General features: G+C 50.1%; 45 protein-coding genes and 2 tRNA genes (2 of these 47 running past the window's edge). 25 read left to right on the forward strand and 22 right to left on the reverse strand.

Annotated elements, in window-relative coordinates; translation table 11 throughout:
- The 3 genes in view from FPG75_RS05050 to FPG75_RS05060 are tightly spaced (at most 26 nt apart) and all read left to right on the forward strand, a layout consistent with a single transcriptional unit that may run on beyond the window.
- A protein-coding gene (locus FPG75_RS05050) for a DUF2652 domain-containing protein (RefSeq protein ID WP_143305540.1) crosses the window boundary here: on the forward strand, window positions 1-54 show its final stretch. It extends 1,023 nt beyond the left edge of the window; 54 of the gene's 1,077 nt are visible here — the last part of the coding sequence; the start codon falls outside the window, past its left edge; the stop codon is at window positions 52-54.
- Between the two features lie 26 nt (window positions 55-80).
- Window positions 81-932: an alpha/beta fold hydrolase gene (locus FPG75_RS05055; RefSeq protein ID WP_143305542.1), complete on the forward strand. Its 852-nt coding sequence runs from the start codon at window positions 81-83 to the stop codon at window positions 930-932.
- Entirely contained in the window at window positions 933-1,364 is a 432-nt protein-coding gene (locus tag FPG75_RS05060; protein ID WP_143305544.1) for an SRPBCC family protein, read from the forward strand.
- Here the strand turns inward: FPG75_RS05060 and FPG75_RS05065 are convergent.
- Window positions 1,361-2,260 carry a DUF6892 domain-containing protein gene (locus FPG75_RS05065; RefSeq protein ID WP_143305546.1) on the reverse strand — a complete coding sequence of 300 codons (900 nt, stop codon included), beginning with the start codon at window positions 2,258-2,260 and terminating at the stop codon, window positions 1,361-1,363. The genes FPG75_RS05060 and FPG75_RS05065 overlap by 4 nt on opposite strands.
- An 18-nt stretch (window positions 2,261-2,278) precedes the next feature.
- Entirely contained in the window at window positions 2,279-2,626 is a 348-nt protein-coding gene (locus FPG75_RS05070; protein WP_143305548.1) for a DHCW motif cupin fold protein, read from the reverse strand.
- A 96-nt stretch (window positions 2,627-2,722) separates the two neighbouring features.
- Between FPG75_RS05070 and FPG75_RS05075 the strand changes: the two genes are divergently transcribed.
- Window positions 2,723-2,956 (forward strand): hypothetical protein, encoded by a 234-nt coding sequence (locus FPG75_RS05075; protein ID WP_143305550.1) that lies wholly within the window; start codon window positions 2,723-2,725, stop codon window positions 2,954-2,956.
- Here the strand turns inward: FPG75_RS05075 and FPG75_RS05080 are convergent.
- Window positions 2,918-4,333 carry an aminotransferase-like domain-containing protein gene (locus tag FPG75_RS05080; RefSeq protein ID WP_143305552.1) on the reverse strand — a complete coding sequence of 472 codons (1,416 nt, stop codon included), beginning with the start codon at window positions 4,331-4,333 and terminating at the stop codon, window positions 2,918-2,920. The two genes, FPG75_RS05075 and FPG75_RS05080, sit on opposite strands and share 39 nt — an antisense overlap.
- A gap of 91 nt (window positions 4,334-4,424) precedes the next feature.
- Here FPG75_RS05080 and FPG75_RS05085 point away from each other — a divergent pair, with 91 nt between their 5' ends.
- From FPG75_RS05085 to FPG75_RS05095, 3 genes are all read left to right on the forward strand, one after another.
- Window positions 4,425-5,318 (forward strand): DMT family transporter, encoded by an 894-nt coding sequence (locus FPG75_RS05085; protein WP_143305554.1) that lies wholly within the window; start codon window positions 4,425-4,427, stop codon window positions 5,316-5,318.
- Window positions 5,319-5,489: 171 nt separating this feature from the next.
- Window positions 5,490-7,772 carry a catalase/peroxidase HPI gene (gene katG / locus FPG75_RS05090; RefSeq protein WP_143305556.1) on the forward strand — a complete coding sequence of 761 codons (2,283 nt, stop codon included), beginning with the start codon at window positions 5,490-5,492 and terminating at the stop codon, window positions 7,770-7,772.
- A 117-nt stretch (window positions 7,773-7,889) separates the two neighbouring features.
- A complete protein-coding gene (locus tag FPG75_RS05095; RefSeq protein WP_143305558.1) occupies window positions 7,890-9,554 on the forward strand; it encodes an ArnT family glycosyltransferase in 1,665 nt (554 codons plus the stop codon).
- Window positions 9,555-9,684: 130 nt separating this feature from the next.
- On the opposite strand, the gene FPG75_RS05100 is transcribed toward FPG75_RS05095, so the two are convergent.
- Window positions 9,685-10,536, reverse strand: a complete 852-nt coding sequence (locus FPG75_RS05100; RefSeq protein WP_236652726.1) for a 2OG-Fe(II) oxygenase — start codon at window positions 10,534-10,536, stop codon at window positions 9,685-9,687.
- A 169-nt stretch (window positions 10,537-10,705) separates the two neighbouring features.
- Between FPG75_RS05100 and FPG75_RS25955 the strand changes: the two genes are divergently transcribed.
- Entirely contained in the window at window positions 10,706-11,143 is a 438-nt protein-coding gene (locus FPG75_RS25955) for a hypothetical protein (protein ID WP_161596673.1), read from the forward strand.
- Here FPG75_RS25955 and FPG75_RS05110 read toward each other — a convergent pair.
- Window positions 11,136-12,062 carry an AraC family transcriptional regulator gene (locus tag FPG75_RS05110; protein WP_143305564.1) on the reverse strand — a complete coding sequence of 309 codons (927 nt, stop codon included), beginning with the start codon at window positions 12,060-12,062 and terminating at the stop codon, window positions 11,136-11,138. The two genes, FPG75_RS25955 and FPG75_RS05110, sit on opposite strands and share 8 nt — an antisense overlap.
- A gap of 102 nt (window positions 12,063-12,164) precedes the next feature.
- Here FPG75_RS05110 and FPG75_RS05115 point away from each other — a divergent pair, with 102 nt between their 5' ends.
- The 3 genes from FPG75_RS05115 (at window position 12,165) to FPG75_RS05125 (ending at window position 14,910) form a co-directional block, all read left to right on the forward strand.
- Window positions 12,165-13,106 (forward strand): oxidoreductase, encoded by a 942-nt coding sequence (locus tag FPG75_RS05115; protein WP_143305566.1) that lies wholly within the window; start codon window positions 12,165-12,167, stop codon window positions 13,104-13,106.
- A 36-nt stretch (window positions 13,107-13,142) separates the two neighbouring features.
- Window positions 13,143-13,940, forward strand: a complete 798-nt coding sequence (locus FPG75_RS05120) for an alpha/beta fold hydrolase (RefSeq protein WP_143305568.1) — start codon at window positions 13,143-13,145, stop codon at window positions 13,938-13,940.
- Window positions 13,941-14,052: 112 nt separating this feature from the next.
- Window positions 14,053-14,910, forward strand: a complete 858-nt coding sequence (locus tag FPG75_RS05125; RefSeq protein WP_143305569.1) for an alpha/beta hydrolase — start codon at window positions 14,053-14,055, stop codon at window positions 14,908-14,910.
- A gap of 41 nt (window positions 14,911-14,951) precedes the next feature.
- On the opposite strand, the gene FPG75_RS05130 is transcribed toward FPG75_RS05125, so the two are convergent.
- Window positions 14,952-15,917 (reverse strand): DUF2167 domain-containing protein, encoded by a 966-nt coding sequence (locus FPG75_RS05130; protein ID WP_143305571.1) that lies wholly within the window; start codon window positions 15,915-15,917, stop codon window positions 14,952-14,954.
- Window positions 15,918-16,004: 87 nt separating this feature from the next.
- Between FPG75_RS05130 and FPG75_RS05135 the strand changes: the two genes are divergently transcribed.
- The 5 genes from FPG75_RS05135 to FPG75_RS05155 all read left to right on the forward strand — a co-directional run bounded on the left by FPG75_RS05135 (window position 16,005) and on the right by FPG75_RS05155 (window position 22,559).
- On the forward strand, window positions 16,005-16,892 hold the full coding sequence (locus tag FPG75_RS05135; protein ID WP_143305573.1) for a pentapeptide repeat-containing protein: 888 nt from the start codon (window positions 16,005-16,007) through the stop codon (window positions 16,890-16,892).
- Window positions 16,893-16,974: 82 nt separating this feature from the next.
- Window positions 16,975-20,103, forward strand: coding sequence for an AsmA family protein (locus FPG75_RS05140; protein ID WP_143305575.1), 3,129 nt, complete (start codon window positions 16,975-16,977; stop codon window positions 20,101-20,103).
- A gap of 27 nt (window positions 20,104-20,130) precedes the next feature.
- Window positions 20,131-20,466: a HopJ type III effector protein gene (locus FPG75_RS05145; RefSeq protein WP_143305577.1), complete on the forward strand. Its 336-nt coding sequence runs from the start codon at window positions 20,131-20,133 to the stop codon at window positions 20,464-20,466.
- Window positions 20,467-20,476: 10 nt separating this feature from the next.
- Window positions 20,477-21,664, forward strand: a complete 1,188-nt coding sequence (locus FPG75_RS05150) for an exo-beta-N-acetylmuramidase NamZ family protein (RefSeq protein ID WP_143305579.1) — start codon at window positions 20,477-20,479, stop codon at window positions 21,662-21,664.
- 16 nt (window positions 21,665-21,680) lie between these two features.
- On the forward strand, window positions 21,681-22,559 hold the full coding sequence (locus tag FPG75_RS05155) for an alpha/beta hydrolase family protein (protein ID WP_143305581.1): 879 nt from the start codon (window positions 21,681-21,683) through the stop codon (window positions 22,557-22,559).
- On the opposite strand, the gene FPG75_RS05160 is transcribed toward FPG75_RS05155, so the two are convergent.
- Complete coding sequence (locus FPG75_RS05160) at window positions 22,556-23,752, reverse strand: winged helix-turn-helix domain-containing protein (protein WP_143305583.1); 1,197 nt, start codon at window positions 23,750-23,752, stop codon at window positions 22,556-22,558. The genes FPG75_RS05155 and FPG75_RS05160 overlap by 4 nt on opposite strands.
- A 171-nt stretch (window positions 23,753-23,923) precedes the next feature.
- Entirely contained in the window at window positions 23,924-27,076 is a 3,153-nt protein-coding gene (locus tag FPG75_RS05165; RefSeq protein WP_143305585.1) for a TonB-dependent receptor, read from the reverse strand.
- Window positions 27,077-27,263: 187 nt separating this feature from the next.
- Here FPG75_RS05165 and FPG75_RS05170 point away from each other — a divergent pair, with 187 nt between their 5' ends.
- The 3 genes from FPG75_RS05170 (at window position 27,264) to FPG75_RS05180 (ending at window position 32,052) form a co-directional block, all read left to right on the forward strand.
- The gene (locus FPG75_RS05170; RefSeq protein WP_143305587.1) at window positions 27,264-27,551 is read left to right on the forward strand and encodes an ArsR/SmtB family transcription factor; all 288 of its coding nucleotides are present in this window, start codon (window positions 27,264-27,266) and stop codon (window positions 27,549-27,551) included.
- A 129-nt stretch (window positions 27,552-27,680) separates the two neighbouring features.
- The gene (locus tag FPG75_RS05175) at window positions 27,681-28,793 is read left to right on the forward strand and encodes an efflux RND transporter periplasmic adaptor subunit (protein WP_143305589.1); all 1,113 of its coding nucleotides are present in this window, start codon (window positions 27,681-27,683) and stop codon (window positions 28,791-28,793) included.
- 76 nt (window positions 28,794-28,869) lie between these two features.
- The gene (locus FPG75_RS05180) at window positions 28,870-32,052 is read left to right on the forward strand and encodes an efflux RND transporter permease subunit (RefSeq protein ID WP_143305590.1); all 3,183 of its coding nucleotides are present in this window, start codon (window positions 28,870-28,872) and stop codon (window positions 32,050-32,052) included.
- A gap of 385 nt (window positions 32,053-32,437) precedes the next feature.
- Here the strand turns inward: FPG75_RS05180 and FPG75_RS05185 are convergent.
- Window positions 32,438-32,510 (reverse strand) — tRNA-Lys (locus FPG75_RS05185).
- Between the two features lie 55 nt (window positions 32,511-32,565).
- Window positions 32,566-33,396, reverse strand: a complete 831-nt coding sequence (locus tag FPG75_RS05190) for an MBL fold metallo-hydrolase (protein ID WP_143305592.1) — start codon at window positions 33,394-33,396, stop codon at window positions 32,566-32,568.
- 150 nt (window positions 33,397-33,546) lie between these two features.
- On the opposite strand from FPG75_RS05190, the gene FPG75_RS05195 reads away from it, so the two are divergent.
- Complete coding sequence (locus FPG75_RS05195; RefSeq protein ID WP_143305594.1) at window positions 33,547-35,865, forward strand: family 20 glycosylhydrolase; 2,319 nt, start codon at window positions 33,547-33,549, stop codon at window positions 35,863-35,865.
- Window positions 35,866-36,008: 143 nt separating this feature from the next.
- Here FPG75_RS05195 and FPG75_RS05200 read toward each other — a convergent pair whose 3' ends face one another.
- Window positions 36,009-36,530 (reverse strand): toxin-antitoxin system YwqK family antitoxin, encoded by a 522-nt coding sequence (locus FPG75_RS05200; RefSeq protein WP_143305596.1) that lies wholly within the window; start codon window positions 36,528-36,530, stop codon window positions 36,009-36,011.
- A gap of 99 nt (window positions 36,531-36,629) precedes the next feature.
- Between FPG75_RS05200 and FPG75_RS05205 the strand changes: the two genes are divergently transcribed.
- The 3 genes from FPG75_RS05205 to FPG75_RS05215 all read left to right on the forward strand — a co-directional run bounded on the left by FPG75_RS05205 (window position 36,630) and on the right by FPG75_RS05215 (window position 39,965).
- Window positions 36,630-39,083 carry a glutaminase family protein gene (locus tag FPG75_RS05205; protein ID WP_143305598.1) on the forward strand — a complete coding sequence of 818 codons (2,454 nt, stop codon included), beginning with the start codon at window positions 36,630-36,632 and terminating at the stop codon, window positions 39,081-39,083.
- A 131-nt stretch (window positions 39,084-39,214) separates the two neighbouring features.
- Window positions 39,215-39,287, forward strand: a tRNA-Lys gene (locus FPG75_RS05210).
- A 108-nt stretch (window positions 39,288-39,395) separates the two neighbouring features.
- The gene (locus FPG75_RS05215; RefSeq protein ID WP_143305599.1) at window positions 39,396-39,965 is read left to right on the forward strand and encodes a DinB family protein; all 570 of its coding nucleotides are present in this window, start codon (window positions 39,396-39,398) and stop codon (window positions 39,963-39,965) included.
- 36 nt (window positions 39,966-40,001) lie between these two features.
- On the opposite strand, the gene FPG75_RS05220 is transcribed toward FPG75_RS05215, so the two are convergent.
- Complete coding sequence (locus FPG75_RS05220) at window positions 40,002-40,430, reverse strand: EthD family reductase (RefSeq protein ID WP_143305601.1); 429 nt, start codon at window positions 40,428-40,430, stop codon at window positions 40,002-40,004.
- A gap of 138 nt (window positions 40,431-40,568) precedes the next feature.
- Between FPG75_RS05220 and FPG75_RS05225 the strand changes: the two genes are divergently transcribed.
- Window positions 40,569-41,735, forward strand: a complete 1,167-nt coding sequence (locus tag FPG75_RS05225) for a TlpA disulfide reductase family protein (RefSeq protein WP_143305603.1) — start codon at window positions 40,569-40,571, stop codon at window positions 41,733-41,735.
- Here the strand turns inward: FPG75_RS05225 and FPG75_RS26195 are convergent.
- Entirely contained in the window at window positions 41,709-41,864 is a 156-nt protein-coding gene (locus FPG75_RS26195; RefSeq protein ID WP_236652727.1) for a hypothetical protein, read from the reverse strand. The two genes, FPG75_RS05225 and FPG75_RS26195, sit on opposite strands and share 27 nt — an antisense overlap.
- Before the next feature lie 245 nt (window positions 41,865-42,109).
- Here FPG75_RS26195 and FPG75_RS05235 point away from each other — a divergent pair, with 245 nt between their 5' ends.
- Window positions 42,110-44,509: an ABC transporter permease gene (locus tag FPG75_RS05235; RefSeq protein WP_143305605.1), complete on the forward strand. Its 2,400-nt coding sequence runs from the start codon at window positions 42,110-42,112 to the stop codon at window positions 44,507-44,509.
- A 64-nt stretch (window positions 44,510-44,573) separates the two neighbouring features.
- On the opposite strand, the gene FPG75_RS05240 is transcribed toward FPG75_RS05235, so the two are convergent.
- The 9 genes from FPG75_RS05240 to FPG75_RS05280 all read right to left on the reverse strand — a co-directional run.
- A complete protein-coding gene (locus FPG75_RS05240; RefSeq protein ID WP_236652728.1) occupies window positions 44,574-45,317 on the reverse strand; it encodes a 3-keto-disaccharide hydrolase in 744 nt (247 codons plus the stop codon).
- Between the two features lie 11 nt (window positions 45,318-45,328).
- Window positions 45,329-46,471 (reverse strand): Gfo/Idh/MocA family protein, encoded by a 1,143-nt coding sequence (locus FPG75_RS05245; protein ID WP_143305607.1) that lies wholly within the window; start codon window positions 46,469-46,471, stop codon window positions 45,329-45,331.
- 22 nt (window positions 46,472-46,493) lie between these two features.
- Complete coding sequence (locus FPG75_RS05250; RefSeq protein WP_143305608.1) at window positions 46,494-47,534, reverse strand: sugar phosphate isomerase/epimerase family protein; 1,041 nt, start codon at window positions 47,532-47,534, stop codon at window positions 46,494-46,496.
- Window positions 47,535-47,544: 10 nt separating this feature from the next.
- A complete protein-coding gene (locus FPG75_RS05255; protein WP_143305611.1) occupies window positions 47,545-48,738 on the reverse strand; it encodes a cupin domain-containing protein in 1,194 nt (397 codons plus the stop codon).
- 9 nt (window positions 48,739-48,747) lie between these two features.
- Window positions 48,748-49,797, reverse strand: a complete 1,050-nt coding sequence (locus FPG75_RS05260; RefSeq protein WP_143305613.1) for an aldose 1-epimerase family protein — start codon at window positions 49,795-49,797, stop codon at window positions 48,748-48,750.
- Window positions 49,794-52,472, reverse strand: coding sequence for a c-type cytochrome (locus FPG75_RS05265; RefSeq protein ID WP_143305614.1), 2,679 nt, complete (start codon window positions 52,470-52,472; stop codon window positions 49,794-49,796). Before FPG75_RS05265 ends, FPG75_RS05260 begins: the two co-directional genes overlap by 4 nt.
- A 91-nt stretch (window positions 52,473-52,563) precedes the next feature.
- Window positions 52,564-54,045: a RagB/SusD family nutrient uptake outer membrane protein gene (locus tag FPG75_RS05270; RefSeq protein ID WP_143305616.1), complete on the reverse strand. Its 1,482-nt coding sequence runs from the start codon at window positions 54,043-54,045 to the stop codon at window positions 52,564-52,566.
- Window positions 54,046-54,057: 12 nt separating this feature from the next.
- On the reverse strand, window positions 54,058-57,153 hold the full coding sequence (locus FPG75_RS05275; protein WP_143305618.1) for a SusC/RagA family TonB-linked outer membrane protein: 3,096 nt from the start codon (window positions 57,151-57,153) through the stop codon (window positions 54,058-54,060).
- 117 nt (window positions 57,154-57,270) lie between these two features.
- On the reverse strand, window positions 57,271-57,671 hold the 3' end of the coding sequence (locus FPG75_RS05280; protein WP_143305619.1) for a GntR family transcriptional regulator. The gene runs 631 nt beyond the window's last position; the window shows 401 of its 1,032 coding nt (coding positions 632-1,032); the start codon falls outside the window, past its right edge; it ends in the stop codon at window positions 57,271-57,273.

The raw sequence follows: 57,671 nt of genomic DNA on the forward strand, positions 1-57,671 counted from the left end.
CTGGATATGCTGGCGCCTGTTGTGAAAAAAATGGTGCTGCCCGTAGAATTTTGATCTTATCGCCTGAAAAAATAATCACTATGAAGTATTACCCTTTATTCATCCTGCTGCTGCTATCGCAGTATGCCTGTAAGCCGGCCCACAAAAAGATCAATGACCAAGGCGTTGACATCGCGTACAACGACAGCGGGCTGGGAGATACCACCTTACTTTTTGTACACGGCTGGTGTATCAATAAAACTTATTGGGCGCCGCAAACAGATTTTTTCCGGCCGTATTACCGCGTAGTGGCCATAGACCTGCCCGGCTACGGCGAATCCGGCAAGAACCGCAACAGCTGGACGGTAGAAGATTTCGGCCGCGATGTATCTTCCGTTATCCAGCAACTCGATCTGAAAAATGTGATCCTCATCGGGCACTCCATGAGCGGGCAAATCATCGTGGAAGCGGCCAGTCATAACAAGGACCGGGTGATCGGACTGGTAGGTGTAGACAATTTCAAAAATGTGTGGGAGCCTTCTTCCTCCGGGCAGGATACCGCTGCCACGCGTTTTTATCAGGCCATTAAAAACCACTACAAAACAACTGTAGTGCCGCTCCTGGAGAAAGAGCTGTTCCTGCCTGCGACAGATACTGCTATTAAAAAGCGGGTGATCGACGATATCCTGCATGCGGATACAACTATTGCGGTAGCAAGTCTGGAACAAGGAGATCAATATCCCGGTATCAGGCGCCTGGCTGCGCTGAAGCGGAAAATATTCCTCATCAACAGCGATGCGACACCTACGGATACTGCCGGCCTGCGGCAGAAAGGAGTGAACTTTGAAGTGTTGTATGTGCATCAAAGCGGCCACTATCCTATGTTGGAGAAGCCGGTGGAGTTTGACAGTTTATTGAGGAAAGCAATTGGGAAAATATCAAAAGGAGAATAAATGCCGCTGATTTCGGAGACCGTTAACATTGCCGCATCGCCCGCAGAAATATGGCAGGCGATCACAGAACCCGCTACCATGGCCCGTTGGATGGGAGAGCCGGAGATGGATATAAAAGTGCATACCAGCTGGGAGCCTGCCAGCCCCTACGTGGTCACTGGTTTTCATCATGCCCGCTTTGAAAATAAAGGACAGGTGCTGACCTATGACGCGCCACGCCAACTTTCGTATAGCCATTTCAGTTCTATATCCCGTTTGCCGGATGTGGAAGAAAATTATTCCATTATAGCCTTCACGCTCACTCCCGGTGAAGGCTATACGCAGTTGGCGCTCACCATCCGCAATTTCCCTACGGATGTTATTTTCAGGCATCTTCAGTTTTATTGGAGAACCACCATCATCAAGATCAAACAACTGATAGAAGGCGCTTAAACTGATTCCACAGTGATGTTCTTCGCGGCCAGGGCAGCCTTGATCTCCGGAAGATCTTCGGAATAGAAGAGGTTCATATAGCGCAGGTTGGAGAAATGTTTTACATCCTCGAAATTGCGGATGTTGAAGCTATCATCTTCTCCATCCCAGAAGCGGAGCATATGGCCATAGATGTCGTCTCCGCCATCCTGTGTGATATGAGTGATCTTGTCGGCGAACTTTTTATCGATCTCCAATGATTTGAAATAGGCGCTCACCTCTGGTATGAAATCATAGCCTTCTTTCTCTATATCGATTTCGCGTGCCTGGTAGTTATCGACAAAATCGTAGAGGTTGAATTTGGGAGTGATTAGTTCCTGGTTGTACATCAGTTCCTGTATCACGGCGAGTTTGAAGTTAAAATCTGCAAACTCGATCTTCTCTCCGTCGATGGGTTTGTAGTGGTATTTGTCGGAATACACTTTTGCCGGCGGCGCTTCATACTGGCTCAAGCCTATGGAGGTGAGCACATCGTCGTCGATGTTGAACCATACCTGTATGTCGCCTGCGATGAGCGATCGGTCGTCGCTGTGTTTGGAGGCTTTGGGAAGGTCCTGTTTGTGCTGTTGCAGGTATTCCCGGAAGTCGGTGCCATCAATAGTAAACGGCGCAGTGAAGAGCTTTGCGGGCGACAGGTCCATGTCTTCGGGAACGAGGTCCAGGGAAAGGCTTTCTACCTCCTGGCCTTTTTTGGAATAGGCGATGATGCCGTGATCGTCCCAGGTGTACACATGGTTATATTTTTTGGGGAGGTACCGGGCCTGGCCCAGTACGGATTGCAGTTGCTGGATATCAAGCGGGAACTGCATTTCAACGTTGTTGATCGCAAGTTGATGGTGAAGGATGGATAGTTGCATAAACGCTTTATATCTATTCTATTTTAAAAAGTCGCCATCGATGATCAGCAGGGTAGTGCCTTCTGCGGACACCGAGCGGTGCGAGCTGAGGTTATCAGATACAATGTAACTCATTCCTTTGGTGAGCGTAAATTTTTCGCCGTTTTCCAGTTCGCTCACGAAGCTGCCTTCGATGCAGTGTACGATATGGCCTTTCTGGCACCAGTGGTCGGCGAGATAGCCGGCGCTGTACGTAACGATCCTGACACGTAATCCGGGGAACTGTAAAGTTTGCCAACGGGCTTCGCCCGTTTCGCCGGGATGCAGCGTGGCCGCAATGGCCGGCCAGTTAATCGTCTGAAAATTGATGTTGCTTACCTGAGACATAGGACAAACAAATGGTTTCGTAGTGGAAAGTTAAGTGATAATTGTCAGAGTTTGTCCCTGTTCTTTTCTATCGCTCGTCCTATAATAAAAATCATCATGACAAAAAACAAGATCATCGGCGGGGCGCTGCTGCTGGCGCCTGCGCCGGGATGGATGAAGGAGTGGGCGTATGCCGGACTGGCCATCAACATCATCTCTGCTATTATTTCTTTCAGCGCCATTCATGCCGCTGCCGGCAGTTATATATGGCCGGTGGCGGCTTTGCTGCTGCTGGTTGTTTCTTACGTTTATTCAGGCAAGCGTGCGGGCCAGCTGGCCAAGCTGTTTTAATTTCAGCTGCAGCTCATTGTTCCAGGGCAGGCCGATGCAGAGCCGCATACAATTTTGATATTGGTTTTGCAGCGTGAACATCCGGCCGGGCGCGATGCTGATATGTTTTTTCAGCGCGAGGTCGTACAATTCAGTGGTGTCGATCTGCTTGCTGAACTCCACCCAGAGGGCCAGCCCGCCCTGCGGGCGACTTGTTTTGGTGCCTTCCGGAAAATAGCTGGCGATGGCGCGTACATAGTGCTGGTAGTTGTCGTGCAGCGTACGGCGAAGCTGCCGCAAATGATTTTCATAGCGTCCCGTTTTGAGAAAATTACCGACTGCTTCATGGATGATGGGGGCAGAAGAGATGGCATGTACCAGCTTGAGCTTCATGAGCTGCTCCTTGTATTTTCCCGGCGCCACCCAGCCGGTGCGATAGCCAGGGGCCAGTGTTTTGGACACCGAACCGCACCAGAGCACATTGCCTTCCTTATCAAAAGACTTACAACATACCGGGCGTTTGGCGCCGAAGTAAAGATCGCCATAAACATCATCTTCTATCAGGGGGATGTTGTGCTGCGCCATCAGTGCTGTAACGGCGGCTTTGTTTTCATCCGGCATGCAGCTGCCCAGCGGGGTGTTGTAGTTAGGCACTAACAGACAGGCTTTGATCTTGGGCAACATTTTTTTCAGCGCATCGATATCGATGCCGCTGACGGGATGCGTAGCTACTTCCAGTACCTTTAAATGCAGACTGGTAGCCAGTTGCAGGATGCCGGGATAGCAAGGGCTTTCTATAGCGATGGTATCGCCGGGCGTGGTGAGCGCCATCAGGCAATAGGATAAGGCATCCATGCCGCCGCTGGTGGTGATGAGATCATTTTCTTTCAGTTTGCCGCCCCAGCCTGATGAGCGCACTGCTACCATCCGCCGCAGGGTGGCGTTGCCTTGTACGGCGTCATAGGCGGTGCCGCCATCTCTCAGGGTGCGGGTGGCGTGTACGATTTCTTTTTTGAGTTTGGCCAGTGGCAGCAAAGCGCCGGCTGGCGCGCCGATCGATAGCAGGGTGAGATCATCGCGGCCCATGTTCGCAAATACGCTGCTGATGAGTTCATCGGGCTCTTTGCCGCTGGCTACCGGCGAAGGCCGGCTGGTGGCGGGCAGCGGCAGGTGCAGCAACGCTAACTGGTTCACGAAATATCCTGATTGCGGTTTGGAATAGATGAGCGATTGCGCTTCCAGTTCAAGAAACACTCTTTTGGCGGTATTGATGCTCACCTGGTGCTCCTGGCACAAACTCCTGACAGAAGGGAGGCGGTCGCCCGCTTTCAGCACGCCGCTCCTGATCTGCCCGGCGATACTGCTCGTGATGGTATGATACAGAAAATCTTTTCCCATACTGCAAATATAACTGTGTCCATTGAATTTTATGAAACTGGGACTGTGTCTGTTGAGGCCTGTCTGCTAATTTTGCATAAAAAATCAAGCGATGGGTAATCAAGCAGTAATACATCAACCGGCGGGCGGCATCACCAGCGGCTGGATCAATGGTTTCATTGGCGTATTGGTATTCAGTGGTTCCCTGCCTGCCACCAGGCTGGCGGTGATCGGGCTGCCGCCTTTTTTCCTGACGGCTGCGCGGGCTTCTATAGCGGGTTTGCTGGCATTGGGCGCCTTGTTGATATTTAAAGAAAAGCGACCGGCGAGGGAGCAGCTCTTTCCTTTGTTGGTGGTGGCGCTGGGCGTGGTAATAGGTTTTCCTTTGCTAACGGCGCTGGCTTTGCAGTATGTAACCTCGGCGCATTCTATTGTTTTCGTAGGTACTTTACCGTTAGCCACCGCTATATTTGGCGTGTGGCGGGCGGGGGAGCGCCCGCGTGCGGCCTTCTGGATATTTTCTGTGCTGGGAAGTTTGTTGGTGGTGGGCTATGCGCTTGCACAGGGGCTTGCTGCCTCTCCGGCCGGAGATATGCTGATGTTGCTGGCGATCCTTTTATGCGCGTTGGGATATGCAGAAGGGGCGCGCCTTTCCAGGACACTGGGCGGCTGGCAGGTGATTTCCTGGGCGCTGGTGCTGGCCTTGCCGCTGATGCTATTACTGGCGGTGTTATTGCGGCCACCTTCATTCGCCGCGGTAAGTACATCGGCCTGGATGGGATTGGCCTACGTATCTTTCTTCAGTATGTTCATCGGTTTTGTATTCTGGTATCGCGGGCTGGCGCAGGGCGGCATTGCGGCGGTAGGACAGTTGCAATTGCTGCAACCCTTCTTCGGACTGGCGCTGGCGGCCACTTTGCTGCATGAGCAGGTGAGCGTGGGCATGCTGGTAGTCACCATCGGCGTTATCCTTTGTGTAGCGGCTTCAAAGAAATTTGCAAAGTAGGAATGGCAAAATTTATCCGATTGAATTTTAGTATATTGTGTGTAAGCAGAAACAAACGATGAAATAGTTTTTTCCTATTTAAAAATAAGATTAATTGATTTTGCTTATATCCCCAATGCTTTAATTTTACGGATCAAGCATGCATTCATTCCATACTCAAAACTTACACAAATGGAAAAAGAAGTAAACGACATCAGTAAATGCCCGTTTCACAATGGGAGTATGAAGCACAATATTGGAGGCGGCGGTACCCGCAACACCGACTGGTGGCCTAACCAGTTAAAGTTGAGTATCCTGCGGCAGCATTCGTCCTTATCCAACCCGATGGAGGAAAATTTTAATTATGCCGAGGCTTTCAAGAGCCTTGACCTGGAAGCGGTGAAGAAAGATCTGCATGCGCTCATGACCGACTCACAGGATTGGTGGCCGGCGGATTTCGGGCACTATGGTCCTTTGTTCATCCGCATGGCATGGCACAGCGCCGGTACGTACCGCGTGAATGATGGCCGTGGCGGGGCAGGGGCCGGACAGCAACGTTTCGCGCCGCTGAACAGCTGGCCCGATAACGTGAGCCTCGATAAAGCCCGCAGGCTGCTGTGGCCCATCAAACAAAAATATGGACGTAAACTTTCCTGGGCCGATCTGCTGATACTTACTGGCAACATCGCACTGGAATCAATGGGATTTAAAACATTCGGTTTTGCCGGCGGTCGTGAAGATGCATGGGAAGCAGATGAATCTGTGTACTGGGGCTCGGAAACCACCTGGCTGGGCGGCGATATCCGCTATGGTCATGGCGCGCCGGGCGTAAAAGAACATCATGGCGTAGTGGTAACAGATGATGATAGTACGGCAGACGGAAAGCATTCCCGCAACCTGGAAAGGCCGCTCGCAGCGGTACAGATGGGCCTCATCTATGTAAACCCTGAAGGCCCCGATGGCAACCCTGATCCGGTCGCTGCTGCAAAAGATATCCGTGATACATTCGGCCGCATGGCGATGAATGACGAAGAAACTGTAGCGCTGATCGCCGGTGGTCACAGCTTTGGTAAAACACATGGCGCCGCACCTGCTACGCATGTTGGTAAAGAGCCGGAAGCAGCCGGCATCGAAGCGCAGGGCCTAGGCTGGAAAAACAGCTATGGCACTGGCAGCGGCGCTGATACGATCACCAGCGGCCTCGAAGTGATATGGACCAAAACGCCTACCAAGTGGAGCAATAACTTTTTTGAAAACCTGTTCGCCTTCGAATGGGAACTCACCAAAAGCCCTGCTGGCGCGCATCAGTGGGTAGCGAAAAATGCGGATGCTATTATCCCTGATGCATATGATGGCGCGAAGAAGCACCGTCCTACCATGCTCACGACAGACCTCTCTTTAAGATTTGATCCGATATATGAGAAGATATCCAGACGTTTTCTGGAACATCCGGATGAATTTGCAGATGCCTTTGCACGCGCCTGGTTTAAATTAACCCACCGTGATATGGGCCCGCGCGCACGCTATCTCGGCGCGGATGTACCGAAAGAAGAGCTGATCTGGCAGGACCCTATTCCTGCAGTGGATCATCCTCTGATCGATAGCAATGATATCGCTGCGCTGAAAGCAAAAGTGCTGGCATCGGGCCTTAGCGTATCGGAGCTGGTATCCACCGCATGGGCGTCTGCCTCCACTTTCCGCGGTTCAGACAAGCGCGGTGGCGCCAACGGCGCACGTATCCGCCTGGCTCCGCAAAAATACTGGCAGGTGAACAACCCGCCGCAATTGCAGAAAGTATTGGATAAACTGGAAAGCATCCAGCAAGAATTTAATGGCGCACAATCAGGCGGCAAAAAAGTATCGCTGGCTGATCTGATCGTATTGGCCGGTGCCGCCGCTGTAGAGAAAGCGGCGAAAGACGGCGGACACGCCATCACCGTGCCTTTCACGCCTGGCCGCATGGATGCCTCACAGGAACAGACCGATGTGGAATCGGTTGGCTACCTGGAACCGCTGGCCGACGGCATGCGCAACTACCGCAAGTCTAAATTGCCGGTAGCTACAGAAGAACTGCTGATCGATAAAGCACAGCTGCTCACCCTCACCGCGCCTGAATTAACAGTGCTGGTAGGCGGCATGCGCGTACTGGACACTAATTTCGACGGCTCCAAACACGGCGTTTTCACTGCACGACCAGGCTCCCTCACCAATGATTTCTTTGTGAACTTGCTGGATATGCGCACCGCCTGGAAAGCTGCTTCCGAAGACAGAGAACTGTACGAAGGCAGCGACCGCAGCACTGGTAAAGCAAAATGGACCGCTACCCGCGCCGACCTCGTATTTGGCTCCCATGCTGAACTGAGGGCTATTGCAGAGGTTTATGCTGCGGCTGATGGCCAGGAGAAATTCGTGAAAGACTTTGTGGCTGCGTGGAACAAGGTGATGAACCTCGACCGTTTCGATCTCGCTAAATAATCCTCTTCACTAAATGATCATACAAAAAAGCCTCCGCCAGCGGAGGCTTTTTTGCGCCCTGATTTGTGATTGACCGCATATGCTCATATATTTGTCAATTATAACTAATTAGAATATATGCGTTCGAATAGAACAATAATTGTCGTATTGATATCCGTGATCGCTGCGGCGCTTTTTATTCCGTTCCTCGGAAGGGTACATTTATTTGACTGGGATGAGATCAATTTTGCGGAATGTGCAAGAGAGATGATCAAAATGGATGACTATACCCGTGTGTACGTGAACTTCAAACCCTTCTGGGAGAAGCCTCCCATGTTCTTCTGGATGCAGTCTACCGCCATGAAAATATTTGGCGTCAACGAGTTTGCAGCGCGCTTTCCCAATGCCCTGTGCGGCATCGCTACGCTGATCGTAGTATATCTCTGTGGCAGAAGGATCCACGACAGCAAGTTTGGTATCCTCTGGGCGCTGGCCTTTGGCGGTTCTCTCTTCCCGAACATGTATTTTAAATCAGGTATTATCGATCCCTGGTTCAATCTCTTCATCTTCCTCTCCCTGTATTATTTTATCCTGTATACCTGGAAAAGGAATGGCATTGATAAAGATGGGCTGCGCTCCAAGCCGGTCACCTATGCGGTATGGTCGGGCATTTTCATGGGCCTTGCCATTCTAACAAAAGGACAGGTGGCGCTGATGATATTCCTGTTGGTAGTAGGCGTTTATTTTATTTACAACCGCTTCAAATTTTATTTCGGATGGGGCCATGCGCTGTTGTTCCTCGTGGTAGCTACGCTGGTAACGGCCACCTGGTACGGTTATGAGACCGCCAAGAACGGCACCTGGTTCATTACCGAATTCCTGAAATACCAGTATCGCCTCTTCACCACGCACGATGCAGGCCAGGAGGGATTCTGGGGTTATCACTACGTAGTGTTGCTGATCGGTTGTTTCCCCGCATCCATATTTGCCATCCCTTCTTTCTTCCGTGCGCATTATAACAGTCGCCACGATAAAGATTTCAAAATGTGGATGCTGATCCTCTTCTGGGTGGTAACGATCCTGTTCACCATCGTGCAATCACGCATCATACACTATTCTTCCATGGCCTGGTTTCCGGTTACTTACCTGGCCGCCTATACGTTTTACAAGTGGGACCGCAAGGAGCTTAACTATAAAAAATATGCGGGCGTGCTGGTAACCATCCTGGGTGCGCTGATCGCCTTGCTGCTGCTGGCTGTGCCCATCATCGGCATGAATGTGAAGCGCCTGATACCTTATGTAAAAGATCAGTTTGCGCAAGGTAACCTGGCCGCAAATGTAGTGTGGACGGGCTGGGAAGGCGCCGTAGGCATCATCATGGTGATCACGCTGATCGCCGGCCTGATCCTGTTGCGCAAAAGGAATTACTGGAATGCAGCCTGGACCTACTTCGGCGGAACCGCCATCGTGATCTTCCTGGCCGCCGCCGTGATCGTGCCTAAAGTAGAACGCTACTCACAGGGCGCCGCGATCGATTTCTTTGAAGAAAGACAGGGAGAGAATTGTTATGTAACCGTATTGGGCTACTGGAGCTATGCGCCTTTCTTCTACACAATGAAAGAAAAGCCTACGAATCCCAACTCATACGACGAAAAGTGGCTCCTGGCAGGCGATATAGACAAACCCGTATATTTTGTAACAAAGGTAGACCGGGTGAATGATTATGCGCAATACAAAGACATCAAAGAATTATACAGAAAGAACGGTTTCGTATTTTTAAAACGAGACATCCCGAAGAAATAATTGGGGGATTTTGGGATTTACGAATTTACGGATTTACGAATTTACGGATTTGAGAATTTACTGATTTGAGAATTTACTGATTTGTCTAAATCCGTAAATTCTCAAATCCGTAAATTCGTAAATCCCTAAATTATTTCTTGCGGGAAAGGAAACGCAGGAATTTACTAACGTATTTATCGTTGGAGCCGAGCATTCCTTTGATCTTGGTGTAAGTGGCCACCATCAGGTTGTCCAGCTTCACCATGAATTTTTTATCTTCTTCACCGGGCCTTGCCTGGTAGTAGGTAGCCCTGCGGAACGGATTGGCTTCTTCTGTATAATAGTAGAGAGCGATGGATCTTCTGTTCTCATTCTCAGGACAGGTAGTAGGCACGGGGTGGCCATGGTAGGAGTCCGCATCTGTGTTGAAAATTACGCAGCGGTTGAATACCGGTAATACTTTTCTTTCACAGTTTTTCATTTCTCTGTCCCACAGTTCGAGTTTACCGCCCCATTCTTCCTGCCAGTCTTTATTGAGGTATACGAGCACGTTCACGCGGCGTTGCCAGTTGCGGTGATGCGGGTGCACGGTGAAATCGGCGTGTACGTTGAGGTAGCCGCCACGTTTAGACTGATGGATACCGCCGCCTTCCAGCATATCGTCTTTCATCAGGTTTTTGATGCCGGTGAGCTTGCTCAGGAATTCCAGAAATTCAGGAGAGTTGAGTTCGTTGATGGTGCTTTTGATGGTAGCAGGCAGCAGGTCCAGTTTGTTGAGGCCCGCTTTTCTTTCGTTATAGTGAACGTAGTTGATCCAACCATCCTCTGCATTCAGTTTATCAAATTCGCGCACGCATTCATTCAGGATCGCAGGATTCACAAAATCCTCCAGCACGATATGAGGGTAAGGACTGGCTTGCTGGTACTCACTGCTGATGACAGGCAGCTGTGCATTCCAGTATTCATAGTTAAATAGCTGTTTTGTTTGCTGAGAAGTTTCCACTTTGAGTGTTTTAACATGACCTAAAAGATTCATGAAGATAAATCAAGATTCAATATTATACCAAATAATATTTAAAATTAATATATATCGCTTCTTCGATTAAAAATCACGATCCCCCGCCACTGTACTAGGGGGGCGGTTTGAATTCTACGTTGTAACAGGAAGAGATATGTCAGCAAAGAGAATAAATAATCTGCCCATGCTGTTGGGCAAGTGGACTGTCAAAGGCTGGTTCCGCACTGCTCCTGACAGGTTTGTTTCCGGGTGGGAATCTTACAGATGGCTGAGGGGAAAACACTTCCTCGAAGGCCGCTGGCGGCTGGTGACCACAGATATTGGCCTCAGTGAAGTAAGTGAAGGTATCATTCTCATCGGCCCCAATAAACAGCAGGAAGGCTATATCGGCCGTAATTTCGACAGTAATGGCAATAGCAGCGAGTTCAGGTTCACGATAGATGAGCAGCATTTCAATATCGAAAATGAATACATGCGCTATCTCGGCACTTTCAACAAAAGAGCAGATGTGATCACCGGCGCCTGGCAGATATTGGACAGCGCAGGAACAGGTACCTATTGGTACGACAAGCAAATGATAAAAGTTAAATAACTGGTTGATTCGCTCTTGCTTCCTTCTGAAATATTTTCGGCGGTTTGCCGATCGTCCGTTTAAAGGCAGCGCTGAAGGAGCTTTCAGCATCATATCCGGCGGCAGTTGCAATATCGTACATGCTGTGATCGCCTGTTTTCAACATTTCACAGGCAATCACCATTCTCCAATGTGTCAGGTAATCCAGCGGCGAATAACCGGTCAGTTGTTTGAATTTTAAAGCAAACCCCGAACGCGACATGCCCGCGATCTTCCCTAGTTTCTCCACCGTCCATTTCTTTTCCGGGTGAGCGTGCAGCGCCTGTACGGCTTTGGCAAGCTGCGGGTTTGAAAGCGCAAACAGCCAGCCGGCGGGCCTGGCATCAGGCGAGGATAAATAGATCCTGAGTGTTTGTACCAGCATAATGGGCGCCAGGTGCTCGAGGATGGTTGTTCTCCCTAACTGATCTGCCCGAAACTCAGTGGTAAACCGGTCGAGCCCCCATCTGAGCACAGCGGCATGATCGAGCTTTTCGGGTACATACACAACAGGTGGCAAACTGCCGAATAAAAATTTTGTCTGATCTTCTTCAAAATGAAAACGGGCGCCGATCAGGAAGAACTCTCCTCCACCATTACAAGTGGCTATGCCATCTTTCACCTTATCGTAGATAGTATTTGATTTGATCTTTTTTATTGAGAGGTCGTTCCCTAATACAAATGGACGGCCACTGGTAAGCAGGAAGCAGTCGCCCGGATGAAGGCGGTATTGTTTGCGTTCGCCTTCTACCTGCAAAATGCAGGTTCCTTTCAGCACTGCATTGAACTTAATGCCTTCGTGGCGGGGAAATTGAATCGCCCACTTTCCTCCGGCATTGAGTCCGGCCGAAACAAATGTGGAGGGCTTCAATAATGAAAGAACATTGGAAAGTGGATCCATGCGTATGTTGATATTGGACGATTGAATAAGAAATTTGGACAATCCATTATAGATCATCCAGGTATGTGTGCGTAACTTGGACGCGTAATAAAAGTAAGAAAAATGCATCAACAAGCACCCATACACTCGCCATTCAATGAGCGCAGTACGGCCAGTGAAGTTTTAAAGGGCCTCGATCTACGCGGCAAATTGGCCGTGATCACCGGCGGTCATTCAGGTCTGGGACTGGAGAGCAGCCGTGCGTTGATGGCCGCCGGCGCCCATGTGATCGTTGGGGCCAGAAACGCCGCTCAGGCAAGCAGCGTGCTGCCAGATGTGGAGGTGGCAGAACTGGACCTGGCCGATATGCATAGCGTTCGCCGCTTTGCCGCTGGTATCGTGGCATCCGGCCGGCATGTGGATTTCCTGATCAATAATGCGGGTATCATGGCTTGCCCGGAGCAGCAAATAGGTACGGGAAAATGGGAATCTCATTTTGCCGTCAACCATCTGGGGCATTTCCTGCTTGTGCAAGCACTGTGGCCGGCATTGCAGGGCGGGTCGCGGGTGATTTCCGTTTCTTCCGCAGGTCATCATTTATCGGATATCCGTTGGCGTGATATACATTTTAACACCGGCTATGATAAATGGATGGCCTATGCACAGTCAAAAACGGCCAATGCACTCTTCGCTGTTCACCTGGATACTATCGGGCAGGCCGATGGCATCCGTTCATTTGCCACACATCCCGGGAAGATCTTTACGCCCTTGCAACGTTTTCTGACAAGAGAAGAGATGATAGCGCAGGGCTGGCTCGATACAAACGGAAACCCTGCGGACCGCAGTTTTAAAACAACGCCACAAGGCGCCGCCACACAAGTGTGGGCCGCCACCTCGCCACTCTTGAATAACAAGGGAGGCGTGTATTGTGAGGACTGTAACATCGCTCCGCTTAGCGCGCATGATGAAGTTACTTTTGCCGGAGTGAAGGCATATGCTATAGATCCGGTGCAGGCGCAGCGGCTATGGGAAATTTCTGTTGAGATGATAAGCGAGGCTTCTTAGTGATTAACTTTATCCGGAATCTACACAAAAAATAAAATGACCCATTGGCATTCGGCAGTTTGCGAATCAAACAACATCCACATTCATTATACCAGAACAGGTGGCGACAAGCCGCCTCTGATTTTGCTGCATGGGCTCATGACGAATGGCCTGTGCTGGACGGACCTGGCGCGCAGCCTGGAACAGGCCTATGATGTGATCATGCCGGATGCCAGAGGGCATGGCTGTTCCAGTGCGCCTGATTCAGGATATCGATATGAAGATCATGCGGATGATGTGATTGGCTTGATAGCGACGCTGACGCTTCGTAAACCCGTGCTGATCGGGCATTCCATGGGAGGGATGACAGCCGCGGTGGTGGCCGGCCGCCGGCCCGACCTGCTCCGTGGCCTGGTACTGGCTGATCCAACATTTCTGCATCCCGAAATGCAACGCGAAGTATTTGATAGTGACGTGGCAGAGCAGCATCGTAAAGCGTTGGATATGCCCTTGGAAGCATTGGTGGCAGCAGCGCGCACCAGGCATCCGCAGCGATCGCAGGAAAATCTTACCCTGTTTGCCCGCGCCCGGCTTCAAACCAGCATGGCAGCTTTTGAGGTACTGAGGCCGCCCAATCCCGACTACGAGGAGCTGGTGCGCAAGATCAACATTCCAAGCCTGCTTATATCGGGCGACAAAGGTGTGGTATCTGCTGATGTGGCCGCGGCGCTGCAAAATCTTAATGCCAGCTTGCAGGTGGAGCTAATACCCGAAGCAGGGCATAGCTTGCACGTGGACCAGCCGCAACGCTTCGCAGCTATCATCAAAACATTCCTCGCTTCATTGATGGCATGATCCCAATGCCACCTGGTTCCATTTCTTTCCTAAAAGTAAGTATCACACAAAAACGTATAAAAGACCAGGTGCAGCCAATAGCCTCCAAATTTGCGTGAAATAATTTTTAGCAATGGAGCAATTAAATTTTCCCGCATTCAGGCAAGCACTGGAACAGTTCACGGCAAAAGACGCCGCAACAAAAGACCCGGTTATCCAGGTGGTGACGGATGAAAGCATCAATGAGGAACTACGGATACGCATATACCGGAATCGACCTGTTGAAACGAAATTGCCGGTGTTTATATTCTTACATGGCGGTGGCTGGGTCAGGGGCAGCCTCAGCACACATGATTACGTGTGCCGGCGCCTGGCCGCTGATGGCGCATTTGCGGTCATCGCTGTTGATTACCGGCTGGCGCCGGAACATCCTTTCCCTGCGCCATTGGAAGACGCCTTCCAGGCGCTGCGCTGGGTGATGGAACATGCGGCCGATATCAACATAGACACGAATCGTATAGCCGTTGGCGGTGACAGCGCCGGCGGAAACCTGGCGCTGGCCCTGGCACTGAAAGCCAAAGCGCATGCTATACCGCTGAAAGCATTGGTGGTGGCTTATCCTCCGGTAAACTACGATTTCTCTACACCGTCTTATCAGAAGTTTGCAACAGGCTATGCATTAACCACCAGCCTGATGAAAACATTTTGGGATGCCTATGTACCCGACGATAAGCGCCGCCTGGATCCCTTGGCGTCTGTCATCAAAAATGATTTCACCGCATTGCCGCCTGTCCTGATCATCGGCTCTGATACAGACCCGCTGCATGATGACGGAAAACTGTTGCTGGAAAGATTAATGGCGCATGGCGTGCGGGCACGTTATTCTTTTTATCCCGGCGCCGGTCATGCCTTCCTGTTGATGATGGCCACGGAAGGCCCTGCCGTACTGGCGAAAGAAGAGATCGTTGCGTTTTTAAAAGCGCAGTTATAGCAAAAAAAAAGAGGGACAGTTATCTGTCCCTCTTTCCTGTATTAAAGATTAGGTAATTCGTCCGCAGGCGTAACCGGCGTAGTATCTTCCGGTTGATCTGCGTCTTTTTTGCGCCCGAATAATCTCTTCACAAATCCCACCACTGCGGCGAATCCGAGGAGGATGAATTTCCAGCCGGCAGCCAGGAACTTCGCGATGATGGCAAAGAAGCCTACTTTCGCGAGCACTTTACCGGCTACCAATCCGCCGATGGTCCATGCGGCTACATTATCGACCTTCGGATCGAAATCAAAGTAGGTATTGCCTTCTGTGAAAGTGGCCATGTGCAGCACTTTGCCGATATCGGCCTTTACGAGAGGCAGTTCATGCATGGTGCATACCGCATTCAGCGACAAGATGCCATGACGGCCAAGGATACGGATCTGGTAATTCAGTGTGTTAACGCCATCACGATCGCCAAAGTGAATTTCCTTGGCCCAGTGCAATACCTTGTTTTGTTTGTCGTAGTACGGCGTTTGCGCCCATCCTACCAGGTGAATGCTGGGATAGCCTTCTTTTAAACGTTGCGCGTTTTCTTCTTTCTCCTCTTTCTGTATATTTTTCAACATCTCGTTGTAGTCGATCTTTTCGGCATCATCATCTTTTACATAGCCGATATCTTCATACTCCACTACAAAGGCATAGCTGCTATCGCTGAATGGGTCTGTCTTTTCAGGGAAGATCATCCCCAGCGTATTGGCGGCATTGGCCTCGGGATTGCCCCATAGCTGCGTTAAAACGTATTTACTCTGTTCCTTGTTCAGGAACTTGAACCCTGCGGGTATCTTGATCTCCGCCTTTCCGCCCGGGAGTTTGATCACGCCGGTTTCATACTTTTGCGCCTTGCGGATAGAATCGATGATTTTGTTTACCTGCTCTTGAGAGATGTCAATAGAATCACGTACAGGGGCTGCTTTGATACAAGGGGCCAACAGCAGCAAACTAGCCAGATATAGGTACTTTAACATAACTGAGTGAATATTTCAGGCGATAAAAATGCAATAAATATTTTAAATATGAAAGCTGGTATCTTTGTCTTGTTAGAGATATAATATATGGATGCAAAGATTATCGGTGAAAAGATTGCCAGGGCGCGGAAGGCGACAGGCTTATCACAGGCGCGTTTGGCGCAGCAGTTATTTATCAGCCCGCAGGCAGTAGGGAAATGGGAGCGTGGGGAATCCATGCCGGATATCACAACGTTCAACCGCCTTGCGGAGATACTGGGTGTAGACCTTAATTATTTTTCCGAAAGCGAACCCGCTGTTATAAAGGAAAGCGCCGACCCTGGCCCATCGCAGGCGAGACAGGTACCAATAGACCTCACGGCGGCCGACCTGCAAAAGAGCGATTTCGCGGGCGTTGTACTGCACAAAGGAAAGTTCAAAGCTGCTTCCCTGCGTGGCGCTAACTTCGCCGGCGCTGATTTAAGCGGTACTTCATTTGAGATAGTAGATGCACGGGAAGCGAATTTCGATGGCGCTAATCTGACTGACTGCCATTTCTCTATCACTGACCTGAGAGAGGCGAGCTTCCGGAAATCCATCCTGGTGCGCACTACGCTGCATATGTCTGGACAAGGGGCGAAGTTCAGAGACGTAAGTTTGGTAGATGTTCATCTCAACAAGACAGACCTCAGGAACACCCTTTTCGAAAACTGTACTTTCCGTAATGTTGATTTCCATCATTGCGATCTGCGGGGTAGTCGTTTTGCCGGGCAAACCTTTACTGGCGTGCGGTTCGACAGATCTTCGCTGAAAGATGCATCGTTCAGCGGCGCCACGCTCCGGCAGGTGTCTTTCAAATTGCCTTTTTCCTTAACGAACAAAGCATACCTCGCTTTCAAAACCGTTTGCTTCGATGGCGCCACGATGGATAAGCTCACCTACGCCGCGCTGACGGGTTTACGCGTTGCCGATCTGTCGAAGGTGACAGTTATATAATACAGCGCCGGGCATCCTGCGGGAAAAAAGAATTACCTTCGTTCCCTGACCATAATAGAAATTAATATACACCCGGACCGCTATGCATAATGCCCTCAGCAAAAAAGTTGCATTAAAAGTATTAAAAATTATATCCATCTCTTTAGCCGCGATACTTGCGCTGTTATTCCTGCTTCCTGTTCTTTTTCCCAATGCGATAGCCAGCAAGATCAAGACCTGGGCGAACAACAGCATCAATGGCGAGCTCAATTTCTCCCAGGCCCGATTATCTTTCTTCAATCACTTTCCTGCACTAACGTTAACCCTATACGATTTCAGCCTGAAAGGCGGCGCGCCTTTCCAGCAGGATACGCTTGTAGCGGGCAAGGAAGTAGCATTGGGCGTAAACCTGAAAAGCATATTTTCTGACGCCGTTACCATCGACGAGATATACCTGACCAAGGGCAAGATCCACATCATGGTAGATTCCACGGGGCATCCAAATTACAACGTATATAAAGCGGCGCCGGCCAATCCCGCCAGCAAACCGGATAGCGGCAGCGCCTCCATGAAAATTGAAAGGATACAGATCGAGCATTGCCATCTCATCTACGACGATCAATCGCTCCCCATGTACGTGCAGGCGAAGGAAGTGAACTATGTAGGTAAGGGCGATCTTTCCAAAGCCATCTTCGATCTCTATTCTAAAATCGATATTGGCTCACTGGATTTCACTTATAATAACACCTCTTATATGCTCTCCAAAAAATTACAAGGAGAGTTGATCACGAAGATCAATACCAACTCACTGGATTTTGTTTTTGAAAGAAATGATCTGAAGATAAATGAGCTGCCGGTAAGATTGAAAGGCGCTTTCACCTTCATGAAGAATGGCTACAAGATGGACTTCCGCCTTAGTTCCAGGGAATCCAGCCTTCATGCTATTTTCGGCGCACTGCCTCCTGAATATCTCACCTGGATGCAGCATACCAACGTAGAAGGCACGGCAGATGTAAATGCCAGTTTGATAGGAGAGTACATTGCTGCAACCAATACCCAGCCTGATCTTACCTTTAATATGCAGGTCCGCGATGGCGTGATCAGCAATGCCAAAGCGCCGGCGCCCATTAAAAATCTCTTCCTGAATTTTCAGTCCAGGCTTGTACAATTGAATACCGATAGTTTATATGTTAATGTAGATTCTATCTTCTTTAATATTGATAAAGATTATTTCAGCTCCGTGATAAGGATAAAAGGGCTCAGGACGCCGGATATCCATCTCAAACTGAATACAGACCTGGACCTGGAGAAATGGAACAAAGCCATGGGCTGGCAATCTTTTGACCTCAAAGGCCGCTTGCAGGCGCATATGCTGGCGGATGGGCCTTATGCTACCCGCATCATCAACCGTGGCCCCAAACATCGTCCGGACACGGTTATCAGCAGTATTCCTGCTTTTGACCTGGCGGCCAGTTTCCGGGATGGTTATTTCAAATTAAAGTCCCAGCCGGAAGCGCTTAAAAATATCAGCTTCCAGGTAAAGGCGGATTGTCCGGATAACGATCTCGCACATACGCACTTTAATATTGATAACATCAATGCCAACCTGCTGAGCAATTATATCAAAGGCTATTGCCGCTTCAGCAATGCACAGGCGCCGGTAGTAGACGCGCAACTGGCTTCTGTACTGCAATTGAAGGATATCAAACAATTCTATCCGATGGATAGCCTGGATGTAAGCGGCGCATTGCATATTGATGTGAATACCAAAGGCAGCTATGTGCCCGCCAAAAAATTATTCCCGGTTACCACGGCCAAACTTACGATGAGCGATGGTTCCCTGCAAACGAAATATTATCCCAGGCCCATTCAGAAAATTAATGTGGATGCCACCGTTACCAATACCACCGGCACGCTCAGCTCCATGAAGGTAGATGTAAAGCCCGTATCTTTTGAGTTTGAAGGGAATCCGTTCCTGCTGAAAGCCGATCTTAGCAATTTTGATAACCTCCGGTATAATATTACTTCCAACGGAACCCTTGACCTGGGCGCTATCTATAAAGTATTTGCGATACAAGGCTATGACCTGAAAGGTTTCATCAAAACTAACCTGGCGCTCAGCGGCACCCAGGCGGATGCCGTAGCCGGCCGCTATGCCAAATTAAATAACCGCGGTACGATGACCGTGAAGAATATCGTGCTTCACTCGGATATGTTCCCCTTGCCTTTTTATATCAGCAATGGCATATTCCGTTTCGATCAGGACAAGATGTGGTTCGATACTTTTGTGGCCAGCTATGGAAAAACGAAGCTCACCATGAATGGCTTTCTGAGCAACGTGATCGGCTATCTCACACAAAAAAATCAGACATTGCATGGCGCCTTCGATTTTAAAAGTAAGGATGTGCTGGTGGATGAACTGATGACCACTAACAGTGCTGCCACCGCTACTACCGCTAAAACCGCTGCGCCTTCCGGCGTGATCATGCTGCCTTCCAACCTCGCGCTGAGGCTCAATGCAGCTGCCGACAGGGTCCGTTTCAAAGGCATGAACATCGACAGTTTCCATGGGCAGGTGGTGCTGGACAGTGGCAGGGTGGCGCTCAACAAAACCGGTTTCAATATCATCGGCGCGCCGGTGGAGATGGATGCCCGCTATGCCTGTATCCAGCCACAGCGGGCTACTTTCGACTATCACATCACGGCAAAGGAATTTGATATCCGCCGCGCGTACAATGAAATCAAGATCTTCCGCGATATGGCCAGTTCCGCTGCCAGCGCCAGCGGCATCGTTGGCCTGGATTATCGTCTCAACGGAAAACTGGATGGCAATATGAACCCGGTATATCCTTCTCTGAAAGGCAGCGGTGTACTGTCTGTGAAGAAGATCAAGCTGAAAGGTTTCAAGTTGATGAACGCGGTGAGCCAGTCTACCGGCAAATCAGAAATGAAAGATCCGGATGTTTCCAAGGTGGATATTAAATCCAGCATCAGCAATAATATCATCACCATCGAAAGAACCAAACTTCGTATAGCCGGCTTCCGTCCGCGCTTTGAAGGGCAGGTGAGCCTGGATGGTAAACTGAACCTGAAGGGCCGTGTAGGCCTGCCGCCATTCGGCATTCTGGGCATACCATTCAATGTTACCGGAACGCAGAGCAATCCTAAAGTGCAGCTGCGCAGAGGTTCAGACAAGGATCAGCTGGAAGAAACACCCGATACAGAAGAATAACCTGTTTAACTTAAAATACGATTCCGCATGAACGAGCAATTGACCACACTGATTGGAAAGTTAAAAGACCATAAGCTCTTGTTTAAAGATGTGATTGAGCTGATAGAAAGCCAGTACCGCCATCAGCCTGTTGCCTTTAAAAACGGGGATGCTTATAATGAGGCTACACAAAACCAGGGTAGCGCCAAAGTTTTTGCTTTCGCGCGATTGAACCATCTTTCCAAAGAAGATACGCTTTATTTATTTGCAGAACACTATCAGGCAGTATTGAAAAACCCTGATGGAACAGATCATCAGAACATCCGGCAGTTTATGGCGCATGGATGGGATGGCGTGGCGTTTGAAGGCCAGGCATTGGTTTAAAATCATCTCCATGCATAAGGTATTAAACAGTGTCGATGTGCTACTGGCCCAACAGCCGCACTGGAAGCGCAAACGCATAGCGCTGGTGACCAATCATGCGGCCACCACCCATCAGTTTGTGCCATCGCGGGCGGCATTGTTACAGCAGGGATTTAATATCGTGAAATTGTTTTCACCGGAACATGGTCTTGATACGACCGGCGCCGACGGGCATGCGATGGAACATTCAACAGATACGCTTACCCGGCTGCCGGTGACCAGTTTATATGGCGGGCAGCTGGCGCCTTCCCGCTCCGACCTTGCAGATATTGACCTGGTATTATTCGATATTCCTGATGTTGGCTGCCGGTTTTACACTTACTTGTGGACACTCACACATGTGCTGGAAGCCTGCGCTGCTTGCAATGTCCCTTTTATCATTGCCGACAGGCCCAATCCTTTGTCGGGGAATCTGATGCTGGCAGAAGGCCCCTTGCTTGATGAAGTGCATTGCAGCAGCTTTATCGGCCGTTGGCCGATACCTGTAAAACATAGTTGCACTTTGGGAGAACTGGCGCAGTACTTCAACAGCGTCAGGCGCATTCATTGCCAGCTGGAAGTGATGCCATGTGCCCATTGGCAGCGGCAACAGTTTTATGCCGACTGGAACCCCTCATTTGTGCCTTTATCGCCGGCCATCCCTGTTTTTGAATCGGCCTTGTTATATCCGGGGCTTTGTTTCCTGGAAGCCACCAATTGCAGCGAGGGGAGAGGAACAGCCGTGCCCTTCCGCGTCGCCGGCGCTCCCTGGCTGCTGGCGGAAGAAACGGCGCAACTGTTCAATACGATGGTTCCTGCTATTAGCGGCAGCGTATATGCGAGACCGTTAGTGTTCACACCCGCAGAAGGTAAATACGCCGGACAAACCTGCAACGGCGTGATGCTGCATGTGACAGATCCTGCCGCTTTTCTCGCCGTAGCCGCCGGCTGGCTATTGATCAGGATCATCAAAGCGCTGCATCCGCAGGATTTTCAATGGGCTGCTTACCCTACGCATGTAAATCCATCCGGTAAAAAACACCTGGATCTTTTGTCGGGCATCCCGCATGCGGAAACGCTCTTTGATACGGCATTGCCGGACTTTATTAACGCGGTAAAGCCGTATCTTCATCCCGGCGATTGGGCCATGCGTATGCAGCCTTTCCTGATATATACCTAACGTTCAACAACAAGAGATGCAAACAATCGAAGACGGCGTATATGTGGGATGCAGGCAACTGCAAGTTACCGATGACGACAAGCATATTTCGTTCCCGGTGCTGATACAGTATCCCACTCATACTCCCGCTGTGCCGGTGAGCTTTGGCCCTTACGAGATGGAGGTAAGCATGGATGCGCCCATACTGAGCGGGCGCGCATTTCCACTGGTGCTGATCTCGCATGGCAACAACGGCTCCCACCTGCTTTACAGGACCATCAGCACTTACCTCGCGAAAAATGGTTTCATTGTTGCCATGCCTGAACATTATGGCAATAACCGCAACAATACCAGCCTGGAAAACACCGTGGAGAATTTGCAACTAAGGCCCCGGCATATCAAGCTCACCATCGATCATTTATTGAAAGAATCTTTTTTATCGGGCAGCATTGCGGCTGATAAGATAGCGGTGATCGGTCATTCTATTGGTGGCTACACAGCGCTGGCGCTGGCCGGTGGCGAGCCCATCACAAGAGCGGGCGATCCTGTGGAAGTGGAGCATGATAACAGGGTGAAAGCCATTGTGCTGCTGGCGCCGGCCGCCGGATGGTTCAATCATCCCGCTAATCAGATCTCCTGTCCTGTGCTGCTGCTAACCGCAGAACATGATCCTGTTACGCCTGCCTGGAATGCGGAAATTATTTTAAGAATAGCCACTGATCCTTCATTAGTCAGCTTTACCAAAGTGAAAAATGCGGGGCATTTTTCTTTTCAGAGTCCTTTCCCGGCTGCGATGAAAACGCCCGGTTTTCTTCCTGCTACCGATCCGCCCGGTTTTGACAGAGTAGCCTTTCACCAGCAGCTCCCCGGCGATATTCTCGATTTTTTAAAACAAAATTTTGAAAGCAGCCTTTAGCCCGGAAAGCCTTTCCGTATGGTTTTCAGGTAACCTGGCCGGTTGGTTTTTTTGAAGTCGATGTTCCGGCATTGATTGAATTGCATGAAGGTTTTCAGCGACTGAATAATTTTTTCAATAACGGTTTCTTTGAGATCAAGGTTTTCAAAGTGCAGGTTATGGACGATCAGCACTTTTTCTTTGCGGTCGGCTTTGGCATCCATCCGTGCAATAAAGGTATCGCCATACAGCACTGGTAGCGAGAAGTAGCCGTACAGGCGCTTGGGGGCAGGTACAAAACATTCCACCTGATAGTCGAAATTGAAGAAGTCTTTTAACCGGTGACGGAAAACATTGAGGATATCAAAGGGAGAGAGGATGAAGACATCGTTGGACAATTTGATATTCACCTCCTGATCCGGCAGCATATACATTGGTGCGCCTTTAAGTCCTTCTACCGCTACCAGCTTTACTTCGCCGGCAGCTACCATTTTTTCCAGTTCTTTTTTTACCAGGTTTCCTTTTACGCGCCGCGCCCGCCATGCGATCTCTTTCACATAGGCGATGCCCAATGCGCCGAGTGTGCGGCGGATAATATACCTGGCAAATTCTTCTTTTGAAGGCATGCGCAGGTCTGTTTCCGGTGGTAATAAGTTCAGGGGCAGATCATATATTTTCTGGAAAGTTTTGGTGCGGCTGATCATTAGCTGCCCTTCCATGTAAAGCCGCTCCAGCGCTACCTTGGCGGGGCGCCAGTCCCACCAGCCGGTGCTGGCCTCCCGCCGGTCGTTTTCGAAATCGCTCACCATCAGCGGCCCTTCGCGTTCTATACGGTCCAGCACAACGGCCATCAGCCGGATTTCTTCCGGCGTCATCGCTTTCCGGTTATTGACATATGCTTCCTTCACAGGGAGGGAATAGCGGAAGTCAATATCCGGAAGATAACCTGAATCAGAAGTGAAGTATTCAAAGATGCGGCCTTCGTCGCAAAGCTCCTGCAGCCAGGCTGTTTGATAGCCGGGAATGCGCGTGGCCAGCACGTGATGATGCGCGCGCTCCACCACATAGTTCGTATCCAGTTGCAAAAAACCTAAATGGTTGATCAATTGATAAACGGCTTCGATACCCGTGCCGAACGGCGCTTTCCGGGCAAGACCAGCCGCATGGAGAATAATCTTGCGGGCTTGTGCCTGTGTAAACACAATAGATTCCATGATACTAGATTGAAGAGATTGAAAACGAGTTGGTGGTCCTTGTTCCCAGCCTCCGGCAAGATAATTTAAAACCTCTTTCCTCACAAACATTAATGCCCTGAAATAGCTGTCGCCAGACCGAAGTGAAACTTCAGCCTGGCGACAACAACGATTTATTTGTTTATTTATTTATCAGAAGAAGTACCTTACTCCTAACTGCACCTGGTAAGGATCTCCACCTGGCGCTGCAATACCGCTGGTATTAACAGAATAGTTGTACGAGCGGGTTTCTTTGCTGAATGAAGAAGCACGGTATAAGGCGGTATTACCGAAGTTATGGCTGGCGCCCCATTTCTTGTTCAACAAATTTGCGAAGTTGAAAACATCTACAGAAAGTTCGAAACCACTTCTTTTGGTAACCTTGAATGACTTAGCCAGTTTTAAATCGAAGGTGCCGTAGAAACCATTGATACCACCGTTTCTTTCCGCAATTTTACCCTCTGATTTTTCAACATATTTTTTGAAGCTGGCGCCTGCGTCTGAATTTAACAGCTTGATCAAACCGTCTCTCAAAGCGGCAGGCGTTGAGGGATCACTCGGGTTGAATACATAAGCCAGGTCGTTGGTGCCGCTTACGAAATCCTGGTTGCTGTTTACGCCAGACAAGAGGCTGTAACGGGTGCCGCCGATGCCGGAGAAGCGCACGCCGAACACAAATCCCGCGAAGGAAGGCGATGTACCATAGAATACTACCTTATGACGGAACTGTAAATCGGAGTAAGTCATTTTACTCAGGTTGCGTGGATCATCTGCTACCGGTAAGCTTAAAGTAGCTGTATTGGCAACGTTACCATTGTAGGAGGAATTATCTTTGGAATCGTTCCAGGTATAGCTGGCGGTGATGCTACCATCTTTAAAATAACGGTAGTTGATGTCATATACGAAAGTGTAGGTATTGTTCTTACCGGTGCTAACCAGTTCCAGCACCCTGCCGAAAGCCTTGCTGATCCTGCCATCCAGGTAGTTGCCGCTGCCGCCGCTGGTGTTCATCTTGTCTAAAGGAATATATACGCCGCGGTTGGCCTCACTCGGCATCGTGAAGAAAGGTGTTTCCACCATGTTCTTGTCTATGTAGAAATAGTTGTTGCGGCCATAGGTGAGGTAAGCGGAGATACCCATTCTCAGGCGGCTGGTGATATATTTGGTGTAGTTGATATTCGCCTTGTAAACAACAGGTATTTTAGCGTCAGGGCCTGTGTAGTTGATAACTGGCAGCTGGTACTGCGTAAAAGCAGGTACGGTAGAAAGGTCTTTTCTGAATGCCGCGAAATCAGGAGAAGGGATACTTACAGAGCTGGCGTTGAGGTTAGCCGTTCCGAAATGTTTGCCATCAAATGTCAGGTTGTTGATGAGCATATAGTTGTTGATATCGGAGCTGAATATACCTGCGCCCACTTTGATATAATCCGTATGCTGCTGGTTCACATCCCAGGTCAGCTGGAACCTGGGTTGTATTACAAAAGACTTGATACCATTGTTGGTGCTTAAGTTCAGTGCATTATACAGGTCCTGGTTGAATGGAGCCTTGGGATAAGTAGCCATGTCGAAACGCAGGCCGGCAGTGAGGCTCAGGCCTTTGCCCAGGTCTGTTTGCAACTGGCCATAGATACCGCCATTGAAGATATTGGAAGTTACGCTGGGATCGGCTACCAATGGTACTTCGCGATAGAAGGCGTATGGTGTGTTATTACGGAAAGCATCCAGGCCTCTGTACACATATCGGCCGTTTACCTCGCTGCCATACAGTGATTTGGCGTGTGTGTACATCAGGTCGATACCGAAGGTATAGTTAATTTTTTCTGTGTTGTAGTACAGGTTGTCAGTCAGCTGGAATACGTTGTTGGTAAATCCTTCCTGGCCAAAACGATGTCCTCCGATCTGAATGTTGGTAGACTTGGTAGATCCGTCAGACAATACAGAGGTGACGTTTTCAACGATCGCTCTTGGAAGCGGGCCAGGTAATTCATCATTTTGTCTGCTCGCTTGCCAGGTGTACAGGTGCTGTAACTTTAACTCGTTGGTAACTTTAGCGCTCATGGTAGACCGCAGCGTTACCAACAGGCTGTTATCTTTGTTGAAATCGTTACCGGTAGACTCATACAGGTCGATGGCAGTATTATCGATCAGTCCGAGTTTGTTGACATCATTAGTATAGTTGTCGCGGATGGTCAGCAGGTTCTTATTATCGATCTGCCAGTCCAGGCGCAGGAAGCCGGCATCAGACTGACGTGTTTTTCCGAAAGAGCCATATTGCGCATGGTTGGAAACGCCATACTTTGTTCTGGCGATATCCACGAATGTATCCAATACGTTCCTGGTCACATTATACACCAGCTGGTCGGAATTAGATTGTACATCTGCAATTACGAGCGAGCGGTTATCTGTTTGATGATCCCATGCAAAGAAGTAGTGGAGCTTATCTTTGATGATAGGGCCGCCGATGGAACCTCCGAACTGGTAAGTAGAGTAGTCGTTGTTCCTTTTGTTGCCGCGTATATCATAGGGGCTGGACAACCAGTTAGCGCGGCCATAGCCGAACACCGAGCCGGAAACCGTGTTGGTGCCTGATTTGGTAACAGCGCTTACGGTGCCGCCGCCGGATCTGCCGAGTGTAACATCATACTGGTTGGTAACCACTTTAAACTCGCGTACTGCTTCAATAGAGATAGAATAAGGCGCACCGCTTCTGGAGGTAGTAGGGCCGGCAGAAGTAGGGTTCTTTGCCGTCATACCATCGATAGTATAGTTGGTACCAGATCCGAGCTGTCCGCTGATGCTACCGCCGTTACCGGTGAGCGGCGACAGCGCCGCCAGGTTGGCGAAGTTTCTTCCGTTAACAGGCAATCTGCTCATATCAGTAGGAGTGATGGTAGTAGCAGCGCCTGCATTCACGATCGCTTTTTTATTGGAGGTGGAGACAATGGTAACAGCGTCAAGGTTTGAAACAGATTGCTCCAGGTCAAAATTTACCTGAAGCACATCTCCCTGGTTCAGGTTATAGTCCTGCTTTTTCTGGGCGCCAAAACCAATTGCAGATACCGTAACGGTGTAAGGACCGCCGAGTGGCAATTGTTTAAAGGTGTAGTGGCCTTTGGTATTTGATTGGGTCCTGCTGGTAAAGCCAGTGGATTCATTCCTTACAGTAATGGATGCACCTGGGATCAGGGTGCCGTCCTTTGCTTTTACTTGACCGTTCAGATCTGCCAGGGTGGACTGTGCAAATCCCTCCGAACACATCAGCATGCCTAACGTAATACAGAATAACCAGATAGCGTGTTTCATCATTTTATGATGGTTTAAAATTCAAACAGCAAAATTACCTGTCTGTAATTTATAGAACATTAATGCCATGTTAACAAAACATTATATCTATTTTTCGTATAGATTGGCCTGACTCCATCCTTTTTATGCCTTCATGATAACTTTGTCAAAATGATTTTTTTTATCGATGATTATCGATTAATATTGTTGTATGAATAAGCGTGTCAACAGCAAAAAGCTGGAGCTGATGGGTAGGGCATTAGGAGACCCGTGCCGTCTTAAGATAGTGGAAGCTATTAGAAAGAAGAATGACTGGATGGTGTGTATGGAGTTGATAGAAATGTTTAATCTGGCGCAATCCACTGTTTCCCACCATTTGAAGCAATTGGTGGATGCCGACCTGCTTTTTTTTGAGAAAGACGGACGTAATACCAAATACAAAATCAATAAGGAATCATTTGGTGAGTATGCTTTTTATCTGAACAGTTTTTTGTATTAATAACCATCCGTTTTATCGATCGATTTTTTTTTCTTAATTATTAATCGAAATTTATCGATTTATTTTTTGTCTGATCAATCGATATATATCGATTGATCAGGTACACTGAAAAAATATAACAGATATTTTATGAAAACGATTGCTTTTACGCTACCATGGGTGGTAGTGCTGCTATCTGCATGCTCATCCGGAGAGCGGACTGTTGACTCAACAACGATACCTTCGCTGAAAGTGGCCAGGGTGGGTAGTGATACCGTCACTATCCGCAATGAATACCCTGCCACCGTAGAAGGCGGTGCAGACGTGGAAATAAGGCCGCAGGTAAACGGGGTACTCGAAAAAATTTACATAGATGAAGGCGCCTTTGTGGCGGCTGGTCAGCCACTCTTCAAGATACAGGATTTCACTTACCGCGAACAGCTGAATAAGGCCAATGCCGCACTGCTGGCTGCGAAAGCCACCCTGGCCAATACCGAACTGGAAATAGAGAAAGTGACCCCGCTGGTACAGCACAAAGTGGTGGCCGGGTTGCAACTCAAAACAGCCACTACAAATCACGAGCTGGCTCAGGCCAGGGTGAAAGAGGCGGAAGCCCTGGTGGCAGACGCCAGGATCAACCTGAATCATACGCTCATCAGCGCGCCGTTCAGCGGCTATATAGGGCGGCTGAATAAAAAAGCCGGCAGCCTGCTGAGCGTTGGCGATGCGGGCGAATTAACAACGTTGTCGGATATACGAAATGTGCATGTCTATTTCTCTCTCAGCGAAAAGGAACTGGTAACACTCAAGCAACATCTTCCAGGTAACAGCATAGAAGAGAAGTTGCGCAAGGCGCGACCTGTATACTTCATACTGGCTGGCGGAGAAGAATATACGTCGCCGGGGCAGCTGGATATGGTCAATAGTGTGTTTAACAAGACTACCGGCGCTATCACGCTCAGGGCCAGTTTTCCCAACCCGGAGCATTTGTTGCGCGCTGGCAACACCGGGAAAATAAGACTACAGTTTACCGACCCGCAGGCGCTTGCTATTCCGCAGGCCGCCACCCTGGAAGTACAGGATAAAACATTTGCCTTTATTGTAGATGATAGCGGCCGGGTACATAAACGGGAGATCACTATTTCCGGTACTACCGGTAACCATTACCTCATCAGCCAGGGCCTGGACAAAGGCAGCAGCATTGTGCTGGAAAACCTGGAAACCCTGCAGGAGGGGGCGCATATCCACCCGCAAGCGCAATAGCTGTTTATCTCCATAAAATCATATTGTAAGGAATCCTTCCTATTTATGCAGCCATTTATTGTTAAAAAAATATAAGATGTTTAGAAAATTTATTGAAAGACCTGTGCTGGCCACAGTTGTTTCTATTCTTCTGGTGATACTGGGTATAGTGGGGCTGAAAAACCTGCCGATAGAGCGTTTCCCGGATATCGCCCCGCCGATGGTGCAGGTGAGGGCCTATTATCCCGGAGCGAATGCCGGCACATTATTACGTTCGGTGGCGCCGCCACTGGAAGAGGCTATCAACGGTGTGGAAGATATGATCTACATGAGTTCATCTTCCAGTAATGATGGTACGCTGATCATCACCATCTATTTTAAACTCGGCACAGATCCCGATATGGCTGCTGTAAACGTGCAAAACAGAGTGGCCTCCGCTATCGGCTCGCTGCCGCCGGAAGTAGTGCAGGCGGGCATTACCACCCGCAAGGCACAGAACGGGCTGGTGATGGTGCTCAACCTCTACGGGGATGAAAAGAAAGGATACGATCCTACCTTCATGACCAATTACGCCCAGATCAATATTATTCCTGAAATACGTCGTATAGCCGGTGTAGGTGATGTGGACGTATATGGCAGCAACCACGACTATGCCATGAGAATATGGCTGAATCCCGCGCAGATGGCCGCCTACGGCATTACGCCGCAGGAAGTGATGGCCGCAATCCAAAGTAAAAACCTGGAAGCTGCGCCGGGCCGCCTGGGAGAAAACAGCCCTGTTGCCTTTGAATATGTGATCGGGTACAAAGGCAAATACAACAGGCCGGAAGAATATGAAAATATGATTATAAGGTCTAATCCCGATGGCTCCCTGCTGCGGCTGAAAGATATCGCCAAAGTAGCATTGGGCTCCTATACCTATGGCAGCTTTAATATGCTGAACGGTATTCCGGCCGGCGTTACAGACAGACCAGCCATCACCTTCAGGGTATGGCAGTTGCCAGGTTCCAATGCCCGGGAGATACAAATAAAGGTAGAAGAACTCATGCGAAAAGCGGAGAAGAAATTCCCTGAAGGACTACATCATCAAACCTTGTATTATACCAAAGAAATGCTGGACCGGTCGATAGACCAGGTAATACATACACTGGTGGAGGCTTTCATACTCGTGTTTTTGGTGGTGTTCCTGTTTTTGCAGGACTTCCGTTCTACGCTGATCCCTGCTATCGCGGTGCCGGTGGCCATTATCGGGACTTTCTTCTTTATGCTGGTATTTGGTTTTTCCATCAACCTGTTAACATTGTTTGCGCTGGTGCTGGCCATAGGGATTGTGGTGGATGATGCTATTGTGGTAGTAGAAGCCATCCATTCAAAGCTGGAACATGGGGCGCTGTCGCCCCGTCAGGCCACCTTATCGGCCATGCATGACATTACTGGCGCTATCATTTCCATTACCCTTGTGATGGCGGCTGTTTTTCTACCGGTAGGATTCATGAAAGGCTCTGCGGGCGTGTTTTACCGCCAGTTTGCCTTTACGCTGGCTATCGCCATTTTCATCTCCGCCGTGAATGCGTTGACATTGAGTCCGGCCCTGAGCGCATTGTTCCTTAAAAATACGCACGCCAACGGGCAGGCTACCACTTTTCAACAACGTTTCTTCACCGGTTTTAATATCGCATTTGAAAAGCTGACCAGGCGCTATGGACAAGCATTGCGGCAGATGATAAAACATAAATGGGTCAGTCTTGCCGGATTGTTGCTGGTGATAGCAAGCACGCTGATACTGATGCGTAAAACACCCACAGGCTTTATACCATCGGAAGATATCGGCTTTTGCGTGATAGCGGTAGACCTGCCTCCCGGCTCTTCCCTATATAGAACGGAATCCGTGCTGAAAGCTGTTTCCGCAGCGATCAGTCCTATGGAATCGAGGAAAGTGTTTAACATTGTTTCAGGGGTCAATATCTTCACGGGCGCCAGCAGCCCTTCTTCCGGCGCCGCGTTTTATGTACCTAAAAAAGATGGGGAACGTGGCCGTAATAACAACATCAACGGCATCATGGACGAGATCCGTCAGCGTCTGAAAGCCGTGAAAGGAGCGCGCTTCATCGTTTTTACGCTACCTACGGTAGCTGGCTTTGGCAATGTAGAAGGTCTGGATTTTGTGCTGCAAGACAGAACAGGTGGCGCTTTGGATAAATTTGGCGAAGTATCTGCGAAATTCCTCGAGGCGCTTAATAAAAGAAAAGAAATCGCGATGGCCTTTACTTCTTTCCGCGCCGACTATCCACAGCTGGAGATGCGGATAGACGAAGACAAAGCGGCGCAGTTGCAGGTAAGCGAGAAAGATATACTGCAAACAATGCAGGCGTATTTTGGCAGTGTGCAGGTATCAGATTTCAACCGCTTCGGGAAATATTTCAGGGTGATGGTACAGGCAGGGAAAGAAGACCGCTCGGAGCCGGCCTCACTGGAAGGGATATACGTAAAAAACGCCCTTCAACAAATGGTGCCTATCCATTCGCTGGTAGATCTCCGGGAAGTGATGGGCCCTGAAACCGTTACCCGGTATAATCTTTTTAACAGCATTGGTGTGATGGCCATGCCCAAGCCCGGTTATAGCACCGGAGATGCCATCAGGGCAGTAGATGAAGTGGCGCAGCAATTACCTGCCGGCTTCGGCTATGAATACTCCGGGGTGACTAAAGAAGAGATTTCATCTGGCGGTCAGGCCATTGGTGTTTTCCTCTTATCGTTGTTGTTTGTATATTTCCTGCTGGCGGCCCAGTATAACAGTTATATCATGCCCTTGGCGGTGTTGTTGTCTGTTCCTGCCGGTGTGATCGGTGTGTTTGTGGCGATCAGGCTGGCTGGCATTGATAACAATATTTATGTACAGGTGGCTTTAATTATGTTGATTGGTTTGTTAGCAAAAAATGCGATCCTGATTGTGGAATATGCCATACAACGCCGGCTGGCCGGACAATCGTTAGTGTCAGCGGCCATACAGGCCGCACGGGTGAGAATACGGCCTATCATTATGACTTCTGTAGCTTTTATAGCCGGCATGATTCCGATGATGCGCGCCACAGGGCCTTCAGCGCAGGGTAATCATTCCATCAGTATCGGCGCCGCCGGCGGGATGCTGAGCGGCGTAGTGCTGGGGCTTTTCATTATCCCGGTATTGTTTGTAGTGTTCCGTTATCTGCATGAGAAAATTACACCTGTGACAAGGAAAGGTGAACATGGTTGGCAGCCGGTGGCGGAGGTTGGTAATTAGTTTATGAAAAGGAAATAAAGAAATAAAACCCGCTCCCGGCGCGGGTTTTATCGATTAAATGTGATCCCGCCAGGACAACAGAAGTCGGCCTTCGACCTTACTGATATCTAAATGTCCACAATGACTACTGCACATACTAATGCCAGTAAAAGATGAACCCGCTTCCGGCAAAAAAAATTTCTGAAAATCTATATGTGGTTAAAACATGGACTGTAAATTTTTATATTATCCTTACTTACGAGGCCGTCATTTGCATTGATGCGGAAAATTTACAGAAGTAACGCTACATCTTGTAGTTAGCATCACAGAAACCGGGGTTATGCAAAAGGAACTCAGCTAAAAAAACAAAACCCCGCGCCATGCGCGAGGTTTTAAAGATTCTCTGTGATCCCGCTGGGACTCGAACCCAGGGCCCATACATTAAAAGTGTATTGCTCTACCAACTGAGCTACGGAATCATTCCCGTGAAGGGAGCGCAAAAGTAGGAAATTATTTATTACCTCCAAATTTTTTTCAAATAAAATTTGGAAAGCCAAGCTGCTGGCCGGCTTGGGGTACTAACGCAGACGGATATACGTTATTGCCGATACGGTACACCGCTGTTTCAACGTGCCGCGAAGCCACGATGATTTCCGTATGGGCTGCATCGCGGCGGAATAATTCCAGCACCAGCTCGGGATTGTTATTGTCCTGCGAGAGGTGGGAGAGGAAGAGGTGACTCATAAATGCCGGCCGGTGCGCTTTGAAAAGTTCCAGCGCCTGCGTATTGGAGAGATGCCCCTGGCCGCCACGGATGCGGTTCTTCAGGTAGTAGGGGTATCGCCCTTTTTCCAGCATCGTTTCGTCGTAATTGGTTTCGAGGAAAGCCGCATGGCATTGTTTGAAATGCCGCACCAGGTGCTCGCAGGGCGCGCCGATATCCGTGAATACGCCGATATTTACATCGTCAGCGCTGATCATAAAGCTGTGCGGCTCTACGGCATCGTGGAATTTCGGAAATGCCGTGATCGCTAATGCGCCTACCTGTACCGGCTCATAAGCGGTAAAGGGCCGTGCCAGCGACTCCTGCAGGTCCAGCCTGCCGTGGATGCGCGTGCTTTCCGTAATATATACCGGCAGCTGATGCTTGCGCGCCAGCACCGGGATACCTTTGATATGATCAATATGTTCGTGTGATACAAAGATGGCCTTCACCCGCTGCATCGACAGCCCCAGGCGTCGCATGCGGCGCTCCGTTTCCCGGCAGGAGATACCGGCATCGATCAACACCGCCTCGGTCTCATTCCCGATATAGTAGCAGTTGCCGTTGCTGCCCGAATTCAATGATGTAATGTAAAGTGACATGACAATGCAAATAAACCTGTTTTTACCCAAAACAAAAAAAGAAAGCCAACACGCTAAGATTGCCGCAGTATCAGGCAAGATCGCATCAGTTTTATGCCCGCTTTATTACGTAATTTGCCGTTTTGGGAACTTTTGCTATAACGATTTACTATGTTCAGAAGAATCAGGATCATCGGCGCCGTCATATGCGGCACCTTGCTGGGCGCTTCCATGGCGGAGGCGCAGGAAACGACCACACGTTATCATCTCATCCCTTATCCCCAGGAACTGATCCCGCAAACCGGGACCTTCACCATCACCCGCAACACCAAACTGGTATTGCCGGCAGACGCCCGCCGCTTTTTCAATGAAACAGCACAGCTGCAATCATTGATAGCACAAGGGCTGGGCGCCACTTTGCCTGTCGCCGCCAAACCCGCTGCCGGCGCCATCGTCCTGAAACAGGACACCCAGCTGCCGGGAGAGGAAGATTATACCCTGCAGGTGGGCGCACAACAGCTGCTTATCACCGCTAAAACGCCAACAGGCATGTTCCGCGCGGTGGAAACTATCCGTCAGCTGCTGCCGCCCGCCATCGAAGGACAACGCATGGGCAGCATGAGCAAACTGGAAGTGCCCGCCGTGATCATCAAAGACCATCCCGCCTTCGCCTGGAGAGGTATGCATCTCGATGTATCCCGGCATTTCTTCTCCGTCGATTATCTCAAAAAATTTATCGACCTGCTCGCGCTCTACAAAATGAACAAGCTGCACCTGCACCTGAGCGACGACCAGGGCTGGCGCATCGAGATAAAGAAATACCCGCTGCTCACCGCACAGGGCGCCTGGCGCGAATTCAACAACCAGGACTCCGTATGCATGAGCAAGGCGAAAGAGAATCCTGACTTCGCGATCGATCAGCAGCACATCATCCACAAAGATGGTAAAACACTGTATGGCGGCTTCTATACACAGGCGCAAATGCGCGATGTAATCGCCTATGCGGCCGATCGCCATATCGAGATCATCCCGGAAATTGATATGCCCGGTCACATGATGGCTGCCATCAAAGCCTATCCCTACCTGGCTTGCAGCACTGAAACCGGTTGGGGCAAAACTTTCTCCACACCTATCTGCCCCTGTAATGAAGCTACATTCAAATTTGCAGAGGATGTATATACGGAGATCGCTGCCCTGTTCCCTTCTCCCTATATGCACCTGGGAGCAGATGAAGTGGAGAAGAGCAGTTGGGCGCAATCCGCTGCCTGCAAGGATTTGATGCGCGCGCAGCACATTCAGAATGTAGAAGAGCTGCAAAGTTATTTCGTAAAACGTATGGAGAAATTCTTTAACTCCAAAGGCAAGAAGCTGATCGGATGGGACGAAATACTCGAAGGCGGCATCAGCCCCACCGCGGTGCTGATGTACTGGCGCTCCTGGGTGCCCCAGGCGCCTGTAACCGCTGCGCGCCATGGCAACAAAGTGATCATGACGCCCGGAAACCCGCTGTACTTCGATTATACGCCTGATCGCAATGCTGTATACAACGTATATCATTTTGAGCCGGTACCCAAAATGCTGACACCGGAAGAAGGCAAGGCGATCATCGGCGCCCAGGCTAATATCTGGACAGAGTGGATCCCTTCCGAAAAACGTGCAGACTACATGTTCATGCCCCGCATGACCGCTCTCGCTGAAGTGCTGTGGACACATCAGCAGCATTACGACGACTACCTCCAACGCCTAAACGAACATTTCACCCGCCTGGACCGTCTCGGCGTACACTACCGGCTGCCGGACCTCGACGGTTTTGCCGAGGATAATGTGTTTGTAGATAGTGGTCAATTACTGGTGAACAAGCCACTACCGGGCCTCAGCGTGCGTTACACCACCGATGGCTCATTGCCTGATAGTCATTCACCGGAGCTGCCGCATCCGCTCAATATCACCAAGCCCGTAACGCTGAAGGTGGCGGCGTTCAGCGCCGCCGGCAACCGTGGCGATATCTATACGCTGCGCTACCGCCAGCAATCGTACCAGGCGCCAGTGGCGGCGACAGGCACGAAACCCGGCCTCCAGCTGGGCTTCTACGAGGGCGCTTTCAAAAGCGCGACCAAGATCAAAGCCAGCCCCGACAGCATATTACATACTGCCAATGCCAGCATCCCGGAGGCGCTGGGCCGCGGTGGTAAAGCCTTTGGCGCCAAACTGGATGGTCATATCAACATCCCGGAAACAGGCATCTACAGTTTCTACCTCACCTGTGATGACGGCGGTATCCTCTATATCGGCGGCAATGAAGTGGTGAACAACGACGGCTGGCATGCGCCGGTAACAAAAAGCGGACAGGTAGCCCTGCAAAAAGGACAGCATCCCTTCCAGATCGTCTTCGTGGAAGGTGGCGGCGGGTTCACGCTTAAACTGGAATACAGCGTGAATGGCAGCAAGCTGCAACCCGTGCCGGATGAGTGGTTTTCACACAGAGATTAATTGTGTGATTTCCGCGCAAATATGTATTTTTGCGCTCCTCCAACAACATTCATAAAAGAGATGTAAGATACGCGTAGATCCGGTATCGTACTGACAAGGCTTCTCAGGGCCTCCAAGGCGATACGCAGGGTCTGCGCTTTTTTTTAGAATTTATTGATCTTCGGAAAAGCGTCCATAGACGGGCCAGGCGTATAACGGGTTTGTTGGAGTGAACGGGCAGAGTCGTTCCAGGTTTTCCAGGCGCCGGCTTTTTCATTCTTCAGGCGCACGCCCTGTTCGCGGATATTGCCATCGCAATTGTACCAGGTGGTGAGGCCATAGCCCTCGTTTTTATAGAAGATGCCTTCAAAGGCAGGCTGCCCGTTCTCGCATAATTCTCTTCTCCACTCAAAATCTCCCTGCTTGCTGTAATAGATCTCGTATTGCAGGTTACCCTGCTGAAAGCCGCGCGTGATCAGCAGATGTTGCTGGTGATAGTCCTGAATGATCTTCCGGCTGCTGTCGGCATTGAACGTATACGCCACGCTGTCGGCCTCCACAGACGCCTGATCAATGATCACTGCCTTGGTATTATTGTACCACATCTCATGCGCTACCTCTGTTTGCGGCTGATGGCAGCCCGTACATAGCAAAGTACCGGTCAGCAAGCGTATCACTGTTCTCATCTCTGTAAAATTTGTGTCCAAATTATATCTTTTTATATCAACGGTTATGATTCCACGGGGAAAATTTCTAGTTTTCGTCAGACTAGACAATTCCATGTTATGAAGAAATTTCCGGCACTATTGCTCCTGTTGTTACCCGGTTTGCACTTGTTGGCCCAGCAGCAGGCGCCCGCTTATCCGTTGATCACGCATGATCCTTATTTCAGTATCTGGTCGGTCAGCGACACGCTGAACGCCAGCGCCACCTGCCACTGGACCGGCGCGGAGCAGTCGCTCACCGGACTGGTGAAAGTAGATGGCGTGACCTATCGCGTACTTGGCGCTGAATCATTGACCTATACCAGCGTTCTGCCCACAGCAGAAACACAGCGCGCATCCGTAAAGTATACCACGGAAATGCCCGCTGATGGCTGGATGCAGCCCGGCTTCAAAGATGCTTCCTGGCAACAGGGTTTCATGCCTTTCAGCGACCAGGCCATTCCCGGTGGCACCCACTGGAACAGCCACGATCTCTGGGTACGCCGCAGCTTCGACCTGGCGCGGATTCCGGCAGAAGACCTTGCACTGCGCATTAACCACGATGATAACGTGCACGTATATATGAATGGAGAAGAGATCTATGCGCACAAAGGATGGTTATCGAAATACCAATACTTTCCCATCAGCGATGCCGCGAAAAAGCGACTGAAGCCCAAAGGCAATGTGCTGGCCATTCACATCGAGAACACCGCCGGCGGCGCTTTCCTCGATGCCGGCATCTACCACTTGCAAAAATCCGCCGGCGCACCTATACAGGCCGCTGTACAAACCGGCGTAACGATCAACGCCACCCAAACGATCTATCATTTCGACTGTGGCAAAGCAGCGGTATCACTCACGTTCACCTCTCCCTTGCTGCTGAATGATCTCGACTTATTATCCCGCCCGGTATCTTATATCAATTATGAAGCAGTATCGAAAGATGGCGCGCCGCACGAGGTGGCCGTATACTTCGGCGCCAGCACCAATGTTTGTGTGAATCAGCCTTCGCAGGAAGTAGCGACCGCACAAGCCACCAGTGGTAAACTGTCGCTGCTCAGGGCCGGCAGCAAAGAGCAGCCCGTATTGAAAAAGAAGGGAGACGACCTGCGCATCGACTGGGGACAGATGTATGTGGCCACAGCCACCGCTTCCCATCCGCAACAATGGGTGGCGCCAGCCGGTATTGCCATGCAACTATTTGCGCAGGGCAAGCCCGCGCCGGCAACTGCATCGCGCAAGGATCTCGTGCTGGGTACCAGCGTATTGCTGGGCAAAGTAGGAGCGAAGCCTGTAAGTCAATTATTCCTGTTGGGATACGATGATATTTATGCCATCGAGTATTTCGGGCAGCGACTCAAAGCCTGGTGGAAGAATGATCCATCGCGCACGATCGAACAGCAGCTGAATGCCGCTGCTGCCGGCTATCCGGAGGTGATCGCCCGTTGCGAGGCGTTCAACAAACAATTGCATAACGATGCGCAGCGCGCCGGCGGTGAAACTTATGCCAAACTATGCGAGCTGGCCTATCGTCAGAGTATTGCCGCACATAAGCTGGTACGTGCCACCGACGGCACTTTGCTGTTCCTCTCCAAAGAAAATTTCAGTAATGGTTGTATCAATACCGTTGATGTCACCTATCCATCTGCCCCCTTATACCTGCTCTATAATCCTGAACTGATGAAGGGGATGATGAATGGCATCTTCTATTATTCTGAAAGCGGCCGTTACACCAAACCCTTTGCAGCGCACGATCTCGGCACTTATCCATTGGCCAACGGGCAAGTTTACGGAGAAGATATGCCGGTAGAAGAATCGGGTAATATGCTGATCCTCGCCGGCGCCATCGCCCGTGCGGAAGGCCATGCGCGCTATGCAAAGGCACATTGGAAAACTTTGAGCACCTGGGCGGAATACTTGCTCACCGCAGGTTTCGACCCGGCCAACCAGCTTTGCACCGACGATTTCGCCGGGCATCTTGCACGTAATACTAACCTGTCGCTGAAAGCGATCGCCGGTTTGCGCGCCTATGCCATGCTTGCGCAGCAGCTGGGAGAAACCGCTACTGCCGCACGTTTCACCGATAGCGCCAAAGCGATGGCCGCCAAATGGACTGCTCTCGCCAACGATGGCGATCACTACTCCCTCACCTTCGAAGGCCATAATACCTGGAGCCAGAAATACAACCTGGTATGGGATAAGGTACTCGGCTTCCACCTTTTCCCGGAGGAAGTGTATCAGAAAGAAGTGGTCTACTACCTGCGGCATCAGCAGGCTTTCGGCTTGCCGCTCGATAGCCGCAAGACCTACACCAAATCAGACTGGATACTCTGGACCGCCGTGCTGGCCAATGACCGCGCAGCTTTCGATGCGCTCATTGAACCAGTATATCGCTATGTAACGGAAACGCCTACACGCGTCCCACTGAGCGACTGGCACGAAACGACAGACGGCAAAAAAGTAGGCTTCCAGGCGCGTAGTGTGGTAGGAGGCTACTTTATGAAGCTGTTGGAAGAAAAATTTAGCAAACGCTGAAACTCGCTGCTGTAGCCCGTTTGAAATGCATGCAGTAAAACCCGCAGAGGTAAATAATTAGAAATGAAGCAAATAATATTTGGAAGAGAAAAAATAATTTCTATCTTTGCACTCCCTTAACGAAAGGGAATGATTCCGTAGCTCAGTTGGTAGAGCAATACACTTTTAATGTATGGGCCCTGGGTTCGAGTCCCAGCGGGATCACTGGCATTTTACAAACCTCGTGCAAACGCGCGAGGTTTTTTATTTTTTGATATACCCCATCAGTTCGGGCAATTATTTTACTTATCTTCATTACCATAATCCCTCTTTATGCGTCAATTAATCCTTTCTCGTTATCTGATGCTTATTATCTGTCTTATCTTTCCTCTTATATCCAGTGCGCAGTCATCAATGAGCGCTGCAGTAGAAAGGCTGTTTAACAAAATAGAAGGCGACATTCTTTCTTCTGCAGAAGCGATGCCTGAGAGTAAATACAATTTTACACCAGAGGAGCTGCGCATCAATGGCAGCAATTTTAAAGGTGTTCGTAGTTTCGCGGGACAGATTATGCACCTGGCGACGGATAATATCCTGATCTGGAGCGCGGTTACGGGAGATTCTGTCCGTGCTGATATTGAAGATGTCAATGGGCCTAAAAGTATTACCACTAAGAAAGAAGTCATCGCATACCTGAAAAGTTCATTTGCTATTGGTCGTAAGGCGATAGCTACTATCAATGACCGCAATGCCATGGATATGATGGAGTTCAGGTGGCGTAAACTGCCACGTCTTGATCTGATCTTTTATGCACTCACCCATGCGAATGAACACTATGGCCAGATGGCAATATACTTGAGGCTCTGCGGCATAATACCACCTCCAACAACAATTGAAAAATAAAAGTAGATTAGAAATTTGTTTTGATAAAAACCAGTTTTATTTTATGACTTCACTCACAAAAATGACAGGAATGATATTAGTGAAGTTTACAAAATCTGCACGAATCGCATCTCTATTCGGAGTGATCACCGCTTGATAATCACTCAGGCTTTTTACATAATATGTGCCAATGGCTATAAAGGGTAAAGGCTGGTTGGGAACACCATCGGGAAGCCCCTTTTCAACAGTATATTTAACCAGATTTGACCCTAAAACACGCGCTACCATGGGCATGTGCTTAGTTTCATAATACTCCATATTAAAGGTTTTACCCTCGGCATAAGGATACATCACGGATATCTTAATTAAGCCTTTCTCAGTAATAGTCATGTCGTGTTTTTTTGATTTTTCAGATCTCTTGTCTTGACTAAATGCAACAAAGCAATTAGTTAAAAGTAAGAATGATACGATCAGTTTGAAATTCATGATTAGCGAACTTTAAGTTAAATTATCAGTTATTTCTATCGCGCTTGATAGCTGTTTTAATAATTATGTGTTCAATTCTATAATGTCGAAAACCTGAAGTATATTATATAATGCATTTGATCTCCCAGATTGTAAATTATGAAAAAAATTAAGATTACCTTAATGTGTAGATACATTATGAGTCCGAGATCTATTTTCTTAACGGCAATTGCGGTCATTATTCTCATGACGATATCCTGCAACCGGCGTGATAAGAATAGTGAAGTGGTATTGGAGGGCCGTGTTAAAAATTTGCCAGACGGCCAGTTGTTTTTGAGTGATATCTACCATCCTAATGTAATAATTGATTCCGCTGTAGTTAAAGGAGGAAATTTCTCTTTCCATCTTAAGGTGAATGAAGAATTTGAACCATTATTTGCTCAGTTGTATTTCAACAGACAGGGCAGGATTGAGCCATTGATGTTTGACTCGGATACAGTTTTGGCTCCAAATGGAAAACCTTTTTCTACGAATGGCTTTATGCTGGAAAGAGACTCGATCAGGATTTCAGGAATTTATAACGGGTTCTCACCATTTCCACATTTAAAGGTAAGCCCTTTGCGCATTTCAGGAGGATTGCAGAACAGGTTATTGTTTATAGTTAAGGGGGCGGAATTTATGTTGAGCAATTCTCTTACGTTATTTGAGAGTCAAAGGCAGCTGACTACTTCCTATCCGGAATCGTATTACCTTTTACGATTGCTTCAGGAAGATCGCAATCAATATAGCGAGCAAGAGTTCCACGACCTGCTTTCTTGTTTTAAAGGACGTATTACCAAAGGGAAAGTATTTACGGAATTATCCTTCTTCGAAAAGTCGATGAAAGAAGTTTCTGCGTCTCACCTGGATGATATATTCTGGTCGCCTGACGGAAACAGTTCCACAATCAGGGATAGTTCATCCAGGTTAACACTAATTGTCTTCTGGGCATCCTGGTGTGGCCCGTGTAGGGCCGAAATTCCAGAGATCAGGAATATACACGCGAAGTTTTCTTCCAGCCGCTTGAATATTGTGAGCGTTTCCATTGACGAAAGCCGGACGGCATGGTTAGCAACTTTGAAGAAAGAGAACATGCCATGGAAGCAACTCTGGGTCGACAGTTTGCACATTGATCAGGTGAAGGACAGATATCATATAGGAAAGATACCGTTGATGGTGTTAATGGATACGCACAGTCACATCGTGTATAGTGCTGCTGGTTTGACGGATGATTCAAGTAGTAAGAAGAAATTTATTGAACTAATAAATGATAAGCTCACTGAATAGGTAACCTATTTGTATTTCACACTGCGTCATTGGTTGATTGATGAGCGTGACCTGGTGGCCTTCCTGCACCAGTATCTCTGCGAGTGGTTTGCTGATATTTCCGAGCGATCCGGTCAATACGATTTTCATTTGCCATGATTTTATGTACAACAAAGTTCCTGCGTAATGCCCCGGCAAAAGTGTTCATATCTCTGTAACTTGTATGAAAATATATTTCGTATTCTTATAAACGAACAATCACTGTATCGAAAGCGCACACATATTATTTTTTGTAAAATCATATTTTGTTGGTTTTAAAATAGAGGATCAGATGGCACTTTTCTTGGCGCCCTGGGCAGGTTATTCTTGCTGAAAGCAAAAAAACGGTTACCACTATGCTTAAAAATTACCTGAAAACCGCCTGGCAAAATTTACGCCGTCATCAATCCTATGTTGCCATCAATACGATCGGGTTGGCAGTGGGCATTGCTGTTTGCCTGCTCATCTTCCTGTTGATTCAATACGAAACCAGCTTTGATAATTTTCATCAGCGCAAGGAGCGCATATATAGAGTGGTGGCTGCCACTAAAACACCGAACGGGATGAGCTATTCAAAAGCCAGCGCCTATCCGGTGGCAGAAGGGCTGCGAATGGATTATCCGCAATTGGAACAGGTGGCCCGCATCTATGCAAGGGCGGAAAAGCAAATCATTTTATCGGATGATAAAATAAATGCATCACAGAAAAAATTTAAGGAAAGCGTGTTTTATGCAGAGCCTGAATTTTTCAACATATTCAATTTCCCTTTTCTTGCAGGCGATCCAAAAACAGCCTTGTCGGAACCCAATACAGCCGTACTCACAGAGGAGATAGCCACAAAATATTTTGGAGATTGGCATACTGCCATCGGTAAATTCATCAGGTATGATAATAACCAGGTTTGCAAGATCACCGGTATCCTGAAGAATGTGCCTGTCAATACGGATTTTCCCCTGAAGGTGGTACTGTCTTTTAAAACTTCCGAACATGAAGATATGATGAGGGATTGGGTAGGACAGGATGGATCTTTAAACACCTTCGTTGTGCTTCCCCCGAACATGCCCGCGCAGCAATTTGACAATGACCTCAAAGATTTTGTAAAAAGGCATACCCCTGTTGAATATGCGAACCAGGGCTATATACTGCAGCCCTTGAGCAATATACACTATGATAGCAGGTTCGGGACGTACAGCGAAAAAACATTCAGCAAAGAACTGATCACCGCATTGAGCCTGATAGGTTTGTTCCTTTTAATTATTGCCTGCATCAACTTTATCAACCTGGCGACTGCACAATCTGTGAACCGATCAAAAGAGGTGGGCATCAGGAAGGTGCTGGGCAGCAGCAAACAGCAATTGGTGATCCAGTTTTTGAGTGAAACATTTCTTATTACGCTGGGCGCCGTTGTGGTGGCTATAGTGCTGGCTTTCGCCGGACTGCCCCTGCTCAATAACCTTTTGCAAACATCGGTGGCGATATCGTTCAGTTTTCCGCTGCTGGCATTTTTATGTAGCATCCTGGTGGCGGTTACATTGCTGTCTGGCTTCTATCCAGCCATTGTATTGTCTGGCTTCCATCCCATATCGGTACTGAAGAATAAATTGACGAACAAAGCGGTAGGCGGGCTTTCCATGAGAAAGACCCTGGTAGTTTTTCAGTTTACCATCGCACAAACTCTGATCATCGGAACGCTGATCGTAGTGAGCCAGATGAATTTCTTTCAGCATGCAGATATGGGCTTTGATAAAGACGCCATCATTACGGTGCCCCTTGCCAACGATAGCGCACGTCAGTCTGAAATGGAAACATTGAAAACAGCATTGCAACAACAGGCCGGTATAAAAAATGTGAGCCTGAGCGCCTTCAGCCCGATGGATAAAGCACATTGGGATGGCGATTTCAAATTCGACAATGCCGCAAAGAAATCCGGATTTCAGGCTGATTTTAAATGGGCCGACGCTGATTATTTTAAAACGTACAACATCCCGTTCATTGCTGGTAGCCCATATCAGCCTGCCGATACCGTCAATGGGTTTGTGGTGAACGAATTGATGGTGCGGAAACTGGGCTTTAAAAATCCGGAGGAGATACTGGGTAAGAAGATAAATTTTGGAGATGGCAGCATCGTTGCACCTGTGGTGGGCGTTGTGAAAGATTTCAATGGCAGCTCTATGAAAACAGAAAGGAATGCTATTGCCCTGGGTTCATTCAAAATGGTGTACCGCATACTCAATATAAAAATACAACCGCAGGGCATACCGCAAACGTTGGCGGCTATAGAAAAGATCTGGAATAAAACAACGCCTGATTTTGTTTTTGAATTCCAGTTCCTGGACGACAAGATCGCCAGCTTCTATGAGCAGGAACGTCAGCTTGCCCAGTTGTATAAGGTGTTTGCAGGCATTGCCATTTTTATTTCCTGTTTGGGATTGTATGGCTTTGTGGCATTTATGGCAGTGCAGCGCACCAAAGAAGTAGGCATCAGGAAAGTACTGGGGGCATCAGTGCTGCATATCGTTTACCTGATCTCTAAAGAATTTACATTGCTGATTGGCCTGGCCTTTCTGATCGCTGCTCCGCTGGCCTATTATTTTATGCATCAATGGCTGCAAAATTTTGCATACAGGATTCATATCGGCGCCGGCATATTTCTATCCACTATTTTGATAGCCGAGGTTATCGCCTGGCTCACAGTAGGCTACCAGGCGATACAAGCGGCCATGGCTGATCCGGTGAAGAGTTTGAAAAGAGAATGATGGCTTCAGCCTTTTTTCTGCGCTAAAAATACTGGAGGACGCATTCCGCGTCCTCCTCAAAATATCACCCCCTGATCTGCTTCAGCATGATCTTCCTGTACTCTACCTTCATCGGGCCGCCTACGTGGCATTGCAGGCCCAGCCAGCCTTTGCGCTTGCCGTTCACCTGATCATTGTCAGTAACATCACTCATAAGCACATCGTTGATGTAATGTTGCAGGTGATTGCCTTTTATGATGAGATGGCATTTGTTCCAGTCTTCTTTTTTGATCAGTGTCTGGAGAGCTTCTGCACTGCCGAGTGAGCCGGTAACGATGGCGGCCGTCCATGCATTGTTTTTGATGCCATCCTGCAAGCTGGTGGCGGGGGGCGGGATGGTAGTGCGCTGTCCGCGATAGGCAAGTGTAGTGCGGCCTCTTTCTTCGTAGTTCTGGCCGGTGTAGCGGTTGGCGCCGTCGATGTCGGCCTGGTAGCCTTTGAGGGCATGCGGTACATCGGGGACAAGTTCGCTGCGATAGTTGATGCCGCTATTGCCGCCGGCGCTGATACGGAACTCGCAGGTGAGCTCGAAATCCGCTGGCTGACCGCCTTTCCAGATAAGAAAGGTGTTGGTCTTTAGTAAATTGGAAGACGTAACTTCTCCTACAAGATGGCCGTTTTCGGCGCGCCAGTGTACGGAGTCGCCTTCCCAGCCACGGAGTGTTTTACCATCGAAGATGGATACAAATCCGTTGTCGTAGCTGGTGCTGCGGCTTGGGTGACTGATGACCAGCAACAATGCTGCGATGAGTGAAAGATAAAATTTCATACGATTAGCAATTAAATAGTTTTCCATGCGCCGCTGGCGGCGGAGTCCAGTACGGCCTCGCATACCTGTTGCGTTGCCAGTGCTTCCCTGAAAGTGGGAGAGCAGGAGGCGCCGCTTTCCAGGCTTTGCAGGAAATCGGCTACCTGGTGGACGAACGAATGCTCGTAGCCGATGCCCAGGCCCGGCACCCACCACCTGTTCATATAAGGCTGATCGCCATCGGTGACATGGATGGAACGCCAGCCTTTCAGCGTAGAGGCGTCACCGTTATCAAAGAACTCGAGGCGGTTCAGGTCGTGGAGGTCCCAGCGGATAGAAGCATGCTCGCCGTTGATCTCGAAGGTATAAAGCGCTTTGTGCCCGCGCGCATAGCGCGTGGATTCAAAGAGGCCGAGCGAACCGTTACTGAAGCGGCAAAGGAAAGAACAGGCATCATCGATGTGCACTTTTTCCACTTTGCCGCTGAGCTGGTGCAGGCGTTCTTTCACAAAGGTTTCCGTCATGGCGGATACTGTAGTGATGCTGCCATTCAGCCACAGGGCAGTATCAATGCAATGCGACAACAGATCGCCTGTCACGCCTGATCCGGCTACGGCGGCATCCATGCGCCAGAGGCCCTCGCCGCCTTGTGGCAGACTGGCATTGATGGTCCAGTCTTGCAGGAAATTGGCGCGGTAATGAAAGATCTTTCCCAACTTACCGGAGGCGATGATTTGTTTGGCGAGCGTTACTGCCGGCAGCCGGCGATAGTTATACCATACGGTGTTGGCAACGCCTGCCTGTTCTACGGCGCTTACCATGGCTTCCGATTCTGCCAGCGTGCGTGCCAGCGGCTTTTCGCAGAGGATCATCTTTCCTGCCGCAGCGGCGGCAATGGCTATTTCGGCATGTGTATCGTTAGGAGTGCAGATATCGATGGCATCGATATCCGGGCGGGAGATGAGTTGACGCCAATCTGTTTCTGTGCTTTCATATCCCCACTGCGCGGCAAAGGCCCGGGTTTTTTCTGCGGAGCGGGAACATACGGCTTTTAATACCGGCCGGTAAACCTGTTCGGGAAAGAAGTGCGGCGCCTGCAAGTAGCCATTGGAATGTGTTCTGGCCATAAAGCCGCAGCCGATCAATCCGATCCTCAGTTCTTTTTTTGTTGTCATAGTCTGCACTATTTAAGGTATTCTATGCCTGCCAGCCATGCTGCTGCCTTACAGCGATCATGGCGGCGAGGATATCATTCCAGGTACTTTGTTGTGTCATCACGTTGTTGGGGAACATACAGCCATCCCAGCAGATATGCTTACAGGTTTGGGTAAGTTCGCCCTGCTCGTTGCGCAGCCAGTGACCGGCATCTGCGGCGATATCGAGCTTGCCGTCGGGGTCCGTGGGCAGGCAATGCCGGCCTGTTTTATCGTGCGAGCCGCTGCCATATACGGTGCCATCATTTTGAGCAACGTGAAAATCGATGGTCCAGGGGCGCAGCGCATGCGTGAGGGTTTGCAGTCCGGCTGTTAATGCCGCACGGTCGTTCCAGTTGAAATCTGCCGGCAGGATGCGGTCTTCGGGCCGGTTGTATCCCAGCAGGTATAACAAGGTGTGCGACATATCCGCCTGAAAGCCAATGTTGGCGCGGTTCACGCCTTCCAGCACTTCCAGCATGGTTTTCCAGCTGTGCATACCGCCCCAGCAGATCTCGCCTTCGGCGGCGAGTTGTTCGCCATAGTCTGCGGCTACATCACAGGCTTCGCGGAATGTTTGTATGATCAGTTGCGTGCTGGCGGCAGGACTCAATGCCCAGCTCTCCGGTGAAGAGGCCGAGTCGATCCTGACTACGCCATGCGGCCGGATGCCTGCTTCGCGCAGGTATTTTCCAATGCGGCAGGCCTTGCGTACCTGTTCCACAAAACGTTTGCGCTCCTCCTGGCTGCCCATGGCTGAACCGCCCTCTGGTGGCCAGATGGGCGCTACAAGACTGCCTATCTCCAATTGATGGCGGGCTACTTTTTCTATCAGTCTTTTTAAATCATCTTCCTTACTGTCTACTGCTACATGTGCATCAAACAAACCGATATCGATGCCATCGAATTTAGTGCCGTCTACTTGCGCGGCGGCGGTCAGTTCCAGTAAGGTATCGAACGGAATAATGGGCTCCGCATCGCCGCCCTTGCCTACAATGCCCGGCCAGGTGGCGTTATGGAGCTTCGGATAATTGTTGTTTTTCATAAGGTCGCGTTTAGATGTTAACCAGGTCCGGGTTGTCAGGACCGAAATGTTTCAGCATCACGATGGGATCGGTGGCAGAAGTGTTCACGATCTTTACACCGGCCATGGCGGCGGCTTCGCTCACAAAGTATTCATCGTGGGTAAGCTGCCCGTAGCGGATGAGCGCAGGCGTCTCTATCTCCCATACCCCCATGGTGCCGCGGCCCTGCATCATGATCATGCCGTAGGCGGCATTGTCTTTTATCACTACGCTTGCGCCGGGGGCTACCGTCAGCTCTTTGGCGCTGAAGGCGGTGGATTTATAGCAAACCCATTTTTCCGTATAGCCGTCTCCGTTAGCAGCGGTTATGGGTGGCATATAACGATGCTGGAACAGCAACGGATCCACGTTCAGGTCCCAGTCGATCACGTCCAGCAGGGCGTCGTAGTCGCCGATGCTTTCTTTGGGAGTGCCCTTCCACAGCAGTTCTTCGGGGATGATGGCTTCATTTACGAGCGACTGATACATCGCAAATACATCGGAGGCTTTTTGCGGCTCGTAGGTGCACATGCTGCCGGGAGCGTGGAGCAGACCTGGCGGCACATCCCATCCGGTGCCGGGTTCCAGCCGGTAGGCTTGTGAATAATTGGTGATCTTGTTATCGCCTTTGGTGAAATTGACCAGGCATTCGCGGATCGTTTCGCGGGTGGTGCCGGGCGCAATGCCCATGAACGTATAGGGAAAGTCGCCACCGTGATTGTTCAGCTGCGGCGGAAAATAATAGGCTTCCGGTTTGCCCGCCTGCCCGATCAGCGCGGCTTTTTCATCGTTATGATGGATATGATGAGGGAGCGGTCCCATATTATCGAAGAATTTGGAATACATGGGCCAGGCGCCATAGGCGTCCCAGAGCCGTTTCCCGATCAGCTGATCTTTCAGTTCGCTGATCGCATCTTTTAACAGGAACTGTTGACCATCGTTGCCTACTACCATGCTCAGGCCTTCATGCTTGCCGGTTAAAGGGCCATTCTGTGCAGGGGTGGTGGACGACAGCCAACGCTCGTCGATGCCGCCCCTGATGCCGCCCAGCACATAATAATCATCCGGGTGCAGTTTGATCCGCCGGCCTGGCACGCAGAAAGACCTGGGCACCCAGGTGGGCGCCAGGCGCAGGATGCCCTGTCCTTGTTCGAGTGCTTTTGCTGCAATACTTTGTTTTTCCATGAGCTTGAGTTATTGAAGGTCTGTGAGAAATTGGTGTATCTTTTCGCGTGTATGCATCACCGTTATAAGCAGTTCATACTGCCGGCTTTCGCCGGGTTGCAGGAAGAGGAGCGAGCCATCGCGCCGTGCTCTGGCCTGGCCTACCGGCGCATGGGTGCCGGGTTCCAGCCCGGTCACATATTCTCCTTTTCCCCAGTGTTGCCAGTTGGTGAGCACGGGCAGCTGGCTTTTTTTGAAGCGTAAAGAGAGCGCCAGCGGCAGTGCGGCATTATGCACGCCGCAGGTGCACCAACCATCAGGGCCGGCATCGATGTCGATGACGGCAGCTTCTTCGCCGCTACCGGCGTGGCTTTCCAGGGGCGCCATACATTTTTTGTAATCATGGCCCGGCCGGAAAAGCTGGTCTGCATTGCCCTCGCGCGATAACCAGCTTCCTTTCCAGCAGATATCAGCGCCTTCGTCTACCAGTGGCCAGCCGAAGTTGAAATGGTACAACAACATGTGCGGCGCGATGGTGTTGCCTTTGTTGATCACTTCATCGTGCACGCGGATCATGGGCTCGCCCAAAGTGCCTGCTATAGTACGTTTCAGCAGCAGCTTCACACCGAGCACGCTTACCTGCCGGATGATGCCGGTGATACTCATTTCCATATTGCCGCCCAGGGGATCGGGTTGTATGATGGAAATGATTTCGGCAGATGTATTACTGACAGGGCCATGCAGCCCGCGTTCTCCATACTCGTCTGTTTCCGGGCCGCCCACATGTGTGAGGCCGCAGGTGGTCATCAGCCCGCCGCCGAAAGTGCGGAGCCAGTCCAGCCCTTTATCGGCAGCGTGATCAGGGAAGGTGATGCCGGTATGGCTTAGCCAGGCCAAACTATATTGCTGATAAAACGCATCTGCAATATCCATCGCACGGTCAATGACCACTTTGTATCTCAGGCCGGTACCGGTATTGATCCACGCGATGCGCGTGCCACGCCCGGGGCCATTGTCCAGCACCGCAGTTTCAATGCCGCCGAGTTGCGCATGATGGGATATTTTATCCTGCCAACTCATTTGGCGCCCAGTTTTTTATCGGCCACAAAAACGGAATCCTGTTTGTTGCCACCTGATTTCAGGTAGGCCATGAGGTCGCGCAGCTCATCGGGGTTCAGGCGGTTGATGAGGCCGGGCAACATCACGGATACATTAGATACTTTGGTGCCGGCCACTTCGCTTTTGCGCAGCTCGCGGTGTTCCTGCGGTGCAAAAGGATTTTGCGAGATCACGTATTTTTCTTTGTCCTGGCTCACCATGCGACCCAGCACGGTGCTGCCGTTCTTCAAAGTAAATACCGTAGCGGCATATTGATCGGAGATGGTTTTGCTGGGATCGATGATGGCTTCCAGTATATCTTTAGTAGAAAAGCGTGTACCCAGCTGCGTTAGATCGGGACCTGCTACGCCGCCTTCTCCGCGCATGCCATGACAGGAGCTGCACAGGCAGGAGGCGAACATGGCGCGGCCCTGATCAAAGTTGCGGTGCACCAGGCCGCTGTCTACTACTTTTACGGCTTCGTCCAGCGTCCAGCGGCGGCCGGGGCCTTTCGGCTGCGGGAAGCCCTGAGCAAGGTTGCCGCTGTTGTTGATCAGCGAGTCGCCGGAGAGTTGGTTGAAGTGTGCGAAATCTTTTTTGGAAACATTGGCCAGCGCGTCTTTCCGGGCGCTGTTGATAAAGCCTACGAAGCTATGCCCGCCTTTAAAAGTGAAAGCGTTGTAGAACCATTTGAAATATTGTTCCTGCAAGGCGGGCGTCCAGCCGCTCTTCACCTGGCTCAATGCCGTGGCATACCATGTTTGCTGTAAGGGCGGCATGTGCGATAACATATTCGCGATATCCAGCCCGTATTGCGGGTTACGCAGGATCAGGTCAGCGGATTGTGTGGCGGTTTGATTAGCAGTGGTATCATCTTTTGCGCTTGCCAGCAGGGCCATCGTTTTTTCTACTACGTGCGGTGCGTCGAGATAGGCCAGCAGCTTGCTGAGCGAGCGATTGAGATCATTGGCGGGAGCAGGATATTGTTTGTCGAGATAAGCGGCCACCTGTGCGCCGAGAGCGCCTGTGGGCTTGCCCATGCGTACAAATACCAGTTCAAAGGCGCGCAGCAGGTCGATCTGCTGATCGGGCGACAGCTTGCTGTAATCGATGTGCATCAGCTGCGGTAATAATTGTTGCTTCACATCTTCCTTACCTTGTCTCGCGAGTGCAATAGCGCCCTGGATCAGCGTTTCAGGATCTGTTTCCTGTAACACTTTCTGCTGCCACTGGCTCAGCGGTTGATTTTCTATGGCTACCCTTGCGGCAAAACGGATATAGCGGTCGGCATTGTTCAGGTAAGGCCAGGCAAAGGCAACGGCGCCCGCTTTTTCGCCACCATGGTAGCTTTCCAGCTGGCGGCGGATCTTCGCGCCTGCTGTAGGTGCAGCTGCCGCCAATGGTGCATTGCTTTCTTTGTTGTCTTTGTAATATACACGATAGAGATCCGATTCCAGACGGCGGCCACCGGTCAGGAAATACAGCGCGCCATCAGGTCCGATCACGCCATCGGTCAAAGGCAGCGGCGAGCCGGAAAGAAATTCTTCTGCGGTAGCTTTATAGGCGGCGCCATCGGGTTGCAAGTGAATGGCGTAGATGATACCGAAGCTCCAGTCGAATGCAAACAGCGCCCGGCGGTACTTTTCAGGGAAGCGCGCATTGCCGCCATAGATCAGGTTAGTGGGAGAGCCTTGTCCGATGTTGAGCAGCGGCGGCAGGTTGTCGGGATAAGCGGGCGACCATTTTTCTGTGCCGGGGCGCCAGCCGTATTCACTGCCACTGGTAGCCAGACAGATACGCGTTGGGCGGTACCAGGGCGTGCCGATATCCCATTCCATATCAGAATCGTAGGTGAACATATCTCCTTCATCATTGAAGGCGAGATCAAAAGGATTGCGGTAACCGGAGCTGATCAGCTCCCAGTGCGCGCCCGTAGAGTCCAGGTGCGCGATCCATCCGCCGTGGATATTCACCGTATTGTCGTGACCGTTAGGGTCTTTGATGAAAGGGAACACATTGTCTATGTTCCAGGAAGGGCGTGCCTTGTAGCTCTCCATCTCCGGTATCTTCGTAAAATTACCGGCGATGACATAAAGCGATTGTTTGTCGGGCGATAACACAATGCTATGCGGGCCGTGTTCTCCCTCACCATCCAGCGCTTTGATAAGCGTTACCTTATCATACTGGTCATCGCCATCGGTATCTTGCAGGCGATACAGGCCGCTGCCTTTGCTGAAGGTGCTGTCGCTGTTATGGTTCACCATCACATACAGGCTGTTGAAGGCATACAGCAGCCCTTGTGCAAATCCCATGGATACTTTGCTGGACGTGTCTTTGCCGATGTTCAGCCTTTCAATTTTCAGCCTGGAAGAATCTTCTCCGATAGCGGGCAATTGCAGGCGGTACAAGGCGCCGAACTGATCGGATACGATCATGCGGCCTTTGTTGTCGAAGGTCATAGCTACCCAGGAGCCCTGTTTATTATCACCCGGACTATAAAGCCGTTCTGCTTTGAAGTTATCAGGTAGTTTGAGCCCATCGATTTTTGAATTGCCGGTGGATGTTTTGTTGTTGGCTTGCTGACAGGCAGTTCCTCCGGCGATGATGGCGGTAACCAGCAACAGCAGCGGGAATGATCTTGGTTTGAATGTGAACATAATATAGTTTTTCGGGAGATGATACGTGGTTTGCGTGGCTGATAATCGTTACCTTAAAATAATAGTCGTTTCGCGGTTTTTTTTCTTTTTTTTACCAACCAGGATTTTGATCAAATTTATTCAGCCTCACTTCCCGTTCCGGAATCGGGTACAACAGCTGGTATGGCTGGATATTATAAGACGCGGCGCTGAGCCTCGACAGCCTTTTCTTTTCTTCGATGCCGTGAGCGGTCATCACGGCTACGGCCCTGCCGGTGCGCAGCAACTGGTACCAGCGTTGGTCTTCAAAAGCCAGTTCCACGCGCGTTTCGTGGAAGATGGTATCGCGGAGCGCGGCTTGTCCGGCCGCCAGTACCGGGTCCAGTCCGGCGCGTTTGCGCACCTGGTTGAGATACTGCAAGGGATCGCCATTACCGGTTTCGTTGATGGCTTCCGCCAGCATCAGCAGCACGTGGGCATAGCGGTATACCGGCCAGTTTTCGTTGGCGCGTCCATCCAGTGCATAAGGCGGATGATAGAATTTTTTGATGAGCGGTAACTTGCCGCCAAATGCCACGGATTCCTGAAAGGCCGCATTGCCAGGGCTGCTGTACATATACACGGAAGCATCTTTTCTTTTATCGTTTGGTTCATATGCATTCACGATGCTGGGCGTAGGCATGTTGCAGCCGCCCAGGTTACCATTGAAGCCGGTGAGATCTTTTTTCCCATTGCGCGGGCCGAATACAAAAATGAAATTGCTGCTTTCTGTTTCCAGCCCTGAATTATATTGTACGGCGAAGATGGATTCGCTGTTGTTCTTTTTGGCGGGATCAAAATTGTCAGCGTAATCCGGCACCAGTGAATAGTTCAAGGTGAGCACCTGTTGCAGGGTGGCGATGGCTTTGGCAAAATCTTTCCGGGTCAGGTATACATCGCCGAGAAGGGTGAGGGCAGCGCCTTTGGTGGCCCTGCCGGTTTCGCTGGCGGCATAGGTGGCGGGCAAACCGGCCACTGCATCGCTCGCATCTGCGATGATCTGCGCATACACTTCGTCAACAGTGGCGCGTTTGGGCGTGAGCGCGCCTTCGGGGCTGGTCACTTCTTTCACGATCAGCGGCACTGCGCCGAAAAGCCGCACCAGGTGGAAGTAGTAGAGGGCGCGCAGGAATTTCGCTTCGCCGAGATATTGTTTCTTGGTGGCGTCATTGGCAAACTTCACGGCATCTATCCTGGTGATGACCACATTGGACTGCTGGATGTTGCGGTACAAGCGGCTCCACACAGCATTGACATAGTTGTTGGTGGAGGTGATGAGAAATTCATCTATCTCTTCCCGTTGCTGCGCGCCGCGATCGCTTCCATCATATTGATAATTGGTATTGTCTGCGCGCATTTCCGTCATGGCCCAGTAGTCGCTGGTGTAGAGGTTCTGTAATTCGCCATAGCAGCCATTTACAGCGCGTTGTATCTGCGCTTCGGTATTGTAATAGTTGGAGCCGCTGGAAAAAGATTCGGGTTTCACATCGAGCATGTGGTTACAGCTGGCGAGGGTGATACCGAGGCATATGATGGTAGAGAGTGTAGCTTTCATGTGCAGATTTTTTTAGAAGGTGAGATTGGCGCCGAGAGAGAAGATCCTGGGCACCGGGTAGTTGGAATAGTCGATACCCGGTACCAGCGCGCCGCTGCCGCCTTTGCCGAGATAGTTGGTCACTTCCGGGTTGCCGCTGTATTTGGTGAACAGGATGGCGTTCTGCACGCTGGCGTAGATCCTGGCGCTCTGTAAAAATCCTTTGCCAGGGAAACTGTAACCAACGGTGATGTTCTTGATCCAGGCGTAATTATTTTTTTCTACCGTGAGCGAGCTTACATCGCGGTACATCACCCTGCCACGACCGGAACCATTGGTGGTAGGCACTCTGCCGTTACCGGGATTGGATTCCGATCTCCAACGGTATTTTACATCTTTCCGTACATTGAAAACGCCGTCTATATTACCGTTGTAGTCGTTGGTGGCATGCAGGCGATCGGCGCCCATGGAGCCTACCACGAGTATGCGCAGGTCGAAGTTTTTGTAGGTAAGCGTATTGGTAAGGCCCCAGTTGAATTTGGGATAAGGATTGCCGATGATGGCGAAGTCTTCACGCGGGTTGATCACCCCGTTGCCATTGATATCCTTGTAGCGGATATTGCCGGGGATGGCGCCCGGAAAGGCAGGCCCCTTGTCCACTTCCGCCTGGTTCTGGTAGATGCCGTCGAAAACATAGCCGAACAACATGCCCAGCGGCTTGCCTACTATCGTGATGTTGGTAGGATTGCCTTCACTGCTGTTGCCGGAGTAGATGGGCGCATTGTCTGTGCCCAGCGCCAGTACTTTGTTCCTGTTGAAAGAGATGTTGAAATTGGTGGTCCAGGTGAAGCGCCTGGTTTCAATATTACGGGAGGAGATGCCCAGTTCGAGGCCACGGTTTTCCATATCGCCCTTATTTTCTGTAACGGTCCCAAAGCCGCTGCTCTGGGGGATTTCCACGTTCAGCAACAGGTCCTGCGTATTGCGTTTGTAGATATCGGCAGTGAGATATACGCGGTCTTTCCACAGACCTACATCGATGCCGATGTTCAGCTCCCGCATCTTTTCCCATCCCAGTGCGGGATTGCCGAGTGTATTCATTACACGGCCGCCGGCCAGCGCGCCATTGAGCACATAATCGCTGGTACCGATATTACTCATGTAAGAGTAGTTGCCGATGTTGAAATTTCCGGTGAAGCCATAAGATACTCTCAGTTTAAGATCGCTGATGGTGGCAGATGATCGCATGAAGTCTTCCTGCGAAATGCGCCACCCGAGCGCCACGGAGGGGAAGGTGCCCCAGCGGTTCTGCGGACCGAAACGTGAGGAGCCATCGCTTCGGATCGTAGCGGTGACCAGGTATTTATCTTTATAAGCATAGTTGATTCTGGCGAGATAGGAGAGCAGCACCCAGTCCATTTTGCTGATCCCGTCGGGGATGGCAGTGATGGTGGCGGCAGCGTTGAGCGTTTTGATATCATCGTCCGGAAAGTTGCGGCCATTAAAGCCGTTGTATTGTTCGTGTTGCGATTGTATGGTATAGCCAAGCAGTCCGGTAAAGGCATGACCGCTGCGGCTTGTGTATTGATAGGTGAGCGTATTTTCGTTGAGCCAGTTGAGGTATTCGCCGGTAGTGTAGCTGCCGCTTGGAATGCTGGGTGGCGCTGCGTTTTCATTGGCCAGCGTAGAAGGCCGGAAATATTCATTGCTGCCCTGCTGGTAGTCGACGTTGAAAGTAGATTTGAGTTTCAGATTTTTGACAATTTCAAATTCGCCGTAGGTGTTGAAGAGGATACGGCTGCTTTTACTTTTATTCACCGTTTCTTTCCGTACCATTACGGGATTGGCAAGACCAAAAGTACCCGGACTTTGAATATACGCATTGTAGCTGCCATCGGATTTATATACCGGTTCGATGGGACTGGCCGTACCAAAAGTTTCCGATCTGCCTTCGCCGCGGGCATCGCCATTGCGCAAAGTATAGGTAGGCGCGATGTTGAAGCCTAGTTTGAAACGGTTGGATAAAGTGGCGTCTACATTGGTTCTTATGCTGAAACGCTGATAGCCGGTGTTGATGATCACGCCATTCTGGTTATAGTAACCGGCGGAAACATAGGTCCGTACTTTTTCTGTGCCGCCGCTAACACTCAGGTTGATATCCTGCATCGGGGCTACGCGGGTGATGGCGTTGAACCAGTTGGTGCCTTCGCCGATCAGTTCCGGATGGCGGTATATTTCCGGTATATCATTCAGTGTTGGTTCCCGGTGTTCGGTAAAGCGGATATTATCTTCAATTGCTTCTTTCCTGAATTGTGCAAACTCCTGGCCGTTCATCAGGTCTGGCCTGCCTTTCTGCGGAATCGCCTGCAGGCCGTAGTTGGCAGATAATTGTATCCTTGGCAAACCGGAAGTGCCTCTCCTGGTGGTGATCAACACTACGCCGTTGGCGCCTCTTGAACCATAGATGGCCGTAGCAGAAGCATCTTTCAATACGGCCATCGATTCTATATCCTGCGGGTTGATGGTGTTGATCGGATCATTCACCTGGTCGGAGGTGGAAGAGAGCGGGTAGCCATCCACTACGTATAGCGGCTGACTGCCAGCGCCAACGGCGCCGATGCCGCGTACCTGCACCTGTGGCCCGCCGCCGGGGATACCGTTGGAAGTGCTCACCTGTATGCCGGCGATCTGTCCGGCCAGGGCCTGGTCGGGGCCCGCTACCGGCATATCTTTGATGTTCTTCATCGACACCGTTCCTACCGATCCGGTTACATCTTTTTTCTGTTGTGTGCCGTAGCCTACTACCACTACCTGGTTCAATACTTTGTTGCCAGGTTCCAGTGTGATGCTCAATTTGCTGCGATTGCCCACATACACGGCGCGTGTAGTATAGCCTACCATGCTACAGATGAGTGAGTCGCTGGCATTTGCAGAAATCGTGAATCTGCCGTTGGTATCGCTGAAAGTGCCTTTGCTGCTGCCTTTCACGCCGATGCTGACACTGGGCAGCGGCGCGCCGGTGCTGGCGTCTGTAAGCTGGCCGCTGATGGTATTGGTTTGTGCGTAGCTGGCAGGAGAAAATAGTAACAGTAAATAAAGAAGGGTTCCATAACGTATAAGATGATTCATAACAGGTGGAGTTTAGGTGACGAAACGACTATTCTTTTCTTTACGAAATAAATTTAGTCGAAGCATCAAACATTCCTGTCCTGTTGCATCCTGTACTGTCCTGTGCTGTCCTGCTTTCTACAACGATGCGCGCATCTTCACATAAAAGGGCACTTCTATCTGCGCCCTCGACTGATCCAGTATCAATTGTGCGGCCATTTCGCCCATGGATTTGAAATCAGTGGAGATCGTGGTGATGCCGTTGAGAATAAATTTTTTCAGCGGCGTTTCGTTGTAGGAGATGATACCTACATCTTTGCCTATTTGAAGGTTCAGGGAGATGATATGTTCTATCAATAATACCAGGTCGTTCTCCCGCAGGTTGATGTATACATCTCCCGGCTGAATATCTTCTTCCAGAATTTCGTTTACCTTCTTGCTGTTGAAGGCATAGTTCTGGCAGAACTGCATGAAGCCCTGGTAGATCTCTTCAGGGTAATAAGTATTTTCCGGGTAGATGATTTTCAGGGTATGATAGT

Source organism: Chitinophaga vietnamensis, from assembly GCF_902167635.1.
Taxonomy (GTDB): Bacteria; Bacteroidota; Bacteroidia; order Chitinophagales; family Chitinophagaceae; genus Chitinophaga; species Chitinophaga vietnamensis.

What these genes read in the sequence shown, in the direction of transcription:
- FPG75_RS05055 (WP_143305542.1), top strand. Translation starts at nt 81, where the DNA reads ATGAAGTATTACCCTTTATTCATCCTGCTGCTGCTATCGCAGTATGCC.
- FPG75_RS05060 (WP_143305544.1), top strand. Translation starts at nt 933, where the DNA reads ATGCCGCTGATTTCGGAGACCGTTAACATTGCCGCATCGCCCGCAGAA.
- FPG75_RS05065 (WP_143305546.1), bottom strand. Translation starts at nt 2,260, where the DNA reads ATGCAACTATCCATCCTTCACCATCAACTTGCGATCAACAACGTTGAA.
- FPG75_RS05070 (WP_143305548.1), bottom strand. Translation starts at nt 2,626, where the DNA reads ATGTCTCAGGTAAGCAACATCAATTTTCAGACGATTAACTGGCCGGCC.
- FPG75_RS05075 (WP_143305550.1), top strand. Translation starts at nt 2,723, where the DNA reads ATGACAAAAAACAAGATCATCGGCGGGGCGCTGCTGCTGGCGCCTGCG.
- FPG75_RS05080 (WP_143305552.1), bottom strand. Translation starts at nt 4,333, where the DNA reads ATGGGAAAAGATTTTCTGTATCATACCATCACGAGCAGTATCGCCGGG.
- FPG75_RS05085 (WP_143305554.1), top strand. Translation starts at nt 4,425, where the DNA reads ATGGGTAATCAAGCAGTAATACATCAACCGGCGGGCGGCATCACCAGC.
- katG (WP_143305556.1), top strand. Translation starts at nt 5,490, where the DNA reads ATGGAAAAAGAAGTAAACGACATCAGTAAATGCCCGTTTCACAATGGG.
- FPG75_RS05095 (WP_143305558.1), top strand. Translation starts at nt 7,890, where the DNA reads ATGCGTTCGAATAGAACAATAATTGTCGTATTGATATCCGTGATCGCT.
- FPG75_RS25955 (WP_161596673.1), top strand. Translation starts at nt 10,706, where the DNA reads ATGTCAGCAAAGAGAATAAATAATCTGCCCATGCTGTTGGGCAAGTGG.
- FPG75_RS05110 (WP_143305564.1), bottom strand. Translation starts at nt 12,062, where the DNA reads ATGGATCCACTTTCCAATGTTCTTTCATTATTGAAGCCCTCCACATTT.
- FPG75_RS05115 (WP_143305566.1), top strand. Translation starts at nt 12,165, where the DNA reads ATGCATCAACAAGCACCCATACACTCGCCATTCAATGAGCGCAGTACG.
- FPG75_RS05120 (WP_143305568.1), top strand. Translation starts at nt 13,143, where the DNA reads ATGACCCATTGGCATTCGGCAGTTTGCGAATCAAACAACATCCACATT.
- FPG75_RS05125 (WP_143305569.1), top strand. Translation starts at nt 14,053, where the DNA reads ATGGAGCAATTAAATTTTCCCGCATTCAGGCAAGCACTGGAACAGTTC.
- FPG75_RS05130 (WP_143305571.1), bottom strand. Translation starts at nt 15,917, where the DNA reads ATGTTAAAGTACCTATATCTGGCTAGTTTGCTGCTGTTGGCCCCTTGT.
- FPG75_RS05135 (WP_143305573.1), top strand. Translation starts at nt 16,005, where the DNA reads ATGGATGCAAAGATTATCGGTGAAAAGATTGCCAGGGCGCGGAAGGCG.
- FPG75_RS05140 (WP_143305575.1), top strand. Translation starts at nt 16,975, where the DNA reads ATGCATAATGCCCTCAGCAAAAAAGTTGCATTAAAAGTATTAAAAATT.
- FPG75_RS05145 (WP_143305577.1), top strand. Translation starts at nt 20,131, where the DNA reads ATGAACGAGCAATTGACCACACTGATTGGAAAGTTAAAAGACCATAAG.
- FPG75_RS05150 (WP_143305579.1), top strand. Translation starts at nt 20,477, where the DNA reads ATGCATAAGGTATTAAACAGTGTCGATGTGCTACTGGCCCAACAGCCG.
- FPG75_RS05155 (WP_143305581.1), top strand. Translation starts at nt 21,681, where the DNA reads ATGCAAACAATCGAAGACGGCGTATATGTGGGATGCAGGCAACTGCAA.
- FPG75_RS05160 (WP_143305583.1), bottom strand. Translation starts at nt 23,752, where the DNA reads ATGGAATCTATTGTGTTTACACAGGCACAAGCCCGCAAGATTATTCTC.
- FPG75_RS05165 (WP_143305585.1), bottom strand. Translation starts at nt 27,076, where the DNA reads ATGATGAAACACGCTATCTGGTTATTCTGTATTACGTTAGGCATGCTG.
- FPG75_RS05170 (WP_143305587.1), top strand. Translation starts at nt 27,264, where the DNA reads ATGAATAAGCGTGTCAACAGCAAAAAGCTGGAGCTGATGGGTAGGGCA.
- FPG75_RS05175 (WP_143305589.1), top strand. Translation starts at nt 27,681, where the DNA reads ATGAAAACGATTGCTTTTACGCTACCATGGGTGGTAGTGCTGCTATCT.
- FPG75_RS05180 (WP_143305590.1), top strand. Translation starts at nt 28,870, where the DNA reads ATGTTTAGAAAATTTATTGAAAGACCTGTGCTGGCCACAGTTGTTTCT.
- FPG75_RS05190 (WP_143305592.1), bottom strand. Translation starts at nt 33,396, where the DNA reads ATGTCACTTTACATTACATCATTGAATTCGGGCAGCAACGGCAACTGC.
- FPG75_RS05195 (WP_143305594.1), top strand. Translation starts at nt 33,547, where the DNA reads ATGTTCAGAAGAATCAGGATCATCGGCGCCGTCATATGCGGCACCTTG.
- FPG75_RS05200 (WP_143305596.1), bottom strand. Translation starts at nt 36,530, where the DNA reads ATGAGAACAGTGATACGCTTGCTGACCGGTACTTTGCTATGTACGGGC.
- FPG75_RS05205 (WP_143305598.1), top strand. Translation starts at nt 36,630, where the DNA reads ATGAAGAAATTTCCGGCACTATTGCTCCTGTTGTTACCCGGTTTGCAC.
- FPG75_RS05215 (WP_143305599.1), top strand. Translation starts at nt 39,396, where the DNA reads ATGCGTCAATTAATCCTTTCTCGTTATCTGATGCTTATTATCTGTCTT.
- FPG75_RS05220 (WP_143305601.1), bottom strand. Translation starts at nt 40,430, where the DNA reads ATGAATTTCAAACTGATCGTATCATTCTTACTTTTAACTAATTGCTTT.
- FPG75_RS05225 (WP_143305603.1), top strand. Translation starts at nt 40,569, where the DNA reads ATGAAAAAAATTAAGATTACCTTAATGTGTAGATACATTATGAGTCCG.
- FPG75_RS26195 (WP_236652727.1), bottom strand. Translation starts at nt 41,864, where the DNA reads ATGAAAATCGTATTGACCGGATCGCTCGGAAATATCAGCAAACCACTC.
- FPG75_RS05235 (WP_143305605.1), top strand. Translation starts at nt 42,110, where the DNA reads ATGCTTAAAAATTACCTGAAAACCGCCTGGCAAAATTTACGCCGTCAT.
- FPG75_RS05240 (WP_236652728.1), bottom strand. Translation starts at nt 45,317, where the DNA reads ATGAAATTTTATCTTTCACTCATCGCAGCATTGTTGCTGGTCATCAGT.
- FPG75_RS05245 (WP_143305607.1), bottom strand. Translation starts at nt 46,471, where the DNA reads ATGACAACAAAAAAAGAACTGAGGATCGGATTGATCGGCTGCGGCTTT.
- FPG75_RS05250 (WP_143305608.1), bottom strand. Translation starts at nt 47,534, where the DNA reads ATGAAAAACAACAATTATCCGAAGCTCCATAACGCCACCTGGCCGGGC.
- FPG75_RS05255 (WP_143305611.1), bottom strand. Translation starts at nt 48,738, where the DNA reads ATGGAAAAACAAAGTATTGCAGCAAAAGCACTCGAACAAGGACAGGGC.
- FPG75_RS05260 (WP_143305613.1), bottom strand. Translation starts at nt 49,797, where the DNA reads ATGAGTTGGCAGGATAAAATATCCCATCATGCGCAACTCGGCGGCATT.
- FPG75_RS05265 (WP_143305614.1), bottom strand. Translation starts at nt 52,472, where the DNA reads ATGTTCACATTCAAACCAAGATCATTCCCGCTGCTGTTGCTGGTTACC.
- FPG75_RS05270 (WP_143305616.1), bottom strand. Translation starts at nt 54,045, where the DNA reads ATGAAAGCTACACTCTCTACCATCATATGCCTCGGTATCACCCTCGCC.
- FPG75_RS05275 (WP_143305618.1), bottom strand. Translation starts at nt 57,153, where the DNA reads ATGAATCATCTTATACGTTATGGAACCCTTCTTTATTTACTGTTACTA.